The 54,533-nt window shown below is 49.0% G+C and carries 55 protein-coding genes and 3 tRNA genes; 44 read left to right on the top strand and 14 right to left on the bottom strand.

What is annotated here, in order from left to right; genetic code table 11:
* Positions 1-196: 196 nt before the first annotated feature.
* The 3 genes from ilvC to MMIC_RS09550 form a co-directional block, all read right to left on the bottom strand.
* Positions 197-1,207 carry a ketol-acid reductoisomerase gene (gene ilvC / locus MMIC_RS09560; RefSeq protein ID WP_072660249.1) on the bottom strand — a complete coding sequence of 337 codons (1,011 nt, stop codon included), beginning with the start codon at positions 1,205-1,207 and terminating at the stop codon, positions 197-199.
* A 113-nt stretch (positions 1,208-1,320) separates the two neighbouring features.
* On the bottom strand, positions 1,321-2,208 hold the full coding sequence (gene argB / locus MMIC_RS09555) for an acetylglutamate kinase (protein WP_072660239.1): 888 nt from the start codon (positions 2,206-2,208) through the stop codon (positions 1,321-1,323).
* Positions 2,205-2,720: a hypothetical protein gene (locus tag MMIC_RS09550; RefSeq protein WP_072660248.1), complete on the bottom strand. Its 516-nt coding sequence runs from the start codon at positions 2,718-2,720 to the stop codon at positions 2,205-2,207. Before MMIC_RS09550 ends, argB begins: the two co-directional genes overlap by 4 nt.
* A 281-nt stretch (positions 2,721-3,001) precedes the next feature.
* Here MMIC_RS09550 and MMIC_RS09545 point away from each other — a divergent pair, with 281 nt between their 5' ends.
* The 29 genes from MMIC_RS09545 to MMIC_RS09405 all read left to right on the top strand — a co-directional run bounded on the left by MMIC_RS09545 (position 3,002) and on the right by MMIC_RS09405 (position 27,165).
* A complete protein-coding gene (locus tag MMIC_RS09545) occupies positions 3,002-3,727 on the top strand; it encodes a TorF family putative porin (RefSeq protein WP_072660238.1) in 726 nt (241 codons plus the stop codon).
* Between the two features lie 100 nt (positions 3,728-3,827).
* Positions 3,828-4,169: a P-II family nitrogen regulator gene (locus MMIC_RS09540; RefSeq protein ID WP_072660237.1), complete on the top strand. Its 342-nt coding sequence runs from the start codon at positions 3,828-3,830 to the stop codon at positions 4,167-4,169.
* Positions 4,170-4,182: 13 nt separating this feature from the next.
* Complete coding sequence (gene amtB / locus MMIC_RS09535) at positions 4,183-5,448, top strand: ammonium transporter AmtB (RefSeq protein WP_072660236.1); 1,266 nt, start codon at positions 4,183-4,185, stop codon at positions 5,446-5,448.
* Between the two features lie 116 nt (positions 5,449-5,564).
* On the top strand, positions 5,565-6,662 hold the full coding sequence (locus MMIC_RS09530) for a hypothetical protein (protein ID WP_072660235.1): 1,098 nt from the start codon (positions 5,565-5,567) through the stop codon (positions 6,660-6,662).
* A gap of 19 nt (positions 6,663-6,681) precedes the next feature.
* Positions 6,682-7,023: a P-II family nitrogen regulator gene (locus MMIC_RS09525; RefSeq protein WP_072660234.1), complete on the top strand. Its 342-nt coding sequence runs from the start codon at positions 6,682-6,684 to the stop codon at positions 7,021-7,023.
* Between the two features lie 28 nt (positions 7,024-7,051).
* Positions 7,052-8,254, top strand: coding sequence for an ammonium transporter (locus MMIC_RS09520; RefSeq protein ID WP_072660233.1), 1,203 nt, complete (start codon positions 7,052-7,054; stop codon positions 8,252-8,254).
* Positions 8,255-8,342: 88 nt separating this feature from the next.
* Positions 8,343-9,608 (top strand): Tol-Pal system beta propeller repeat protein TolB, encoded by a 1,266-nt coding sequence (gene tolB, locus MMIC_RS09515; RefSeq protein WP_072660247.1) that lies wholly within the window; start codon positions 8,343-8,345, stop codon positions 9,606-9,608.
* A 133-nt stretch (positions 9,609-9,741) separates the two neighbouring features.
* Complete coding sequence (gene pal / locus MMIC_RS09510) at positions 9,742-10,236, top strand: peptidoglycan-associated lipoprotein Pal (protein WP_072660232.1); 495 nt, start codon at positions 9,742-9,744, stop codon at positions 10,234-10,236.
* 43 nt (positions 10,237-10,279) lie between these two features.
* Positions 10,280-11,110 carry a tetratricopeptide repeat protein gene (locus tag MMIC_RS09505; RefSeq protein WP_072660231.1) on the top strand — a complete coding sequence of 277 codons (831 nt, stop codon included), beginning with the start codon at positions 10,280-10,282 and terminating at the stop codon, positions 11,108-11,110.
* 23 nt (positions 11,111-11,133) lie between these two features.
* A complete protein-coding gene (locus MMIC_RS09500; protein ID WP_307157750.1) occupies positions 11,134-11,772 on the top strand; it encodes a radical SAM protein in 639 nt (212 codons plus the stop codon).
* Between the two features lie 3 nt (positions 11,773-11,775).
* Complete coding sequence (gene queC, locus MMIC_RS09495; RefSeq protein WP_072660229.1) at positions 11,776-12,465, top strand: 7-cyano-7-deazaguanine synthase QueC; 690 nt, start codon at positions 11,776-11,778, stop codon at positions 12,463-12,465.
* An 81-nt stretch (positions 12,466-12,546) separates the two neighbouring features.
* The gene (gene ndk, locus MMIC_RS09490) at positions 12,547-12,972 is read left to right on the top strand and encodes a nucleoside-diphosphate kinase (protein WP_072660228.1); all 426 of its coding nucleotides are present in this window, start codon (positions 12,547-12,549) and stop codon (positions 12,970-12,972) included.
* 11 nt (positions 12,973-12,983) lie between these two features.
* On the top strand, positions 12,984-14,522 hold the full coding sequence (gene lysS, locus MMIC_RS09485; protein ID WP_072660227.1) for a lysine--tRNA ligase: 1,539 nt from the start codon (positions 12,984-12,986) through the stop codon (positions 14,520-14,522).
* 23 nt (positions 14,523-14,545) lie between these two features.
* Complete coding sequence (locus MMIC_RS09480) at positions 14,546-15,016, top strand: CBS domain-containing protein (protein WP_072660226.1); 471 nt, start codon at positions 14,546-14,548, stop codon at positions 15,014-15,016.
* Positions 15,009-16,358: an ArsB/NhaD family transporter gene (locus MMIC_RS09475; RefSeq protein WP_072660225.1), complete on the top strand. Its 1,350-nt coding sequence runs from the start codon at positions 15,009-15,011 to the stop codon at positions 16,356-16,358. Before MMIC_RS09480 ends, MMIC_RS09475 begins: the two co-directional genes overlap by 8 nt.
* A 58-nt stretch (positions 16,359-16,416) precedes the next feature.
* Positions 16,417-17,667, top strand: coding sequence for a lipoprotein-releasing ABC transporter permease subunit (locus MMIC_RS09470; protein ID WP_227819462.1), 1,251 nt, complete (start codon positions 16,417-16,419; stop codon positions 17,665-17,667).
* Positions 17,660-18,340: an ABC transporter ATP-binding protein gene (locus MMIC_RS09465; protein ID WP_072660224.1), complete on the top strand. Its 681-nt coding sequence runs from the start codon at positions 17,660-17,662 to the stop codon at positions 18,338-18,340. The genes MMIC_RS09470 and MMIC_RS09465 overlap by 8 nt, the downstream gene beginning before the upstream one ends.
* A 181-nt stretch (positions 18,341-18,521) precedes the next feature.
* Positions 18,522-18,806: an integration host factor subunit alpha gene (locus MMIC_RS09460; protein WP_072660223.1), complete on the top strand. Its 285-nt coding sequence runs from the start codon at positions 18,522-18,524 to the stop codon at positions 18,804-18,806.
* A complete protein-coding gene (locus MMIC_RS09455) occupies positions 18,803-19,174 on the top strand; it encodes a MerR family transcriptional regulator (protein ID WP_072660222.1) in 372 nt (123 codons plus the stop codon). The genes MMIC_RS09460 and MMIC_RS09455 overlap by 4 nt, the downstream gene beginning before the upstream one ends.
* Before the next feature lie 78 nt (positions 19,175-19,252).
* Positions 19,253-19,329 (top strand) — tRNA-Pro (locus MMIC_RS09450).
* Positions 19,330-19,359: 30 nt separating this feature from the next.
* Entirely contained in the window at positions 19,360-20,007 is a 648-nt protein-coding gene (locus tag MMIC_RS09445) for a protein-L-isoaspartate(D-aspartate) O-methyltransferase (protein ID WP_072660221.1), read from the top strand.
* A gap of 31 nt (positions 20,008-20,038) precedes the next feature.
* Positions 20,039-20,611, top strand: coding sequence for a YqaA family protein (locus MMIC_RS09440; RefSeq protein WP_227819460.1), 573 nt, complete (start codon positions 20,039-20,041; stop codon positions 20,609-20,611).
* On the top strand, positions 20,602-21,381 hold the full coding sequence (locus MMIC_RS09435; protein ID WP_072660219.1) for a M23 family metallopeptidase: 780 nt from the start codon (positions 20,602-20,604) through the stop codon (positions 21,379-21,381). The genes MMIC_RS09440 and MMIC_RS09435 overlap by 10 nt, the downstream gene beginning before the upstream one ends.
* 70 nt (positions 21,382-21,451) lie before the next feature.
* The gene (locus MMIC_RS09430; RefSeq protein ID WP_072660218.1) at positions 21,452-22,297 is read left to right on the top strand and encodes a sigma-70 family RNA polymerase sigma factor; all 846 of its coding nucleotides are present in this window, start codon (positions 21,452-21,454) and stop codon (positions 22,295-22,297) included.
* Positions 22,298-22,825, top strand: a complete 528-nt coding sequence (locus MMIC_RS09425; RefSeq protein ID WP_072660217.1) for an adenine phosphoribosyltransferase — start codon at positions 22,298-22,300, stop codon at positions 22,823-22,825.
* 110 nt (positions 22,826-22,935) lie between these two features.
* A tRNA-Arg gene (locus MMIC_RS09420) sits at positions 22,936-23,012 on the top strand.
* 31 nt (positions 23,013-23,043) lie between these two features.
* A complete protein-coding gene (gene gyrA / locus MMIC_RS09415) occupies positions 23,044-25,566 on the top strand; it encodes a DNA gyrase subunit A (RefSeq protein ID WP_072660216.1) in 2,523 nt (840 codons plus the stop codon).
* Entirely contained in the window at positions 25,563-26,843 is a 1,281-nt protein-coding gene (serS, locus tag MMIC_RS09410; RefSeq protein WP_072660215.1) for a serine--tRNA ligase, read from the top strand. The genes gyrA and serS overlap by 4 nt, the downstream gene beginning before the upstream one ends.
* A gap of 136 nt (positions 26,844-26,979) precedes the next feature.
* Positions 26,980-27,165: a hypothetical protein gene (locus MMIC_RS09405; RefSeq protein ID WP_072660214.1), complete on the top strand. Its 186-nt coding sequence runs from the start codon at positions 26,980-26,982 to the stop codon at positions 27,163-27,165.
* A 65-nt stretch (positions 27,166-27,230) separates the two neighbouring features.
* Here MMIC_RS09405 and MMIC_RS09400 read toward each other — a convergent pair whose 3' ends face one another.
* Together MMIC_RS09400 and rsgA are read right to left on the bottom strand one after the other, a co-directional pair.
* Positions 27,231-27,533 carry a hypothetical protein gene (locus MMIC_RS09400; protein WP_072660213.1) on the bottom strand — a complete coding sequence of 101 codons (303 nt, stop codon included), beginning with the start codon at positions 27,531-27,533 and terminating at the stop codon, positions 27,231-27,233.
* A gap of 101 nt (positions 27,534-27,634) precedes the next feature.
* Entirely contained in the window at positions 27,635-28,753 is a 1,119-nt protein-coding gene (gene rsgA, locus MMIC_RS09395; RefSeq protein ID WP_072660212.1) for a ribosome small subunit-dependent GTPase A, read from the bottom strand.
* Between the two features lie 133 nt (positions 28,754-28,886).
* Between rsgA and MMIC_RS09390 the strand changes: the two genes are divergently transcribed.
* The 3 genes from MMIC_RS09390 (at position 28,887) to lpxK (ending at position 30,858) form a co-directional block, all read left to right on the top strand.
* Positions 28,887-29,465: a hypothetical protein gene (locus MMIC_RS09390; protein ID WP_072660211.1), complete on the top strand. Its 579-nt coding sequence runs from the start codon at positions 28,887-28,889 to the stop codon at positions 29,463-29,465.
* Positions 29,466-29,550: 85 nt separating this feature from the next.
* Complete coding sequence (locus MMIC_RS09385) at positions 29,551-29,832, top strand: hypothetical protein (RefSeq protein ID WP_143144930.1); 282 nt, start codon at positions 29,551-29,553, stop codon at positions 29,830-29,832.
* A gap of 51 nt (positions 29,833-29,883) precedes the next feature.
* The gene (lpxK, locus tag MMIC_RS09380; RefSeq protein WP_227819459.1) at positions 29,884-30,858 is read left to right on the top strand and encodes a tetraacyldisaccharide 4'-kinase; all 975 of its coding nucleotides are present in this window, start codon (positions 29,884-29,886) and stop codon (positions 30,856-30,858) included.
* Here the strand turns inward: lpxK and MMIC_RS09375 are convergent.
* Positions 30,855-31,052, bottom strand: coding sequence for a hypothetical protein (locus tag MMIC_RS09375; protein ID WP_227819458.1), 198 nt, complete (start codon positions 31,050-31,052; stop codon positions 30,855-30,857). The two genes, lpxK and MMIC_RS09375, sit on opposite strands and share 4 nt — an antisense overlap.
* 247 nt (positions 31,053-31,299) lie before the next feature.
* On the opposite strand from MMIC_RS09375, the gene MMIC_RS09370 reads away from it, so the two are divergent.
* From MMIC_RS09370 to MMIC_RS09330, 9 genes are all read left to right on the top strand, one after another.
* Positions 31,300-31,842, top strand: a complete 543-nt coding sequence (locus MMIC_RS09370) for a manganese efflux pump MntP (RefSeq protein ID WP_072660209.1) — start codon at positions 31,300-31,302, stop codon at positions 31,840-31,842.
* A 124-nt stretch (positions 31,843-31,966) separates the two neighbouring features.
* The gene (rimP, locus tag MMIC_RS09365; protein WP_072660208.1) at positions 31,967-32,473 is read left to right on the top strand and encodes a ribosome maturation factor RimP; all 507 of its coding nucleotides are present in this window, start codon (positions 31,967-31,969) and stop codon (positions 32,471-32,473) included.
* Positions 32,474-32,501: 28 nt separating this feature from the next.
* The gene (gene nusA, locus MMIC_RS09360; protein WP_072660207.1) at positions 32,502-33,974 is read left to right on the top strand and encodes a transcription termination factor NusA; all 1,473 of its coding nucleotides are present in this window, start codon (positions 32,502-32,504) and stop codon (positions 33,972-33,974) included.
* Positions 33,967-34,581 carry a YlxR family protein gene (locus MMIC_RS09355; protein ID WP_072660206.1) on the top strand — a complete coding sequence of 205 codons (615 nt, stop codon included), beginning with the start codon at positions 33,967-33,969 and terminating at the stop codon, positions 34,579-34,581. Before nusA ends, MMIC_RS09355 begins: the two co-directional genes overlap by 8 nt.
* Positions 34,582-34,595: 14 nt before the next feature.
* Positions 34,596-37,706, top strand: coding sequence for a translation initiation factor IF-2 (gene infB / locus MMIC_RS09350; RefSeq protein ID WP_072660205.1), 3,111 nt, complete (start codon positions 34,596-34,598; stop codon positions 37,704-37,706).
* A 15-nt stretch (positions 37,707-37,721) separates the two neighbouring features.
* Positions 37,722-38,066 (top strand): ribosome-binding factor A, encoded by a 345-nt coding sequence (locus tag MMIC_RS09345; RefSeq protein WP_072660204.1) that lies wholly within the window; start codon positions 37,722-37,724, stop codon positions 38,064-38,066.
* Positions 38,067-38,074: 8 nt separating this feature from the next.
* A complete protein-coding gene (locus MMIC_RS09340) occupies positions 38,075-39,064 on the top strand; it encodes a DHH family phosphoesterase (protein WP_227819457.1) in 990 nt (329 codons plus the stop codon).
* A 16-nt stretch (positions 39,065-39,080) separates the two neighbouring features.
* Positions 39,081-39,998, top strand: coding sequence for a tRNA pseudouridine(55) synthase TruB (gene truB / locus MMIC_RS09335; protein WP_072660242.1), 918 nt, complete (start codon positions 39,081-39,083; stop codon positions 39,996-39,998).
* Positions 39,995-40,591, top strand: a complete 597-nt coding sequence (locus MMIC_RS09330; RefSeq protein WP_072660203.1) for a peptidylprolyl isomerase — start codon at positions 39,995-39,997, stop codon at positions 40,589-40,591. Before truB ends, MMIC_RS09330 begins: the two co-directional genes overlap by 4 nt.
* Before the next feature lie 94 nt (positions 40,592-40,685).
* Here the strand turns inward: MMIC_RS09330 and cmoB are convergent, their stop codons facing one another.
* From cmoB to hisJ, 8 genes are all read right to left on the bottom strand, one after another.
* Positions 40,686-41,672 carry a tRNA 5-methoxyuridine(34)/uridine 5-oxyacetic acid(34) synthase CmoB gene (cmoB, locus tag MMIC_RS09325; protein WP_072660202.1) on the bottom strand — a complete coding sequence of 329 codons (987 nt, stop codon included), beginning with the start codon at positions 41,670-41,672 and terminating at the stop codon, positions 40,686-40,688.
* Entirely contained in the window at positions 41,669-42,379 is a 711-nt protein-coding gene (cmoA, locus tag MMIC_RS09320) for a carboxy-S-adenosyl-L-methionine synthase CmoA (RefSeq protein WP_072660241.1), read from the bottom strand. The genes cmoB and cmoA overlap by 4 nt, the downstream gene beginning before the upstream one ends.
* An 87-nt stretch (positions 42,380-42,466) precedes the next feature.
* Positions 42,467-43,084, bottom strand: a complete 618-nt coding sequence (locus MMIC_RS09315) for a hypothetical protein (protein ID WP_072660201.1) — start codon at positions 43,082-43,084, stop codon at positions 42,467-42,469.
* Between the two features lie 106 nt (positions 43,085-43,190).
* Positions 43,191-44,507: a mechanosensitive ion channel family protein gene (locus MMIC_RS09310; protein ID WP_072660200.1), complete on the bottom strand. Its 1,317-nt coding sequence runs from the start codon at positions 44,505-44,507 to the stop codon at positions 43,191-43,193.
* Between the two features lie 230 nt (positions 44,508-44,737).
* Positions 44,738-46,177, bottom strand: a complete 1,440-nt coding sequence (locus tag MMIC_RS09305) for a glutamate synthase subunit beta (RefSeq protein WP_072660199.1) — start codon at positions 46,175-46,177, stop codon at positions 44,738-44,740.
* Positions 46,170-50,828, bottom strand: a complete 4,659-nt coding sequence (gene gltB, locus MMIC_RS09300; RefSeq protein WP_072660198.1) for a glutamate synthase large subunit — start codon at positions 50,826-50,828, stop codon at positions 46,170-46,172. Before gltB ends, MMIC_RS09305 begins: the two co-directional genes overlap by 8 nt.
* 193 nt (positions 50,829-51,021) lie before the next feature.
* Positions 51,022-51,801: an SDR family NAD(P)-dependent oxidoreductase gene (locus tag MMIC_RS09295; RefSeq protein ID WP_072660197.1), complete on the bottom strand. Its 780-nt coding sequence runs from the start codon at positions 51,799-51,801 to the stop codon at positions 51,022-51,024.
* A complete protein-coding gene (hisJ, locus tag MMIC_RS09290; RefSeq protein WP_227819455.1) occupies positions 51,794-52,618 on the bottom strand; it encodes a histidinol-phosphatase HisJ in 825 nt (274 codons plus the stop codon). The genes MMIC_RS09295 and hisJ overlap by 8 nt, the downstream gene beginning before the upstream one ends.
* Positions 52,619-52,744: 126 nt before the next feature.
* Here hisJ and MMIC_RS09285 point away from each other — a divergent pair.
* From MMIC_RS09285 to MMIC_RS09275, 3 genes are all read left to right on the top strand, one after another.
* A tRNA-Lys gene (locus tag MMIC_RS09285) sits at positions 52,745-52,820 on the top strand.
* Positions 52,821-53,186: 366 nt separating this feature from the next.
* A complete protein-coding gene (locus tag MMIC_RS09280; RefSeq protein WP_072660196.1) occupies positions 53,187-54,272 on the top strand; it encodes a tyrosine-type recombinase/integrase in 1,086 nt (361 codons plus the stop codon).
* Positions 54,269-54,475: a hypothetical protein gene (locus MMIC_RS09275; RefSeq protein WP_072660195.1), complete on the top strand. Its 207-nt coding sequence runs from the start codon at positions 54,269-54,271 to the stop codon at positions 54,473-54,475. Before MMIC_RS09280 ends, MMIC_RS09275 begins: the two co-directional genes overlap by 4 nt.
* Positions 54,476-54,533 lie beyond the last annotated feature (58 nt).

The raw sequence follows: 54,533 nt of genomic DNA, 5'->3' as shown, positions 1-54,533 counted from the left end.
TTAATGTGCTTCATGGCCTGAGTTCTCCGTTCTGTGAATTTGCTGTCTGGATAACTACAAATTTACCATAATCGTTGGGAATTCAGGCCTGTTTTCTTGCTGCTAATTCCTTAACCGGACAGCAGTGTGAAAAAATAAAAAAAGGGAGCCAATTGGCTCCCTTTTTGGTTGATGTCGAGATAAATATCTCGATGAATCAGTTTTTGGACTGATCAACGATCTTCTTAATCCATGGCATCATCGCACGAAGTTTCTCACCGGTTACTTCGATTGGATGTGCTGCATTGTTACGACGTGCTGCAGTCATGGAAGCGTAGTTGGTTGATCCTTCAAGGATGAACTGCTTGGCATATTCGCCAGACTGGATGTTGTGCAGACACTCTTTCATCGCTTTGCGTGACTCATCGTTGATCACGCGTGGGCCGGTCACATACTCGCCATACTCTGCATTGTTGGAGATGGAGTAGTTCATGTTGGCAATGCCGCCTTCATACATCAGGTCCACAATCAGTTTCAGTTCGTGCAGGCACTCGAAATATGCCATTTCAGGGGCATAACCCGCTTCAGTCAGAGTTTCGAAGCCGGCTTTAACCAGTTCAACAGCACCACCGCAAAGTACAGCTTGTTCACCGAACAGATCTGTTTCAGTCTCATCTTTGAATGTAGTTTCGATAATGCCGGTACGGCCGCCACCGATTGCTGATGCATAAGAGAGGCATACTTCCTTAGCTGTGCCAGTAGCATCCTGATGAATAGCGATCAGATCCGGAATGCCGCCGCCACGAACAAACTCAGAGCGAACTGTGTGACCCGGTGCTTTAGGCGCAATCATCACAACATCAAGATCAGCACGTGGAACAACCTGATTGTAGTGAATCGCAAAACCGTGAGCGAAGGCCAGCGTTGCACCCTGTTTCAGGTTTGGCTCAAGTTCTTCACGATAAAGTACAGATTGGAACTCATCAGGTGTCAGTACCATGACAATATCTGCAGCAGCAACAGCTTCAGCAACACCGCTTACTTTCAAGCCATGCGCTTCAGCTTTGGCAATAGAAGAAGAACCTGCACGCAGGCCGACAGTGACGTCTACGCCGGAATCATTAAGGTTGGTCGCGTGTGCATGGCCCTGTGAGCCATAACCAATAATCGCTACTTTTTTACTTTTGATGATCGAAAGATCTGCGTCTTTATCGTAATAGACGTTCAAAGCCATGTGGCATTCTCCTGTACATTGTATGTTTTTAAAAATTAGAGGCGGCGCAGCATATACGTTTCGCCATTAAAATTCATCCACTTTTGATCAAAGCAGAATAGGGCTTATCAATCCTGACAGAATACTGTCCCGACACCGTCATCGGTGAAGATTTCAAGTAACAGTGCGTGTGGCACACGACCATCGATAATATGGGCCTGTTGAACGCCGCTGGTGACAGCATCCAGACAGCATGTTGTCTTGGGGATCATGCCGCCGGCAATGGTGCCGTCTGCAATCAGTGCTCTGGTTTCAGAGGTGCTGAGTTTGGAACAGAGTTGTTTGTCCTTATCCAGTACGCCGGCCACGTCTGTAAGTAAAATCAACTTGGCAGCTCCAAGCGATGCAGCAATGGCACCAGCTACCAGATCGGCATTGATGTTATAACTCTGGCCCTCAGCCTTGTGGTAACCAACAGGGGCAATCACCGGAACGAAGCGGTCATTTTCCAGTACACTCAGGATTTCAGTATTAATACTTTCAACATGACCAACATGACCGAGGTCGATGATTTCCGGCACATCCAACTCGGGTGCATTCTTCTCGATTTTCATTTTTCTGGCACAGATCAAACCACCATCTTTTCCGGACAAACCGACTGCCTTGCCGCCGGCTTTGTTGATGTTGCCGACGATTTCCTTGTTCACAAGGCCTGCCAACACCATTTCCACGACATCCATGGTTTCACTATCAGTGACTCGCATGCCGTCGATGAACTTCGCTTCCTTGCCGATTTTAGCCAGATGGTTGCCGATTTGAGGGCCGCCACCATGTACTACAACCGGGTTAATGCCGACCTGCTTGAGCAGGGTGATATCTGAGGCAAAACTGGCTTTCAGTTCTTCTTCAACCATGGCGTTGCCGCCATATTTGATGACGATGGTCTGGTCAGCAAATTTCTGCAGGTAGGGGAGAGCCTCGACAAGCGTGGCAGCCCTTGCTCCTGAATGTTTCATTGGTCCATCTCCTCAACAGGTACGGTCTTGCGTTTGTGTTCAGGGTCGCAATCAAGCATGACCGACCACAACCACATCAGTCCGCCGACAGCCAGAGTAATGCCGAGACTGAGCATCAGACGACTATCATTAGGATCCTGCAGTTGTGAACCGAGTGGAATAAATATAATCAGGGTGGTTGCCAGTACGGCAAGCTGAGTCCATGAAGCGGCCTGTCCAAACAGTACACTGGCAGCTCCGGGAATAGAGATCAGTGCATATAGGGTAATGATAATCCAGTGGTTTTCCATGCTTACGCCGCTCAGGATTGTCCAGATGTCCGATTTGCCGGCCAGATTCTGTTCCACAGCTGCACCAAGCACCAGCACAACTGCTGCAGAGATGATCCAGAGTAACCAGCCCATCCATGCATTTTTTCTGGCCAGATGATTCATCCAGGCGCCGTTACCCATAATGTACATAAACCCGGCAAATGCCATGCCCCAGGGTGCTAATGCGAAATCAATATTCATATGCCTACCTTTAATCCTGATCTTGGTCAGCAAACCTAACGGCTCATCTCAATTAAATCACCTGCAAGTGCTTAGGGATAATTTCGCCCCGCTTGCATGCCTAATACATGGGCTTTTGAGCCTAAAAAATAGGCAAACACAATCGGATTGTGTGAGGTGTGAATTAGCTAAACCCTTACTATATAACAAATTTGAAAAAATAGAGGTGTTGGCATCGAGGCTGCTAAGTAGTTGGCATACGCAGATTGATCTGCACTTTTATATACACCAAGGAGAGCAATATGGAATTGAAGAAAAAATACCTGCCCATGATGATGGCTGCAGGTTTGATGACAACAGGATTGGCTACAACCGCAGCCCAGGCCGAAGGTATGAGTGTCGGCGGTGACGTGGGTGTATTCAGTCAATATATGTGGCGTGGTATGCAGGCGTCTTCAACTGCATCTGTACAGGGTGATCTCGGTGTTGATGCGGGAAACGGCTTGTCTGCCAATGTCTGGTTTGCAGCCCCGCTGGGTAATAGTGCAACCGGTGGCAATACCACTGAATTCGATTTTACAATCGATTACTCCGGTGAAGTGGGTGATTTGAGTTATTCACTTGGTTTCATCTACTACGCATATCTTAACGGTGCATCCGCGAATACAGGTGAAGCTTACGCTGGTGTTGGCTACGGACCTCTGTCTGTTACTTATTATAATGCAGTTCTGGCAAATGCTGGCGGCTGGCAGAAAGATGCATATGTTGATGTTGCCCTGGGGCACTCGATGGGTGGCTTTGATTTCGGTGCCAACTTCGGTTTTTACCTGCCTTCAACAGATGTAGCTAATCCAACCGCATTTCCAACAACCAAGAAAGAACTGGGGCATGTTGATCTTTCGCTGAGTAAAGATGTAACAGTGGGTGATGTTACCATGACACCTTCACTGATGGTCTCAATTCCAACGTATACAGGTAAGCCAAAGAATGCCAACCAGTTCGTGGCTGGTGTGAACTTTGCCTACTAAAGGTTTCTGATCTCCCTGATTAGAAAAAGGAAGGGAGACGGCTGCAACCGTCTCCCGAACCCCCAAGTAACCTGTGTAAGAAACTTAAGGAGATGCGATTATGAAAATGATTCGAGCCATTATCAAGCCATTCAGGCTGGATGATGTGAAAGATAAACTTGTTGAGGTCGGTGTGACCGGTCTGACAGTCACTGAAGTGCGCGGTCATGGCCGTCAAAAAGGCCATACCGAATTGTATAGAGGTGCAGAATATAATGTTGATTTTGTACCCAAGACTGAAATTTCAGTCGTGGTCAATACAGAACAGGCCGATGCGGTCGTGGATGCCATTGTTGATGCAGCACGATCAGGAAAAGTGGGCGATGGTAAAATCTTTATTACTGACGTTTCGAAAGTAGTCCGTATCCGCACCGGTGAAACCGATGCAGATGCACTGAGCTAAGGAGGATATGACAATGGAACAGTTATCAGGAGATATCCTGCAAACCAAATATGCACTCGACACCTTTTATTTTCTGGTGATGGGCGCTTTTGTGATGTGGATGGCCGCCGGCTTCTCAATGTTGGAAGCTGGCCTTGTTCGCTCAAAGAATACAGCTGAAATTCTGACCAAGAATATCGTGCTCTATTCCATTGCCTGTGTGATGTACATGCTGGTCGGTTATAACATCATGTATGGTGATGCGATCTCTTCCATGATTCCGGGCATCAGCTTCGGTCTTGGTGGTGACAATGAAGCTGCAGCTGTATTGGCCGGTGGTGAAGATGCGCCGTATTACTCGAACCTGTCAGACTTCTTCTTCCAGGTTGTATTTGTGGCAACTGCCATGTCTATCGTATCGGGCGCTGTCGCTGAACGTATGAAGCTGTGGGCGTTCTTCGCTTTTGCGATTGTGCTGACCGGTTTCATCTACCCTGTACAGGGCATGTGGAAGTGGGGCGGAGGTTTCCTTGATGCTGCCGGTTTCCTTGATTTTGCAGGTTCCGGTGTTGTACATATGACGGGTGCTGCTGCGGCCCTGGCCGGTGTGCTGTTGCTGGGTGCGCGTAAAGGTAAATATGGCAAGGATGGTTCAGTCAATGCAATTCCCGGTGCGAATCTTCCTTTGGCAACTCTCGGTACATTCATCCTGTGGATGGGCTGGTTCGGCTTCAACGGCGGGTCCGAGCTGAAGGTTTCCGATATTGCTGAAGCAAATGCAACTGCCATGGTGTTCGTGAATACCAATATGGCTGCGGCCGGTGGTTGTATTGCAGCTCTGTTGATTGCCCGTCTCTGGTTCGGCAAAGCGGACCTGACCATGGCGCTGAACGGTGCACTGGCTGGTCTGGTTTCCATTACTGCTGAACCGCTCACACCTTCACCTGAAGTGGCTACGCTGATCGGTGCAGTTGGAGGCGTGTTGGTGGTTGCTTCAATTATTATTCTGGATACCAAATTTAAAATTGATGATCCGGTTGGTGCGATTTCCGTACATGGTGTGGTAGGTATCTGGGGCCTGCTCGCAGTTTGTCTGAGTAATCCTGATGCAACGCTTTCAGCGCAGTTGCTCGGTATCGGCGTGATCTTTAGCTGGGTATTTGTAACCAGCTTTATTGTCTGGTTCATCGTCAAGGCAATCGTCGGAATCCGCGTGTCGGAAGAAGAAGAGTATGAAGGTCTTGATGTGGGTGAGTGTGGTCTGGAGGCATATCCGGAATTCACTCAGACACGCAAATAAGAGTTTGTAGAGAGTGCAGGAAATAAACACCCGGTAAGTGATTAGCATTCTCTATAAGTAGGCAGGGAGCGGCAAACCCGCTCCCTGCTATTACCTTTTTAAAGGAGTATTTAAACATGAAACATTCATCTGTGATGCTGCATGCACTGTCGTTGAACGATCGTATGCTTGAGCCTAGTCAGTTGCCTGTATCCGGTCATGTCTGGGCCTATGATAAGGCTGAGGCCAGTCGCGAAGAGTTTGTTGGTAATTGTATGAGTATGTTGTCTTTTCTCGATATTCATGATGCTGAAATCAGTTGGGAAGATGACATTATGGCATTTGATGTGACACGTCGTGGCAGTCCCGTGACGATTATTATTTCGTTAACAGATGATTCTCTGGCCTCCGATTATTTCTATTTCTTCGGTATCTGGAGTCGTTCTTCAATAGCACAGATCTTTGAACGCGACCTGAACGAACCTTCAATCTGGCAGGATGAGGGGCTGTTGATGCCTGCAATGAATTATGCCGTAAATGTGGCGGCAGAGCCGATGCAGCTGCCTGTGATGAAAGAGACAATCGGAAGCGAGCTGTTTGCACAGCGCTTGTATGATGATGCATTTTATCTGTGCGGTTTTACAGAGGCATACCCCATACCTTCCGGTTCATTTGTTATCTGTCCAACCACGCATGCATCAAATCACTCATCTCAGGAGATTCGGCACGCGCTCTATTCTTTACGCAATCTGATGGCATTGATGTCCTGCGTAATGCGCATTTATGATCGTTTGTCAGAGGACAACAGTGTCGCCCGGTTATATAAACAGATGCTTCTCTTGATGGAAAGAATGGATGCCCCGCAAATTGAATCTGATGAATGGGATGCACTGGCACGCGAAAATGGACGTATTTCATTCGCTCTGGCTGCCGAAGTGATGCGTTGCCGCAATCTGGAAAATGAAGTCAGGGCGCTTCAACGTCTCTTTGATGCCATACATTCAGAGCTGCATGCCACTGAGATGCAGGGGCTTGCTGCTCTGGTGCCGCGCATGCTGGTGCCGTTTGATCTGATTGCGGACATATTTACAGATCGATTCAACATGATTGAACGCTCGGAAAAGCAGACACGAATTCTGCAGCCATTGATGCATTCGCGCATGCTTGCAGCACAACAGATTCTATTGGAAAAGCTGGTAGTTAATAACAAAAACAAGGAGGTAGAACGATGCTAATCACTCAGGAGGTAATACAATGAAAATGATAACGGCTATCATCAAGCCTTTTAAACTTGATGATGTTAAAGATGCACTGATCGAAAATAATATTTCTGGCATGACAATTACCGAGGTGAAGGGTCATGGCAGACAAAAGGGGCATACTGAACTATATCGCGGGGCGGAGTATAATGTGGATTTCGTTCCAAAAACAGAGGTGAAGGTTGTTGTGCCCAGTGACCGTGTGGATGAAGTTGTTTCATCGATATGTTCGGCAGCGGGTACGGGCAAGGTTGGCGATGGTAAGATATTTGTCACGACTGTTGAGCGTGTGGTTCGCATTCGCACCACTGAAGAAAATGAAGAAGCATTAAGTTAATTAGAATAATTCAGGGAGATATAATAAAATGAATACAGATGTTTTTTTTCTCACCATGGGTGCAGCTATGGTTCTGGCGATGCATGCAGGCTTCGCCTTTTTGGAGGTAGGAACAGTTCGTAAGAAGAATCAGGTGAATGCACTGGTACGTGTGATTACCGATTTTGGCTTTTCAACAGTTGCCTATTTCTTTGTCGGTTTTGCAGTGGCATACGGCATTAACTTTTTTGCTCCGGTTGCAGAGTTGAATGTATTGGGTGATGCGACCAACGGTTACAAAATGGTGCACTTTTTCTTTTTGCTGACCTTCGCAGCAGCGATACCGGCTATTATTTCAGGCGGCATCACCGAACGTGTGAAATTCTGGCCCAATGCAATGGCGACGGTACTTTTAGTGGCAATTATCTACCCCTTCTTCGAAGGAATGATCTGGAATGGTAACTTCGGATATCAGGCGTGGTTGGAAGCAAGCTTCGGTGCTTCTTTCCATGATTTTGCAGGTTCTGTAGTAGTGCATGGGATGGGTGGATTCCTGGCCTTGGGTGCAGTCGTATTGCTCGGGGCACGCAAAGGACGTTATACCCGCAGTGGGCGTGTGCAGGCGATACTTCCATCAAACATTCCATTTCTGGCATTGGGTTCATGGATACTCTGTGTAGGCTGGTTTGGTTTTAACGTGATGAGTGCAGGTACAGCTGAGGGCGCTTCAGGTTTGGTTGCGATGAATTCGTTGCTGGCTATGGTGGGTGGCTTGATCGCGGCCCTTATTGCGGGTAAAAACGATCCCGGTTTTGTGCACAATGGCGCATTGGCAGGCTTGGTAGCTATCTGTGCTGGCTCCGATATCGTACATCCGATTGGCGCTCTGGTGATAGGAATTGTCGGTGGGGCAGGTTTTGTAATTGGCTTTCAGTTTATTCAGAACAAGCTGAAAATTGATGATGTTCTGGGCGTGATCCCATTGCATGGTGGAGCAGGGCTGTGGGGGGGGATTGCAGCTGGAATATTTGGTTCTACGGCATTGGGTGGAGCTGGCGGCGTAACCTTTATGGCCCAGTTGGTCGGCACTTTGACCGGTGTTGCAATCGCGGTTGCCGGTGGTTTTATTGTCTATGGCCTTGTGAAGGCGACTATGGGTATTCGCCTCTCCGAAGAAGATGAATATATGGGGGCAGATCTGGCCATCCATAATATCAGTGCGAACCCTGAGCAGGATATGGCAAACCACTAATCAAGGTGTTTGATGTAAAAAGGGCTGGCCGCATGGTCAGCCTTTTTTGTACCTTGTTTTCACTGTCCTCAAACGCTATAACTCCGGCATGCGATTTACGGTCATTTTATTCATTTCACTGTTTGCTTCATTTCTATCTCACGCTGCCGAATTTGATATCTATCAATCAACCTATAAACCTTTGAAGGTTGCTATCGTACTGGAGGCCGGTCAGGCAGCCGGGCACAAGCAGAGTATGGTGTATGGCGTGATTAAAAATGACCTCACATCCAGCCAATCCTTTGCAGCTATTGATCCGATGGCTTTTTTAGCCTCCTTTCAGGAGAGTTGGGAGAAAGTGGAATATGGTGACTGGCGTATCATCGGCGCAGATATTGTTGCCTTGTGTAACTTCAGTGAAACAGACAAGGGCTGGCGGGCGGAAATCAAAGTGCATGATCCGTTTCGCGCCAAGCTGCTTACAAGCGTAGTTGTTGAAAGTTCCACTGCTGCTTTGCGTACGCTCTCGCATCGTGTGGCCGATCAGATTTACAGTGCGGCGCTGGGTATTCCGGGTTATTTTACCAGCCATATACTTTACGTTCAGAAGCGAGGTGAATATTCAGATCTGGTTTATATGGATCAGGATGGTGCTAACAACCAGCCGGTGGGTAAAAACTTCACCCTGTTGCTTTCCCCTGACTGGTCGCCTGACGGGCGGCAGGTGGCATTGAATACTTATGTGGGAAATCATCCTCGTTTGGAGTTTTTCGATTTAAGAACCGGTGCACGCAATGCCTTTGGTAATTTCAAGGGGTTGAACAGTACGCCTGAATTTTCCCATGATGGTCGCTATGTGGCTGCCACGCTCTCACACAGCGGCAATACTGATATTCATATATACGATATTAAAAATGCAACATGGTCCCGTTTTACCAATCATAAAGGCATTGATACAACGCCGACATGGTCTCCAGATGGCAAGTGGATTGCCTTTGTCAGCAATCGTTCAGGCCAGCCGCAGGTGTATCGCAAAAAAGTTTCAGGTGGCAGGGCGCAGTTAGTCAGCACTCAGGGGAGTTATAATACATCTCCGGTCTGGTCACCTATGGGTGACCGGATTGCCATGATTTCATTGAAGAACTGGTCTTATGCAGTCGCAACGGTACGTCCTGATGGTCAGGATATTCGCTATCTTGCAACCGGTGAGCGTGTCGAGTCACCGTCCTGGTCTCCCAATGGTCAGATGCTGTTGTATTCGGCTGAAAAACATCGGGTCAGACGTGTTTATCGTGTGCCAAGCTGGGGGGGGAGAGAGGAGCCAATAACTCCGCCGAATATAGATGCCTCTGATGCTGCCTGGTCACGACATTAGACTGATTTCCAGCGTGCATGAACAAAAGCTGGAAAATGTTTGATATATAGGCGATAATTCGATTACAAAGGTTGACTGCAGACATGCAAATGTCACTATACGTCTAAACCTAGATGTTATAAGGGAGAGAGAAATGGAAACTACACGTTCAAAAAAACAATTACTCTTGGTTGCAATGGCTGCAGCTACACTGATGTTTGCTGGTTGTGCCAAGAAAACTGAAGTTGCAACTGAATCAGCTCCTGCTGCAGCTCCAACTGAGACTGTCGCACCTGTAGCGACTCCTACAGTGATGAAGCCATCAAGCAACTCTGTTTATTTTGCGTTTGATATGTCTGACCTGGATGCGTCTGCACGTGCAACGCTGGATGGTTATGCTGCATGGTTGAATGCTAATGCGGATTCGAGTGTTACAGTTGAAGGTAACTGTGATGAACGTGGTAGCCGTGAATACAACCTGGCTCTCGGCCAGCGCCGTGCTGACAGCGTGCGTGACTACCTGACTTCTGCAGGCGTAAGTGCTGCACGTATCGACACTGTATCATTCGGTGAAGAGCGTCCTGTCTGCAAGGGCGCCGGCGAAGCATGCTGGGCTCAGAATCGTCGCGGTGACATTGTCGCCCGCTAATCCACTTGCTGTGAAAACTCAGAGGCGGCCATTGGTTTTTCCAATGGCCGTCCTTTTGTTATGCACTACAGCATTGGCTGGATGTGCCAACAATGACAAGAAAATCACATGGGCCCAGGATAAGGATACCGTCATCCGTTCAGTCCATGATATCAAAGTGAATCAGCAGAAGTCTGAGGCCGAATTACTCCAGAAGGTTGTGGATGCAGATGCTCAGATCAAGCTTCTGGAAGAAGAGAATAACAAACAACAGCGTCAGATCGATTCACTGATTGCCCAGTTGAAAGCCATGCAGACTGTTAAAAGAAAGGGGACAGTCAGGAAAAAGACAGTTGCAGCTGCACCTTCCAGAAAAACAACACATCGAACAACTGAAGTTGATGCACCTATCGCCGCACCTGTTGCTGCTGTGAAACCTCAGGTTGATCCGGCTATTGAGGCAGATGCTGAAAAAAATGCCTATACGGCGGCATATCTGGCTCTGAAGAGTGGTCGTTTCGATGAGGCATCGACCGCATTTAACGCACAGCTCGATAAATATCCCGATGGTGAACATGCTGACCAGGCCTGGTACTGGCTGGGTGAAACGCGTTACGCGCAGCATGATTATCAGAGTGCATTGCTTGCCTTTAAATATGTGGCTGACCACTATTCAAATAGCGTGAAGCATGCGGCTTCGTTGCTGAAGCTGGCCCAGATTTCAGAAGCTCAAAAGAATGCCAGTGCTGCTACGCTATATTATAATCGTTTGATTAGGGAACATGCAGATTCAACTCCGGCTGAACAGGCTCGGGAGAGGCTGGCGGAAATGAACGCCAAGCCGGTTGCAAAAGATCAAGCTGTAGGGGATCAACCCGCGGAGAATCCGCAATAACTGTCTCCAGGCTACGTCTTCGCATTCATGAGATTTATGACAGTATCCAGGGAGAAAGTACGCTGGCTGGTACGCCGTGCACTTTTATCAGACTGGCAGGTTGCCCTCTGCGATGCGGCTATTGTGATACAACACAGGCCATACCTACCGATAGCGGCGAATGGATGGCAATGGAAGCCATTATTGCCGAGGTAAAACGACAGGGCAGGCCGTTAGTGCTGGTCACTGGTGGTGAGCCTCTGGCCCAGAAGCAGTGCATTGAGCTGCTAAAAGAACTGGGCAAACTGGATTGCATTGTTCAGTTGGAGACATCCGGTGCCTATCTGATTGATCAGGTGCCCGAATCTGTCCATCGCATTGTAGATATTAAAACGCCGGGCAGTTTGGAAGTGGAACGTAATCGACTTGAAAATCTTGCCTTGTTAACGGCCAATGATGAACTGAAGTTTGTAATTACCAGTCGTGATGATTACGAATGGGTCAGGCAATTTATCGTCGAATATAACCTTGCGGCATGTGAAGCAACCTTGCTGATGTCTCCGGCTTATGGCTCTGTTGCTGGCAGTGACCTGTGTGCCTGGATGTTGGAAGACAGGTTGCCTGCACGTATGCAATTACAGTTGCATAAGGTGATTTGGGGCGCACAGGCAACGGGAGTATAAGCCATGGGAAAACAAAACAGGGCAGTTGTACTGTTATCAGGTGGTCTGGATTCCAGTACGGCCCTTGCCTGGGCCATTAAAACACAGGGTTGGGACTGCCATACTGTTGCCTTTGATTATGGTCAGCGTCACAAGGTGGAGTTGAAATCTTCTGCTCGTGTGGCTGCCTCACTTGGAGTGACTGATCACCGAATCATCAATGTTGATATGCGCACTATTGGGCATTCAGCCCTTACATCTGATCTGGCAGTACCTAAAGATGATGAGGATCATGTCGGCGTGCCTGTTACCTATGTGCCGGCCAGGAACCTTATCTTTCTTTCGCTGGCTGCAGGTTTGGCTGAAACCGTTGCCGCCTCCTATCTGGTGATTGGAGCCAATGTGGTGGATTACTCGGGTTATCCGGACTGCAGGCCAGAATTTCTCGAAGCGTTTGTTCAGGCTGCACGCATCGGTACAAAAGCGGGATCCGAAGGAAAAAAACTGGAAATATCGGCTCCTCTGATCGAGCTGGGTAAAGATGAAATAATCAAGCTGGGGACAGAGCTGGGTCTTGATTATGGATTGACCAGTTCCTGTTATGACCCACGTCCAGATGGGGCTCCCTGTGGTCATTGTGACTCCTGTTTTTACCGTCGAAAGGGTTTTGAGAGGCTGGGGCTGGAAGATCCGCTGGTATATCCTGACTTCTGACCTTGGAAGTTGAGGTGCACTCATCTAGAGTGCCGCCGCCGCAGCAGTGAAGCTGCACAGTTACCTTAGGGGGATTCTAAAATGCCAGTTCAACGCACACTTTCTATTATTAAACCTGATGCCGTCGGTAAAAATGTTATTGGTGACATTATTCGTCGCTTTGAAGAAAACGGTCTTTCAGTCATTGCTACAAAGATGACACATCTGAGTGGTTCAGAAGCAGGCCGTTTTTATGCAGTTCACGCAGCACGTCCTTTCTTTGCAGATCTTTGCTCTTTCATGAGTTCCGGCCCGATTCTGGCAATGTGTCTTGAAGGCAAGAATGCTGTCACACTGAATCGCCAGTTGATGGGTGCTACCAATCCGAAAGAAGCTGAAGCCGGTACGATTCGTGCAGACCACGCTGATTCTATTGATGCTAACGCCGTACATGGCTCTGACTCTGAAGAGAATGCTGCAATTGAAATTGCATTTTTCTTTTCTGATCTGGACCTGCATAGCCGTTAATTGAAAACAGCATGAGCGATAACGTTTCGGACACCACCGACCAGCAACAAGCAAAAGCGCAAGCATCTGAGCCGCAAACCTCCGAGCAGATTCTCGTTCGTCGGGAAAAACTGGAGACCATGCGTGGTCAGGGTGAGGCTTACCGTAATACCTGGCGTACAGATCACTCGACTGCGGAGATTCACAGTCGTTTTGGCGGCGTCGATCCTGAAGTACTGGCTGAACTTGGCCATGAAGTACGGGTAGCAGGGCGTATGATGGCCCATCGTGTGATGGGTAAATCAAGCTTTATCAAAATTCAGGATGGTTCCGGTCAGATTCAGCTGTTTGTGAATCGTGATGCTGTCGGTGGAGCAGAAGTCTATAACCCGACCAAGAAATGGGATCTGGGTGATATCCTTGGTGCTACAGGCACCCTGTTTATCACCAAAACAGGTGAACTATCGGTTAAGGTTTCGCATATCGAGATGGTTTCCAAATGTCTGCGCCCATTGCCGGAGAAATGGCATGGCCTGTCCGACATCGAAACGCGTTATCGCCAGCGTTATGTAGATCTTATGGTGACGCCTGAATCGCGCGAGACTTTCAGGACACGTTCGAAGGTGGTTTCACTGCTGCGTCAGGGCTTGGAAACGCGTGATTTTATTGAGGTGGAAACACCGATGTTGCAATCGCAGCCCGGTGGTGCCGCTGCACGTCCATTTACCACGCATCATAATGCGCTGGATATGGAACTGTTTCTGCGCATTGCGCCTGAATTGTATCTGAAACGATTGCTGGTGGGTGGTTTTGAACGCGTGTTCGAAATCAACCGCAATTTCCGCAACGAAGGCCTGGATGCAACGCATAATCCTGAATTTACCATGGTGGAATTTTACCAAGCCTATGCTGACTTTAATGATGCTATGGATACAACTGAAGGTTTGATTCGTGGCATTGCTGATGGTCTTGGTATTGCAGCTGTAGAATGGGAGGGGGTACAGATTGATCTTTCCCAACCATTCAGGCGTATCAGGCTCGATGAGTCGGTATTTGAAAAGCGCCCTGACCTCAGAGGTCATGCCAATGATAAGGCGTTGCTTGCAACAGTTTGCCTGCAGGAAATTCCGGATTTCAGACCATTGATCACCTGGAAAGCCGGCCATTATCTGGTGGCTCTGTTTGAAGAGCTGGTTGAAGGAAAGCTGGATCAGCCGACCTTTATTACCCATTACCCGGTAGATGTTTCTCCACTGGCACGTCGCAATAACGACGAGCCTACAGTAACGGATCGTTTTGAACTGTTTGTTGCCGGACGTGAAATGGCCAACGGATTTTCAGAGCTCAATGATCCGGACGACCAGCGTGGCCGTTTTGTCGCACAGGCTCAGGCCAAGGCTGCAGGTGATCTGGAAGCAGTTGGTGTGGACGAAGATTATCTGCGTGCGCTGGAATTTGGCATGCCTCCTGCTGCAGGCGTTGGAATCGGGGTGGATCGACTGGTGATGATGTTGACCGGTCAACACTCTATTCGTGATGTTTTACTGTTTCCTCATATGAGGCCGGAGTAAAAGCAAGGCTGGGAGAGCTCGATATGCTGGTAAAAAATATTATGGTCACCGATGCCGTTATTGCACATGTAGATGATGCGGTAGGTGACGTGCTCGAAAAAATGCGGTCAGCCAGTTTGCGTATGGTTCCTGTTATTGATCAAAACAGGCATGTGGTAGGTGTGATCTCTACGCATACCATTCTGGAAAAAACTGTGCCGAACTACATTGTCAGTGGCGACCTGAACCAGATCTCTTACGCCCCTGATCTTGGCATTCTCAGGAAACAATATGATGTCATTGCATGTGAAAAAGCATCGGAGATCATGGATCCTAAACCACTGACAGTGGGCGAGGAAGAATCTCTCCTTTCTGTAGCAGCAGCGATGATTACCTATACCAAACATGAATATGCGGTTGTAATTGACGCTCAGCATCATTTGCTGGGTGTCGTATCTGCAGGTGATATTCTTGACCGATTAAAATTAACAGAACAAGGCGGTGATGATGCATAACACCGGAGAACATATCGCAGCATCCGTAATTTTTGGACTCGACCCGACCTGGGTTGCAGTCTCTATTTTGCTGGTCGTATACGCATTTATAATGATGGAGCGCTTTAACCGGGCCGTTCTCTCATTGCTTGGTGCCGGCTTGATGATCCTGTGTGGTGTAGTGACCCAGCAGCAGGCTGTGGCTGGCGTTGATTTCAACACGATTGGTCTTCTAACCGGCATGATGGTGATTGTCGCAATCAGCCAGAAAACAGGCATGTTCCAGTATGTTGCCATTAAAGCTGCGAAGATGGTGAAGGGCGAGCCCTGGGGTATTCTGGTAATGCTATCGGTGGTGACTGCAGTGTTTTCTGCCTTCCTGGATAATGTGACCACGGTACTGCTGATCGCACCTGTTACACTGCTGATTACCGATGCCCTGGGTGTGAAGCCGTATCCATACCTGTTCGCACAGATTCTCGCCTCCAATATCGGTGGTACTGCAACACTGATTGGTGATCCGCCGAATATTATGATCGGTTCAGCTGCCAACCTCAGCTTTTATGATTTTCTGGTTAACCTGATGCCAATTACGCCGGTGATTTTCGTTGTTATCCTGCTGGCCATCTGGTTTATGTTCGGCCGAGACCTGCATGCTTCTGAAGAGAATAAGGCGCTGGTGATGCGTTTTGATGAAAATGAAGCGATCAAAGATGTGCCGCTATTGAAGAAAAGCCTGGCAGTTCTGTTTCTGGTGATTGGCGGCTTTACCGTGGCGCACAGCTTCCATCTGGAGCCAGCTTCGATTGCCATGTTCGGAGCGGCCGTGTTATTGCTCTTACAGACGCTTGGCCAGTCTCTGCATGACAAGGATCATGCTTATGAAGGTGTTATGGCAGAAGTGGAGTGGACAACGATTTTCTTCTTTGTCGGCCTGTTTATTGTCGTGACCGGTGTGGAGCACACCGGCGTCATTGAAATGTTGGCACACAAGACACTTGAATTGACCGGTGGTGATTTTGTTGCCACTGCAGGAGCCATCCTGTGGGTATCTGCCATTGCATCTGCCCTGATTGATAATATTCCTTTTGTAGCAACCATGATTCCATTGATTCAGAGCATGGCTCCTACATTCGGTGGTTCTGAAGCACTGGTGCCATTGTGGTGGGCACTGGCGCTCGGTGCATGTCTGGGTGGCAATGGTTCATTGATCGGTGCATCAGCAAACCTGATTGTAGCAGGATTTGCTCAGCGGGCAGGACACCCGATCGCATTTCTGGTATTCATGAAACATGCTTTCGGCCTGATGCTGATCTCCATCGCTATTGCGCATGCCTATCTTTATTTCCGTTACCTGAGCTGATTGATCATCACGAGAGAGGGCCGATGTACCCAGATTCAGCAGTTATAGTTGTGCATATATGAAGCAGGGATTCTTTCGTTCTTATGAATGGATGCTGGCCCGGCGTTATTTGCGCTCCCGCCGAAGTGAGAAATTTGTATCCCTGATTAGCTGGAGCTCCGGTATCGGTATTGCGATTGGTGTGATGACACTGATTGTAGTGCTCTCTGTGATGAATGGGGCAGCAGTAGAAATCCGCGATAAACTACTGGGTTTTTCTTCTCACATTGATGTGCAAGGACCCGGTGATACATTGTCTGAATGGCCGGCATGGCTGCAGCAGTCTGAATCTCTGCCTGGCGTCAAAAGAGCCGCTCCCTACATTCAATCCCAGGTTCTGGCATCGTATGGCTCGCGCGCATTTGGCGCACTGTTAAAAGGTGTCGATGCCACACGCAGTGACGATATTGCTGCTCATGTTGTTAAAGGTCGTTTTATCGGCAGTGGTGTTTCTCCATTTGAAGTGGTGATGGGTAAAACGCTGGCCAGAAAACTTGGCCTGGATGTGGGCGATAAAGTACGTTTGATGTCACCCAGTGGCGGCATCAGCCCTTCGGGCGCCTCGCCGCGTATGCGAGCCTTTGAACTGGTGGGTATCTTTGATTCCGGTTTTCACGAGTACGATGTAGGTGTGATTATCACGCCACTGCAGGCGGTACAGCGACTCAATCGTCTCGGCAATAGCGTCACTGGTATTGAGTTGTTTCTGGATGACAGGGATCAGGCGAATGCAGTGGCGAAACTGGCACGCCAGAGTCTGCCAACCGGTGCATGGGTGACAGATTGGCAGCAACGTCATCGCGCATTTTTCAATGCCCTGAAAACAGAACGCGTTGCTATGGGAGTGATCCTGTCGCTGATCATTATGGTTGCTGTATTTAATATGGTGGCTTCACTGGTGATGGTGGTCATGGAGCGACGCAAAGAGATTGCGATTCTTAAAACGGTAGGTGCAACGCACAGTTCTGTCATGCGTGTGTTTCTGCTCATGGGCATGATGCTCTCCGGTGTAGGGACGATGCTGGGCAGTGTGCTTGGCCTTCTGCTGGCCTGGAAGCTGGATCCGCTGCTGGCCTGGATTGAAAAAATGCTTGGTATGCAGTTCATGTCCGGAGAAGTCTATTTCATCGACCATGTACCCTCCGTCATAGATTTCTCATCTGTGGTGATGATCGTAGTGGCCAGTCTGATTATGGGCCTTCTGGCGACATTTTATCCGGCCTGGCGTGCTGCCAGCGTTCCGCCGGCTGAGGCTTTGAGATATGAGTAAGTCATTGTTTAAAGTCAGCGGCCTGTGCAAGGGTTTTGATGCCCCTGACGGGCGTCTGGAGATTCTTCGGGCTATAGAGTTTGATCTGCTTGAAGGGGAGTTTCTTGCCGTAGTCGGTGAGTCGGGTAGTGGTAAGTCCACCATGTTACAGGTACTTGGTACGCTTGAGCGACCTGATGCCGGTGAAATATATCTGGCAGGCGAAGCCATTCAAGATCTGGGTTCGAACAAGCAGGCCCATCTGCGCAATGAAAAAATCGGTTTTGTTTATCAGGCCCATCATCTGATTCCGGAACTGACTGCGCTGGAGAATGTGGTGTTGCCACTCATGGTGCAGGGCGTTGCCCTCGAGACTGCTAACAAGCGCGGCAGAGAGTTACTCATGCGATTGGGTATGGCAGAACGTGAGAAGCATATACCGGCCAAACTTTCTGGTGGTGAAGCACAACGCGTGGCTGTTGCCCGAGCGCTTGCGACCAGACCCAGAGTTTTGCTGGCCGATGAGCCAACGGGTAATCTGGATGAGCGTACGGCTCATGAAGTATTCGATCTGTTGCAACAGTTGTGCAGGGAAGAGAATGCAGCAGTGATCATGGTGACACACAGCAAAACATTAGCCCGTGAATGTGATCGTATGTTGTCACTGCATGAAGGTCAGTTGATCCCCGCGTAAACACCAAAGCAATTTTTTGCAGCTGCATTTATCTACTACCATGCTTGCAAAATGAGAAAAATGTACTTTACTATTACTTAAAAAATCTTTGACAGAACAAGAGCTTCTGATAATGTTCATAAGCTTTTTCTAGCAGGAAATGGCAACGACTTGTTTTATAACAGTTTAGAGGGTGAGGGTAGTGACCAAAGCTGAGATTGCTAAAATCGTTCATGAACGTGTCGGGTTGACTAAAAAAGAATCAGCCCAGATCGTTGAATCCGTGCTCGGAGTCATTCGTGATTCTCTTGAGCAGGGTGATAACGTGAAGCTCTCCGGCTTTGGTCATTTTATTGTACGTCAAAAACATGCGCGCCGTGGCAGAAACCCTAAAACAGGTTCTGATATTACGATTGCACCACGTTCAGTTGTAACCTTTCGTGCCAGTCCCTTACTCAAGAAAAAGCTGCTTAAAGGTGACAAATGAGTTCTAAAGAGGCTTTAGCCAAAGCGGGTCTGCATGTCCCGGATCTGCCCGACAAGCTTTTCTTTTCCATTCGCGAAGTCAGTGATGTTTGTGGTGTTGAACCACATGTGTTGCGATACTGGGAAACCGAGTTCAAACATATCAAACCGGTGAAAAAGACAGGTAATCGTCGTTTTTATCGTCATCGTGATGTGTATGCCGTGTTGCAGATTAAACATCTGTTGTATGATCTTAACTTCACCATTCGCGGTGCCAAGAAGCGACTGCTTAATGGTGATCTGGAAGACATCGTCGAACAGAAAGACAGCCAGACACAGCTGCGTCAAATTAAAGAGGAATTGAGCGCAATATATAAACTGCTCGATTGATTCATATTCTCGATTGATCGAAGCTATCAATCTTCTATCATTATTTATTGTTTTCAGTATGCTTCATCGCCCATGAAACGGGACGTAGCGCAGTCTGGTAGCGCACACGGCTGGGGGCCGTGTGGTCGGAGGTTCGAATCCTCTCGTCCCGACCATTTTTTTATTGGAGTCATGGAGTCTGACTGATGCAATCAAATCTCGCGTATGAACGCCCCAGACAGCGTATGGTGTCTGAGCAGCTACTTGCGAGAGGAGTGAACGATGAGCGCGTACTTGATGCCATGCTCACAGTCCCCAGGCATTTGTTTGTTGATTCTGCTCTGGCCTCCCGGGCCTACCATGATTGTGCGCTTCCTATTGGTTCAGGCCAGACTATTTCACAGCCTTATATGGTGGCCCGCATGAGCCAGCTGCTCGAGCTTCAGGGGCATGAGCGTGTGCTGGAGATCGGTACAGGTTGCGGATATCAGACTGCAGTACTTTCCAGACTCTGTCGCAGAGTATACAGCATAGAGCGTATTCAGCCGTTACATGATCGGGCACGCAAAAACCTGCGTGCAGCGCGTCATGCCAATGTCATGCTTAAATGTGCTGATGGTCGCCTCGGCTGGGAAGATTATGCACCCTATGATGCGATCATTGTCACAGCAGGGGGCTTTGCTTCTGATGTATGGTTGCAGCAATTGAAACCCGGCGGTGTGTTGTTGCTTCCTGAAGGAGAGGGCGGTGATCATCGTTTGGTAAAACGGCGCAAGCAGGCAAATGGTTATACGGAGGAGTATTTAGATGCATGTACCTTCGTTCCTTTGCTGGAAGGAGTGAATCATTACTGACGAGCAGGTTAACGAGCCACGCCCCTCATGGTTGCGGCGTCTGTATAATTGGACGCTGGCACAAGCCGACCATCCGCATGCACAGCGGGTACTGTTCCTGATTGCTGTTATTGAGGCCAGTGTATTCCCTATACCGCCTGATGTTTTGCTACTGCTGATGTCGATGAGCAGCCCCGGCAGTGCATTTCGTCTTGCTGCCATTACGACTGCAGGCTCCGCCATTGGAGCTGCCATCGGCTATGCCATTGGCATGTTTCTGTTTGTCACGGTTGCGCAGCCTATTATTGAATTTTACCATGCAACTGAAACATTTGATAATGTTCAACAACTGTTTATTGAGCATGGCATATGGGTTGTTGCCGTCGCTGGCTTTTCACCGATTCCGTTTAAAATTATTACCATTGCATCCGGTGCATTCGGTATGCCGTTTATACCATTTATACTTGCCGCGCTTGCATCACGTGCGGCACGCTTCTATCTGGAAGCAAGCCTGATGTATTGGGGCGGTGAGAAGCTAAGGCGCTGGGTTGAAAAACATTTTGAATTGCTGACCGTACTGGTGACGGTTGCAGTGATTGGAGGGTTTGCCCTGTTATGGGTTTGATCGGCAGGTTACTATGCCTGTTGCTGCTACTGGCTGTAGCGGGCTGTTACAGCACCCCGATGCCACGTAGTAAATCACACCATAAACCGAGTGCTTCTAAGTCAGTCGGTAAAAAAATTGGCAAACCGGTGATTCGCTATGTCAGACCTCAGGATACACTCTACAGCATCGGCAAAAAATTTGGTGTGCATTATAAGCTGATTGCCATGCGTAATCGCATTCCATATCCCTATAGAATCTATGTCGGACAACGCTTGTATATTGATCGCTGGGCACCGAAAGGAACGTATGACCCGACCGCTGCGAAAATCAGAAAAGCCAGTAAGCCGCGTCAGGTCGCTAAAAAGAGCAGCAAAAAAAGTGTTCAAAAACCGCGGCATAAAACCAAAGCAACCGGTGGTAAGCTGCGCTGGCCGGTTCGGGGCAAGGTGACCAGTCGATTCGGCCGCAGGGGTTCCCGCATGCATGACGGGGTTGATATAGGTGCCAAAGAGGGGGCTCCGATCCATGCTGCAGCATCGGGTACTGTGGTCTATTCAGACCATCGACTGAGCGGATATGGAAACCTGGTGATTATCCGTCATGGTAATAATCTGTTTACCGCATATGGTCACAATCAGCGTAACCTTGTTCGCAAGGGTCAGAATATTAAAGCCGGTGATGTGATTGCCAGGGTAGGGCATACAGGCAGAGCCAGTGGGCCTCATCTGCACTTTGAAGTCAGACAGGGTAGTGTGGCCGTTGATCCGCTTGCCTATTTACCACGCTGATGAGATAGTCGCGTTGACACTGGGAATGGCGTTTTCAGCAACACAAATAACGCCTCAGGTATAGGGGCCAATGAGCAAAAGTCACAGTTTTGAACCTATGGCAATGTATATGCGGGAGATTTCCCGTTATGATTTGCTGTCTGCTCAGGAAGAGGTGGATCTTTCAAAGAAAATTGCTGCCGGCGATGAATCTGCCCGTCAGCAGATGATCCAGACCAATTTGCGTCTGGTTGTAAAAATATCCCGCCGATATATGAATCGTGGCATGGCTTTGAGTGACCTGATTGAAGAGGGGAATCTCGGTCTGATGCGTGCGGTTGAAAAGTTTGATGCATCACATGGCTGCCGTTTTTCCACCTATGCAACCTGGTGGATCAGACAGGCCGTGGAGCGCGCCATCATGAACCAGTCGCGCACGATCCGTTTGCCCGTACATATTGCCAAGGAGTATAACGGAGTTCTCAACAACTTTAACAGGTTGCGTGCCTCGCTTGGACGTGAGCCTACAGAGATGGAAGTTGCCGAAGCTATGGGCATTCCGATAGATCGAGTGCAATCGCTGCTCAGGAATGCGCTTACCACTGAAAGTGCGGATGCAATGCTGCATGATGAGGGTGACTTCACCATTTATGATGTGACTGCAGATGAGTCGGCCAAAGCACCAAGTGAACGTATGGAGCATAAGCGGCGTGACGAGATGCTGAATAAGTGGATGGCCAAGCTGACGGCAAAAGAGCGTGAAGTTGTACGTTTGCGATATGGATTGGGTCTGGATGATGATCCCTGGACACTGGAGTCTATAGGCGAACATATGGGTGTGACCCGGGAACGAATCAGACAGATTCAGGTGGCGGCATTACAAAAGCTGCGCCGCATGGTTGAACATGAAGATGTAAGTTTTGAGGAGATTATCTGAATGGGGAACGAAAAATTGAGTTGGCAGGATCATATTCGCGACGTACCTGATTTCCCCAAGCCCGGCATCATTTTCAAAGACATCACCCCCATGCTGGCCGACGGGGCTGCATTCTCCGCAGCGGTTTCAGAACTGGCTGAGTTCATCGGACCGGATGTTGATGCCATTGTAGGCATTGAATCGCGTGGTTTTATTTTCGGGGCGGCGCTGGCCAACAAGTTGGGACTGGGGCTGGTGACAGTACGTAAACCGGGCAAGTTGCCGGCAGATATCCATAGTGTGGAATATGAGCTTGAATACGGTGTGGACCGGCTGGAGATACACAGGGATGCACTGAGTTCAGGTCATAAAGTGGTCATTGTTGATGATCTTCTGGCAACCGGAGGTACTGCATCTGCTACCGTCGAACTGGTGCAAAAGCTTGGCGCTGAAGTTGTATCATGCCTGTTTGTCATCGAGTTGGGTTTTTTGTCGGGTCGCAAGGCGCTGTCCGGCACAAAAGTTTGTAGTTTGCTTAGCTACAATTGAGGGCGGAGCTCATCATCTGTATCGTGAAGAAACTGTCTGTTTGACCGTGCAGTTCTGCATCAATGACGTTATCATTCAACGCGGTTAAATTGACCGCAAAGCAAGCATCAGCCCTCGTAGCTCAGCTGGATAGAGCGGCCGCCTCCTAAGCGGCAGGCCACACGTTCGAATCGTGTCGAGGGCACCAGTTTTTGATAGATGAAATATGAGGCATAAACATGGAAGAAACACTTAACACTTCTGTACCCGTACTGATTGAAGATGAGATGAAACGCTCCTACCTCGATTACGCCATGAGTGTAATTGTAGGTCGAGCGTTGCCGGATGCTCGCGATGGTCTCAAGCCTGTTCATCGTCGTATTCTCTATGCCATGCAGGATCTCGGTTCCACTCATGACAAGCCCTTCAAGAAATCAGCCCGTGTCGTGGGTGATGTGATTGGTAAATACCATCCGCATGGTGATACAGCAGTGTATGATGCCATGGTACGTATGGCTCAGCCATGGAGCATGCGCCATCTGCTTATTGATGGTCAGGGTAACTTCGGCTCAGTCGATGGTGATTCTCCCGCAGCAATGCGTTATACCGAAGCCCGTATGAGCCGTGTTGCCGCTGAACTGCTTGCTGATATCGATAAAAACACGGTTGATTTTGCACCCAACTATGATGAATCCCTTAAAGAGCCGAAGGTTTTGCCAGCCAAGTATCCTAATCTGCTCGTCAACGGCTCGCAGGGTATCGCAGTGGGCATGGCCACCAATATCCCTCCGCACAACCTTGGTGAGACGATTAATGCAGCGATTGCACTGGTTGCAAATCCGGATGTTGATGATGATGAACTGATGCAGGTGATGCAGGGACCCGATTTCCCGACCGGCGGTTTTATCTATGGTCGTAAAGGCATTCGTGATGCATTCATTTCCGGACGTGGTTCGGTGACTATGCGTGCCAAAGCGCTGATTGAAGTCAATTCGAAGAGCAAACGCGAATCGATTATTATCGAGGAACTCCCGTATCAGGTGAACAAGGCCAATCTGATTGAGAATATTGCGCATCTGGTACGAGACAAGAAAATCGAAGGTATCTCCGACCTGCGTGATGAGTCGGACCGTGAAGGAATGCGCATCGCGATTGAGTTGAAACGCGGTGAAATTCCGGAAGTGATTCTCAATAACCTGTATAAACAGACTCAACTGCAGTGTAATTTCAGCTGTAATATGCTCTCACTTGTTGATGGGCAGCCGAAACTGTGTGGGGTGCGTGAACTGCTCCTGCATTTCCTTGATCATCGTCGTCAGGTTGTGACGCGCCGTTGTCTGTTCGATTTGGCCAAGGCTGAAGCTCGTGCTCACATTCTGGAAGGTCTGCTGATAGCTCTGGATAATATTGACGAAGTCATCAAGTTGATTCGTGCCAGTGCAACACCTGCAGAAGCAAAAGTCGGCTTGATGGATCATTTCAAGCTCTCGGACAAACAGTCGCAGGCCATTCTGGATATGCGTCTGCATCGTTTGACCGGTCTGGAGCGTGACAAGATTCAGGCCGAGTTTGATGAGTTGATGAAGCTCATTGCACATCTCAAAGCGATTCTGGCTGATGAGAAGTTGCTGATGGGTGTCATTGTCGAAGAACTGGAGCATGTGCGTGATAAATACGCCGATCCGCGTCGCTCGATTATTATGGATGAAACCGCAGAACTTTCTGTTGAAGATCTGATTACCGAAGAAGATATGGTGGTGACAATCTCAAGCGAGGGTTATATCAAGCGTAATGCGGCCTCTCAGTATCGTGCTCAGCGCCGTGGTGGTAAGGGCAAAACCGCCATGACCACCAAGGATGAGGATTTTGTCACCCAGTTGATGGTGGCATCCACACATGATTACCTGCTCTTCTTCTCCGATCGGGGACGGGTATTCCGCAAGAAGGTCTATGAAGTACCGCAGGCAGGCAGATCGGCTCGCGGTAAAGCACTGGTTAATCTGTTGCCGGTTGAGAAAGATGAGAAGATCTCGGCCACTTTGGCAATCCGTGAGTTTGGCGATGATCAGTTTATTGTCATGGCTACCAAAAACGGCGTGATCAAGAAAACCAAGCTTTCCGAATACAAGAATATCCGTACCAACGGTATTATTGCTATCAATATCGATGACGATGATGATCTGATAGCGGTAGATGTTTCCAATGGTTCACAGGATATCATGCTCTGCGCGAGCAATGGTAAAGCGATTCGCTTTGCCGAAAGTGATGCGCGTCCTATGGGCCGCAGTACACGTGGTGTGACCGGTATGCGTATGGCTGAGGGTGAACATCTGATCTCCATGACGCTGGTGGTTGAAAATGCTTCGTTGCTGGCGGTGTCTGAAAACGGTTTCGGAAAACGCACATCTGTATCTGAATACAATGTACAGAAACGTGGTGGTCAGGGTGTATTCACGCTGAAAACCGGTGGCCGAAACGGCAATATGATCGGCGCATTGCTCGTACTTGAAGATGATCAGGTGATGATGATGACCGATACCGGTCGTCTGGTTCGTATCAAGCTCGATACGGTCTCTATTATCGGTCGCAATACGCAGGGTGTGAAACTCTTCGGTGTTGAAGGAAAAGAGCGTGTAATCGGTGCGGTGCGTGTGGTCGACAAGTCAGATGATGAAGATGAAAGCCTGGAAGAGCCTGGCGATGCAGAGGCTGGTGCAACTGAAGAAGGCGGGGCTGCAGAAGATGGAGCAATTGAAGAATGATAGACAGACAGGCCCTACGAAAAGAATTTGACCAGTTACAGGCGGCCATTGGTCGCCGTGGTGAAGAAGTAATCGATCCGGGCAGTGCCTGGGCGAAGATGACTGAACTGGATAAACGTCAGCGTGAGCTGAAGACAGCATCTGAAACGCTGGCGGCTGATCGTAAACGTGTGTCCAAACTGATCGGCCAGAAGAAGAGTAAAGGCGAAGATGCATCCGAAGAACTCGCTGCTATGGGTGAAGTTTCACGCCAGGCCAAGGAGCTGGATGCACAGGCGCGTGATGCTGAAGCTGAATTTGCTGCGGCATTATTGGAAATTCCCAATGCACTGCATGAATCAGTGCCGGCAGGAAGCAGTGAAGACGATAATGTTGAACTGCGTCGTTGGGGAACACCACGTTGTGATGAAGTGCCCGCCCATTGGGATATCGGCACTGATCTCGGCATTCTGGATTTTGAAGCTGGTGCCACGCTTGCCGGTAGTCGTTTTACCGTCATCAAAGGCGCCGCTGCCCGGATGGAGCGTGCGCTGATGCAGTTCATGCTTGATCTGCATGCCGATAAACATGGTTACGAAGAAGTATGGGTGCCTGCAATTGCTAATAGCAAGACTATGACAGGGACTGGGCAGCTGCCGAAGTTTGCTGATGATCTGTATAAGCTGGAGGGAGAGGACCAGTATCTGATCCCGACAGCAGAAGTGCCGGTCACCAATCTGTATCAGGATACAATTCTTGATGCGGCTGATCTGCCGAAGCGTCATTGTGCATATACGCCGTGTTTCCGTCGTGAAGCCGGTTCTGCCGGTCGCGATGAGCGCGGTATCATCCGCCAGCACCAGTTCGATAAAGTCGAGTTGGTTCATATCACTACACCGGAACGGGCGTTGTCCGATCTGGATGAACTAGTCGGACATGCCGAAGCAGTGCTTGAAGCATTGGAGTTACCATATCGTACGGTACAGTTATGCACTGCTGATATCGGCTTCAGCTCTCAGCTGACCTTCGATCTGGAAGTCTGGCTGCCAAGTCAGAACTGTTACCGCGAAATATCATCCTGTTCTTCCTTCGGCCAGTTTCAGGGTCGCCGTGCCGGAATCCGTTATCGGGAAGAGGGGGGTAAGCCGCAACCGGTAGCCACACTTAATGGTTCAGGTCTGGCGATTGGACGTACCCTTGTGGCAATTCTTGAGAACTACTGGCAGGAAGATGGTTCAGTAAAAGTCCCTGCAGTTCTGCAGCCTTATATGGGTGGCATGAATGTTATTTCCAAATAGATAACAGTGGTTTATAGGTTCTAGTTCATCAATTAGATTATCTGGCTGACTTTCGTTTCTGTTGTTCAGGTTGGTATTGATTGAACAGCAACCTGATTAGGCTGTGGTCTTGGAAATAAAAGTAGGGGAATAGGGGATGCCAGAAAATAAAACGACTTTTTACCTTTACTGCGAAGCTTGCGATTTCCAGCAGGATGTGGCGCAGATATTGCCGAGAACGCCATTTGAATCTGCTGATGATCTGCGCAAAGAAGTTCATCGATTTCACTGTTCCGTCTGCGGGGCAAAACATATCGTTTTGAGAGAACAGCCAGAGCTGTAGGTAGGGCGGGCCCGTCAGGATGCAGTTAGGAATGGTATCTTTGTGCTGTAGTTCATCAGAAGGTCTTATATTTTTTGCCTGGGCCGATTATAAGTCGGGACATCGAAGAATGAAGTCTCCTCGCCATTCATCATTTTTTCGTAGTGCTTTTGGGGAATGCTCATGCCAAATACTTTCTCATGGGCGGATGCGATGAGCTGGTCAAACGAATCTCTGTCGATCAGTCCTGTTGATAAACCAGCAGCCATAAATCCGCGCAAAAACTCTTTCTGTTTCTCATCTTCCAGACCAGTAGCCTTTAAGCGTACATAGAACTTCTCAAGTAGTGTTGTTGCATTGGTTGCATAGATTTCATTCTGATGGGTCATTGCGAAAGTATAGTTGAACCCATGGGTTTATGAATAGTTGAAAGGAATGTTACTTACCATTCAAAGTTTTGGCTGGTGCGGATCAGGACGCTTTGGGGTTATTATGATTCGTGCTCTTCTTCGTCAGTGAGTCCCTGTTTCCTTAGTTTGCGTTGTTGTTTTTTTGTCGGGTTTATACGACTGGCATTTTTGCCTTTTCTGCGTTTCTCCACGTACGGCGTCTGCTTTTTGTGGTGATGTGCTTCTTTCTGGATTTTCAGGTAATTCTTGTAATGTTCGCCATTGAGTGCGCCACTGGCCAGTGCCGCCTGAATGCGGCAACCCGGCTCACTGTTGTGAGTGCAATTGTTGAATTTGCAGGTAAGTGCCAATTCGATGATATCTTCAAAGCTGGATTCAATGCCTTCCTTGACCTCGGCAACAGCCAGCTCGCGCATGCCGGGCATATCAACAATCATGCTTCCCTGTTTGAGCAGCATCAGGTGACGGCGTACGGTCGTGTGTTTACCCTGGCCGGAATCACTCACTTCCTGTGTTTCAAATCTATCCTCACCGATGAGCTGGTTCATCAGGGTGCTTTTACCGACGCCGGAAGAGCCAAGCATGCAGTAGGTCTTTTTCGGCTGAATGAACTGGCGGAACGCATCGAGCCCGGTGCCCGTGACAGAGCTGATTGTCATGATCTGTATATCAATACCTGCATCGCGAATAGATGCGATCATGGTTTGCAGGTCGTCCGGTTCGATCAGATCTGCCTTGGTGAACAGCAGTACAGGTGTGATATGTGCCTCATGAATCATGACCAGGAAGCGTTCAAGCTTGGAGATATGAAAATCGTAATGGCATGACATGACAATCAATGCGATATCAATATTCGATGCCAGCATCTGAAACTCTTCGTTATAACCCACCGTTTTACGTTGCAGCAGGTTTTTTCTCGGCAGGATGGAGTGGATGCTGGCAAAACCATCAGTATGGGCAGAGTCAGAGTCGTGATGATCCAGGCATACCCAGTCGCCTACACAGGGGAACTTGGCAACAGATTCAGCCGCGTAGAAAAACTTGCCCAGCAGTTCGGCTGAAGATTCACCATAGCCGTCATGAACCAGAATGCGACCGCGATCAATTGCCACCACGCGTGCAAGACTCTGCTCAGGGCCACACGAGGCACTGGCATGCTTTTCAAACCAGTTATCTAGTCCAAGCTCACTTAATCCCATCTATACCCATTTCCTCTATTCCGGGAACACTAATGAGTCATAAGTATTAAGAAAGCACCATTGCTGCGCGGATGGCTGCTAGACGGAATGGGGGTAGGGGATACAATCTGGTCCAGTAATCTGGGGTAAGGTGATGATCAAACGTTATACATTGATGAAGATGCACATGATTCTGGCATCAGTGGTTTTTCCAATCACACTGATGTTCTTTCTTACAGGGGTGTTTTATATCAATGACATAAAGCCTGAATCCACAATTGAGAAATTTCGTGTCGAGCTTGATCAGGCGTTACCACGTGATGCTGGATTGCTGCGTGAAATTGCAGCCGGAGAATTGGCCAGACGTGATTTGTCCGAGCCGCTGGGCAGGGCAAAGCTGAAATGGAACTCTGATTTAGAAGTCTATTATCTGTTCTGGGATGGTGAGAACCACTGGCTCAAGATGCGTCCTTCAACTGAAAATATGAATGTGGCTGTATTCAGGTATTACACCCCCAGCTGGTACGGTCGTTTCATGAGTCTGCACAAGGGTAATGGCAAAAATATATTCAATTACTTCGTTATCGCTATGGTGATTGTGATGTTGCTGACCTTGATCAGTGGCACCATGATGGGCTTGAGCCTGCCCAAACAGCGCAAACTTGTACTCAGATCAATGGGAGCTGGCTTCGTGGTTTTCTTCGCTCTGGTGTTGTACAGTCAGTTTGTCTGAAGCCTGACTTTTTCAGCGAGTCAATGATGTTGCGAAATGGCAGCATGCGCACGGTTCATTATTCATCTTCAGGAAAGGATATATATTGGAAAGCATAGATGGTTGGCAGGTTATAGGTTCAATAGCGGCAGCAATATTCACTCTTGGTTTTGTGGATCAGTTGCGGGTCACCTTGAGTACACGCAATGTTGATGGTCTTTCCATCATTCAGTGGTGTGTTTTTTGTCTGGCATCAGCCATGTTCGCTGCATATTACGTGCATCTGGGCCAGTGGTTGATGGTTTCAGTATCAATATTCGGAACAGCCTGTTGTGCCATTATTGTCACTCTTATTTTTATGTTCAGAAATAAGAGTGAGACAGGCTGAAGCACGGCAGCAAAAAGGGAAAAGTGGATGCTGTATCAGCGGATTGAAAATATGTGGTGGAACAGAAGGCGTAAACCGAATCTGTTGCTGCGAGCCTTGTCCGCTATCTATGCTCTGGCAGCAAGATTCGATCAGAACGGGCGTTTAAAACATACAGTGAAACCACCCATCCCGATGATCTCTGTCGGTAATATCACTGTAGGCGGCAGTGGCAAAACACCGTTTGTGGTCTGGTTGGCAGCTGAGTTGCAACAGCGGGGATTCAATCCTGTGCTATTGTCGCGAGGGGATGGCGCCAACAATCAGGCACCGCATCTGGTTTCTGAATATTCCAGGCCATATGAAGTGGGGGATGAGGCTGTACTGTTGCACCGCTTAAGTGGTTGCCCGGTGATAGCAGGGCGCGACCGTGTTGCCGGTGCGCAGCTGGCTGCAGAGTACGGCGACATCCTTGTTCTCGATGATGGTTTTCAGTATCGGCAGTTAGAGCGTGTTTGCGATATTGTACTGGTACCAGCTGAAGGTTTGGGTAATGGATGCCTGCTGCCTGCAGGGCCATTGAGAGAGCCGGTGTCTGCACTGGCGCTTGCAGATGTGGTTGTCAGAACCGGGTCGGAAGCCTTTAAACCACTATGCGAACAGAAAGAGTGGTTCTGGTCCGCAAAGGCCGGAGTGGTTCGAGACTGGAATGGACAGGGTGATGTTCTACTGGAAGCTTCCCGCCCGATTCATGTTGTCACAGGTGTTGCGCGACCAAAACGTGTGCTCAATGACCTGAACGCTCTGGGATATGAAATCGGCGAGTATAGTTGTTTCGCCGATCATCATGCTTATTCAAAAGAAGATGTTCGGTCTCTGTTGCAATGTTTTAAGCCTGTTGTCACAACTGCCAAAGATGCGGTGAAACTCATGCCACTTTGGCCATGTGATCAACCCTTATGGGTTCTGGAGCTGCAAACAGATGTTGAGACAGGGTTGGTAGATGCTGTAATGGGCGTCGTGCAGAAGCATGCGAACGCGGGTTAAAGTCCCCATCTTTTCTTGCTCAGGGAGAAAAGGAACTGGCGCCGTTTAGCTTTCGGCATGCTGCGCATTGCTGCCAGATAAACAGCTTCATCTTCCGGCAACGATTCTGCCAGATGGCATGCCTGTCGCTGTCCATCAGAGGAGAGGGCGTTGAACAGGCTTAAGGCTTCGAAACTCAACTCTTCGGGATTCATCGGGCGTACTCTTTGGATTAATCTTCATCCGGTCTACTTTTTTATAGCCTGGTATTATAGTCGCAAGCATGATTTACAGCTTTTCCGGCTTGGTGGTGGGTTGGCACTCACTGTTCTGCTGCTGTTGAATCTGTTGAAGAGTCTGTATTGGTTTTTGTGAGGACGAAAGAGTAACAAGTATATATTATATCTATAAAACAGTAGTTTGGGGGTTTAACTTAATGTGTAGGAGTATGGTGGGGTCGGGATGATTGAGGTTATACTGCTGGCTGTGGCGCTGGCTATGGATGCGTTCGCTGTATCCATCGGACTGGGTTCAAAAGAAGAGGATAAAAACCTCACCGCTCTGGCCATCAAAGCCGGGCTTTGGTTCGGACTGTTTCAGGCGCTGATGCCGTTGATTGGTTATCTGGCAGGTCGTGGTGTGCTGGGCTGGGTGGAAGCTTATGCACACTGGATTGCCTTTGTTCTGCTGTTGCTTATTGGTGGCAAGATGATCGTTGAATCCTTCGCTGAAGGTGTGGAGGAAGAGATCACTGCTGTAAGCACGAAAGTAATGCTGATGCTGGCTGTCGCTACCAGTATTGATGCCATGGCAGCAGGTTTTTCATTAACGCTTCTGGCTGTGAACCCTTTTGTTGCTTGTTTAATCATCGGTATCACTACATTCGTTTTCAGCTGGATTGGTGTATTTGTCGGCTTTCGCAGCGGCATATGGCTGGAAAGCAGGGCGGAGTTGTTCGGTGGAGTGGTACTGATTCTGATCGGTTTTAAAATCCTGTTGTTTTAATTGGCTGATTCGACTTCGTCCGTTGATATATACCATTGCAATATTCAATCATGGGGCTATGCTTCGCCTCGTTAAAAGTGGGCTGCGGCTCGCTTTTTTTGTTTTTTGAAGGTGGGTATAGCTGTTGGAAGATCAGATTCAATCATTGCTGCAGCCGATTGCTGATGAGTTGGGAGTGGAAATTCTCAAAATCAGCCTGGGTAGTGGTGGACATAGCCAGCTCTTGAAGGTGATTGTGGATCGGGCTGGCGGTGTCAGCTCTGATGAACTGGTAAGAATCAGTCGCGGCCTGGCATTGCAGCTGGATGCGGAAGATCTGATTGCCAATGCATATATGCTGGAAGTGACATCACCGGGATTGAACTGGCCGCTGGAGACAGTCGCTGATTTCAAGCGTTATGAAGGTGAATGGATCAAAGTCAGTTTTCTTGAGGGCACTTCTCAGGAAGGCAGAAATCTGGGGCCTGTCGAGGCTGAGGGGGATGTACAGTTTACCTTGCTGATTGAGGCGAAGAAGGCAAAGGATAACCGGCAACAAGTGGTTTCCATGTCAGAAGTGAGCAAAGTAGTGCGGGCAATTAACTGGAAAGATGTTTCCCGTAAAAACAGAGATTCTGAAGAGAATCTGTAATGAATTCTGAACTAGTGAGAATGCAGTCATGAATGTAGAGATATTGGCAGTTGCAGATGCAGTTGCACGTGAAAAATCAGTTGAACGTGAGTTGGTTCTGGAAGCGATGGAACAGGCCTTGAAAACTGCCGCGCGCAGAACCTATCCGGGCAAGAATGTTGAAGCTGAAATTGACAGGGAAACCGGCGAAATGCGCCTTTTCCACGTGCAGACTGTGATTGAAGAAGAAATCGAAGATGAAGAGAATGAACTGACGCTTGAGCAGGGCAAAGAGATGGATGCTGCTGCCGAGATCGGTAGCGAGTTCCGTCATCCCTTGCCTCCTATTGAGTTGGGCCGTATCGCTGCCCAGACTGCAAAACAGGTTATTAACCAGAAGATTCGCGAAGCTGAACGTGATCGCGTTATTGCTGAATATGAACCACGTGTTGGCGAACTGATTACCGGTATTGTTAAACGTGTAGAGCGTGGCAATGTCTATGTTGATCTTGGTCGCGGCGAAGCAGTGATGTATCGCGAAGATCTGCTGCCACGCGAAACCTTCCGTCAGGGTGATCGTGTTCGTGCATACCTGCGCGAAGTGCGCAACCAGACCAAAGGCCCATTGGTGTTTATTTCCCGATCTGATGCAGGCATGGTGTTGCGTCTGTTTGAACAGGAAGTACCTGAAATTGAAGACGGTGTGGTTGCTATTCAGGCCATCTCCCGTGATCCGGGTTCACGCAGTAAAATCGCTGTAATCTCTACCGATGCAGCTGTTGATCCGGTTGGTGCATGCGTTGGCATGCGCGGTGCCCGCGTACAGGCAGTGGTCAATGAACTGCACGGTGAAAAGATCGACATCATCGAATGGACTGAAGATCCTGCAGTATTTGTTGTAAATGCATTGGCGCCAGCTGAAATCGAACGTGTACTGGTTGATCCTGATACCAATACGATCGAAGTCGCTGTCAGTGAAGATAATCTGGCGATTGCCATTGGCCGTCGTGGACAGAATGTACGTCTGGCCTCTGAAATGACCGGTTGGAACATCGAACTGATGAGTACCGGCGAAGAGAAAGAGCGTCGTTCCGAAGAGATTTCCCAGGCCAAGGTGGTTTTCCAGGAAGGTCTGGATGTCGACGAAGATTTCGCCGCTGTACTTGTCGGCGAAGGTTTCCTGAGTCTGGAAGACCTGGCTTACTGTTCGGTTGAAGATATTGCTGCAATTGAAGGTTTTGATGAAGAACTGGCTCAGGAACTGCAGAAACGTGCACGTAACGTGCTGCTTGATCAGGCTCTGAACAAGGGAAGTGAAGAGAGCGAAGTGAAAATTTCTCTTCTCGATCTGGCCGGCATGACACGTGAAATTGCTGAGCAGTTGGCTTCTCGTGATATGGTGACTGTTGAAGCATTGGCTGATGCAGCGATGGATGAGATCGAAGATATAGAGGGCCTGGACAAAGAAACAGCTGAAGCTCTGATTATTGCAGCACGTGAGGCTTCCGGCTGGTTTGACTGAGTCGATTGAGTTGCATGGTAAGCTAAGGACATGTCTGGCCTGTAGGGCCAGCTTGCCGAAGCCTTCCATGCTCAGGCTGGTGGTTGATGATGAAGGTCAGCTTTGGCCTGATCTGGCACAGAAACTGCCAGGCAGAGGAACATACTTTTGCATGCAGGAAACTTGTTTGCAGGGTATGAATGATAAACGATTGCAGCCGCTGAAGGCGAAATTCGTTGTCTCATTACCGCAATGGGCGGTATTGAAAGAACGCATTGAGTCGGTGCTGGAGAAGCAGCTGCAGCAGATGTTCACACGTATGCGTAGCACTGCCCATGTTGGCAGGGATGCAGTGATGCACAGACTGTGGAATAATACGCCATTGCTGCTTGTAATGGCAGCTGATGCCGGAGATGCGCTAATTCGTCAAATAGACGATGCGGTGGCAAAACGGCAACAGGCAGGACAGAAAACAAAAACGGTCCGGGTTTCATCAAAGTTATGGCTTGGTGAAAAGTTCGGGCGTGAAAACGTAGCAATCGCAGGCATTGATGCTTCAGGGCCTGCGGCTGCAACTGCAAATAAGTTAGACCAATATTGTGTCTGGCATAGACACATAAAGGCTTAGGGTAAACAGAACAGATGGCAAAACGTATTCTTGACTTGGCAAAAGAACTTGGCGTGGACGCGGCTGAAATACAGCGCGCCGCAGTGCAGTGTAATGTGGTTGTGAGTGGACCGACCAGTACGCTGGATGCAGACGATCAAGGGAAGATTCGATCGGTAATTAAATCTTCAGCCAAGCCTGATGCCAAGAAAGGCGCTGGTAAAACCCTGACACTGAATCGACCAATGGTTGCCGGGCAAACCCGGACAGGCGGTCAGGTGGAAGGCAGAGGTCGCACAGTAGAAGTTGCCGTGCGTCGCCGCCATACACCGGCAGCAAAACCGGTGGCAGCCAAACCGGTTGAAAAGCCTGCTCCGGCGGTTGCGCCAGCAACACCTGCTGCAAAAGAGAAACCTATTGCACCTGCACAGCGAGCTGCTGCTGCGGTTGAGCAAAAGAAAATTGCCGATGCGAAAAAGCTTGCAGATGCCAAGGCTGCTAAAGCAGCTAGCGCTGCTGCGGCGAAAACAGTGGCTGCTCCGGCAAAACCCGCAGCTACTGCACCAACCAAAACAGTTATAACAGCTAAAAAATCCGGCCCGACACCTGCGCAGCGAGCTGCTGCGGCAACTGCGGCAGCCAAACAGGCTCCGGCTGGTGTTACACGTTCAACAGCTGCAGTACGTCCAACTGGCCCGAATCGTCCTGCTAATGCAGGTCCAAACCGTCCGGGTGGCCCGAATCGCCCTGCTAATGCCGGTCCAAACCGTCCGGGTGGCCCGAATCGTCCTGCTAATGCCGGTCCGAATCGCCCGGGTGGCCCGAATCGCCCTGCTAATGCCGGTCCGAATCGCCCGGGTGGCCCGAACCGTCCGGCTAATGCCGGTCCGAATCGCCCGGGTGGCCCGAACCGTCCGGCTGGTCAGGGACAGAACCCGGCACATAAAGGCCCGAGAACAACCATTCGCAGAGGACTTACGCCAGCACAGATTGCTGCATCAAAGGCACCAAGTTCATCTGTTAAACAGATTGAGAAGAAAATTTCTGAAGACCGTGCAAGTCAGCGCAGGCAGGCTCAGGCAGCAAGACCTCAGCGCCCCGGGCAGGACAGACCTCAAAATGCGAGCAATACTCGTCGCAGCCCGTCACTTGCTATTTCCCCACAACCTTCAGCTCCACCACCGGCTGGCCCCCAGCGTCGCCGCGGCGGACCTGGTGGTGGTAGACCACAGCGTCGTCTTTCTCCTGCAGAGAAAGCTGCTCGCCGCTCATATGCTGAAAAGCGTCATGAGGTTCTTACTCCTGAACAGCAGGAACGTCAGGCTCGCCTGGCTCGTGGTTCACGCAAACGTGACTCCAGCGTGTCCAAGGATGATGAAAACTTTGTAGTTCGTACTGTTGAAGTTACCGATCCGATTCTGGTGGCGGAACTGGCCAGCCGCATGGCATTCAAGAGTGCGCAGGTTGTACAGAAGCTGTTTGAAATGGGTATGCCGACAACAGTGAATGAAAGTGTTGATGCTGATACCGCTGTGCTGATCGTAGAAGAGTTCGGCCATAAGGCGAAAATAATCAATGCCGCAGCTGTAGAAGATGTGCTTGTTGAAGATGTATCTGAAGATAGCCCGGAAGATCTGGAACCACGCCCACCTGTTGTCGTGGTTATGGGCCATGTGGATCACGGTAAAACCTCTATTCTTGATGCCCTGCGTAAAGCGAACGTGGCAGATGGAGAAGCTGGTGGTATTACACAGCATATTGGTGCCTATATGGTGAAACTGGAAGGCGGCGAACGTGTTGTCTTCGTTGATACACCTGGTCATGAAGCATTTACAGGCCTGCGTGCACGTGGTGCAAGCATGACCGACGTGGCTGTGCTGGTAGTTGCAGCTGATGATGGTGTGATGCCACAGACAGTGGAAGCACTGAACCATGCGCGTGCTGCCGGGGTTCCGATCATTGTGGCCATGAATAAAATGGATAAAGAAGGGGCTGACCCTGAGAAGGTGATGCGTCAGTTGGCTGAACATGAAGTGATTCCTGAAGAGTGGGGCGGCAACACCATGTTTGTTCCTGTTTCAGCGCATACTGGGCTGGGTCTGGATGATCTGCTTGAAATGCTGGCTCTGCAGACTGAAATTCTTGAACTGAAAGCCAATCCACAGCGTCGCGGTAAAGGTATCGTGGTTGAATCCCGACTGGACAGGGGGCGTGGTCCAGTGGCAACGGTTCTGGTGCAGAATGGTACATTTAACCAGGGTGATACCGTGGTTGTTGGATCTGCAACAGGTCGCTTGCGTGCGATTGTTGATGAAAACTCGGTTCAGCATCGTACTGCCGGACCATCAATTCCATTCGAATTGCTCGGTCTTGATTCCGTACCAGAAGCCGGTCAGGAGATCTTTGCAGTAGAAAATGAAAAACAGGCTCGTGATATTGTTCGTTATCGTAAGGATATGGAGCGTGAGCAGGGTGCTGAAGCGAAGAAACGCGCCAGCCTTGATGAACTGTTTGCCAATATGCAGAGCGGCGTGAAGGAAGTACCTGTACTGATCAAGGGTGATGTGACCGGTTCTGTTGAAGCGATGGCTGAATCTCTGGCTAAAGCAGGCACTGACGAAGTGAAAGTGAAAATCGTACATAAAGCGATTGGCGGTATCACCGAGTCTGATGTCATGCTCGCATCCGCAGCAAATGCCATCATCATCGGCTTTAACGTTCGTCCTGAAGCCAAGGCCAAGAAAGTTGCTGAAGTTGAAGGCGTAGATATCCGTTTTTACAAGGTTATTTACGATGCAATTGATGAAGTTAAAGCGGCTATGGCTGGTGTTCTGTCTCCGAACAAGGTTGAGAAAGTTACCGGCAGTGCTGATGTGCGCGACGTGTTCAATGCACCGAAAGTCGGAGCCATTGCAGGTTGTTATGTGACCGATGGTTACGTTACCCGTGGTTCACATGTTCGCGTACTGCGTGAGTCTGTGTTGATTTACGATGGTGTTCTGGAATCACTGCGTCGATTCAAAGATGATGTGAAAGAAGTCAAAGCCGGCTTCGAATGCGGCATGAGCGTCGAAAAATTCAATGATATTAAAGAAGGCGATACCTTCGAGTTTTATATCATTGAAGAAGTGGCGGCCACACTCTGAACATAGAGTCTTCTGATGCGTAAGGTTTCCGCCAATCAGCAGCGGTTTCTGACTGATGTGCAGCGCTTGTTATCAACACTGTTGTACCGTGACGTGGCAGATCCGCGTTTTAATGGTGTCAGCATCACACGAGTGGAAGCATCCGGAAAACAGTTTTTGACCATATGGGTGTATCATAATGGTGAAACTGAACAGAAAGCCTGTATTGATGCTCTGAACCGTATGGCTCCGCATTTTTCGCATGAATTGCGCCGTGCACTGCCCAAACGCCGTCTTCCGGCCATTGTTTTCAAATGGGACAGTAATTTTGAGAAATCCGGTGACGTACTGCAGCTGTTGAGAGATCTGCAAAGACCATGAGCAGCCAGATGCATTCTGTCATCTCCGATGTTAACTGGCAGCCCGTTATGGATGCCATCAACGGCGCAGAACAAATTGTACTAATCACTCACTGTAATCCGGATGGTGATGGCATTGGGTCCCAGTTGGCACTGTATGATGCACTGACCGAACTTGGAAAATCAGTAACCATGTTCAATGTTGATGGTGTACCACGTATTTACACCTTTCTGGATCATGCAGATAAAGTAGGGCGAGGTCACTGGCATAGCGACACAAGCGGTGGCGATCTTATTATTGCCCTTGATTGTGGCTCCAAAGCCAGACTCGGTATGCCCGATGCATTTTATGATGGTGCGACATTGCTGAATATTGATCATCATGCCAGCAACAAACTCTTTGGTGATATTAATCTGGTTGATGCCAGATATTGCGCTACAGGTGCGATGATTTTCGATCTGTTGATTGCCATGAAAAGCCCTGTCAGCAAAGCCACAGCCAGTGCAATCTATACAGCTGTATTGACAGATACTGCAAGTTTCAGACTTTCCAATTCAACAGCTGCAGTTTACCGCATGGCTGCTGAGTTGATTGATGCCGGTGCCAGACCATGGCCCATCAGTGTCCATGTATATGAGAGTCGTCCACTTGCAGGCCTGAAGATGATGTCAGCCTGTCTCGATACATTAGAGGTTCACAATGAGGGGCGCTCTGCCTGGGTACATATTACCAGTGATATGTATGAGGCAACGGGTGCTGATGTTGAGGATACCGAAGGATTGATTGATTACGCCCGCAGTATTGATGGTGTTGAAGTGGCTGTATTCATTCGTTGTGATGAGCGTCGTGAGAACTGCTGGAAAGTAAGCTTCCGTGGTAAAACATACGTTGATGTAGGTGCTCTGGCGGCAAGTCTGGGCGGTGGTGGTCATACGTATGCATCCGGTTGCCTGATGCGCGGCACATTCGATGAAGTACGCTCAAGTGTTGAACAGGCAGTCACCCGAATCTTTGCCTGATTCAGTTTCAAACAATATGACAGATATTTGCGGCATAGTGTTTCTTGATAAACCACTTGGCTGGTCATCACGTCGGGCGGTAAATGAGATTTCCCGCTTATTCAGTGAGCCGGGTCAGAAACGCATCAAAGCCGGGCATACCGGTACACTTGATCCACTGGCTACAGGCATGTTGCCCATTCTTCTCGGTGATGCGACGCGTTTTGCCGAGATGGGACTGGAAGCTGAAAAGAGCTACCGTGTAACATTCGATATTTCCTACCAAACCGATACGCTGGATCTCGAAGGTGAAACCACACAGTCATTTGAGAATCAGGTGGAGCTGCAGCAGCTGGAGCATGTACTGGAGCAGTTCCGTGGTGATATCGAACAGGTTCCTCCGGTTTATTCTGCCATTCGAATTGATGGCAAACGTGCCCATGACATGGCCAGAAAGGGTCAGGCTGTTGAAATGAAGTCACGCGCGGTGACGATTCATGAACTCAAGCTTGTTTCCTTTGACTACCCATTGGTCACACTGGAAGTCGTTTGTTCCAAAGGTACCTATATTCGCTCTCTGGCTAGGGATATTGGCCAAAGCCTGGCCATGGGCGGCTGTGTTACCCAACTCAGACGGCTTTCTACTGCTGGCTGGCCGGAAGCCATGATGGTCACACCGGAAATATTACATGAGCAGAAACAGGCTTGCCTGTTACCGCTCGGGCAGTGGTTGCGAGATTATGAACGCGTGGAACTGCAGAATGCTGACATTAAACGATTCCTGCATGGGCAGCGCATCCAACTGAGGAATACTGAAGCTGATAATAAGGAAATGAATGTGGCAGTATTCGCAGGTGATATGGTACTGGGAACAGGCCTGCTGAAAGCGGGAATGCGGCATATGGTGCTGCATCCGGCACGAATTTTGCCTACAGCACAGAAGAGGTACTTATGACTGACGTACGGAAATTGAAAAAACGAAACGCAATTATGATGGTCCTGGCCTTTATCGGGGTGGTGTTTGTCAGCCAGATCAATGATGGTCAGGAAACTCAAGCAAAGGAGAACAGAGTGGGTTTATTTACAAAAGCGCCTCAGGCGGGTGATAAAGGTATTCCGGAAGGAAATCACATCAAAATTGAAACCGAGAAAGGTGAGATCCTGATCGAACTGTATCCGGATACTGCACCGAATACGGTCGCAAACTTTAAGGCACTGGCCGGTAAAGGTTTTTATGATGGGCTGGTTTTTCATCGCGTGATTCCCGGTTTCATGGCACAGGGCGGTGATCCTGATGGACGTGGTACAGGTGGCCCGGGTTATTCTGTAAAAGCTGAGTTCAATGAGCGTAAACATGTACGTGGCACACTGGCCATGGCGCGTTCAGCGAACCCTGATTCAGCAGGTAGTCAGTTCTACATCTGCTTCGAAGCCCAACCGCATCTGGATGGTCAGTACACTGTGTTTGGTCAGGTCACTGAAGGCATGGAAGTTGTCGATGATATTCGCCAGGGCGATCCGATGGTGAAGATTAGCGTATTACCATAAGCAACTGTTTCTTATGATGAAAAAGGCGGGCATTGCCCGCCTTTTTTGTTTGTTGATTTTTTAAGCCTATCGCACGACGGGAAGCGCCGTTTGTTTATTTCTTTGCCGTCAGGACCGCACGAATGGGGGCAGGGTAACCTTCGATGGTTTTGTCATGATCATTAGGATCAAGGAAGTTGGGCAGGGATTCGAATGTCATCCATTCCGTTGAGCGCTGTTCTTCAATGCTTGTTGGGCTAACATCAATGACGTTGACGGATTTATATCCGGCACGTTTCATCCATAACCTGAGCATATCCACAGAAGGAATAAACCAGACATTGCGCATCTTGGCATAACGCCCGTGCGGCATCAGACACTGCGTTTCATCACCTTCGATGACCAGTGTATCAAGCACCAGTTCACCGCCATCGTTAAGCAGCTCTTTCAACTCGATCAGATGATCAATCGGCGATTTACGATGGTAGAGGATACCCATGGAAAAGACCGTATCAAAGCTCTGCATCTTGTGCGGCATATCTTCAATGCCGACCGGCAAAATAAATGCGGCGGCATCAGGTACGTAGCGTTTGATTGTGGCAAAATGCATGGAGAACAAAGGTGTCGGATCAATGCCGACCACCATCTTTGCATCACAAGCCAACATGCGCCACAGGTGATAACCTGATCCACAACCAACATCGAGGATGGTGCGGCCGGCAAGAGGGCTGATTGCCTGCTGCAGGCGATCCCATTTCCAGTCCGAGTGCCACTCGGTATCAATATGAACGCCGAACACTTCAAACGGGCCTTTGCGCCATGGATGCATCTGCTTCAGGGCAGCTTCGATTTCAGCTGTGCTCATGTCGGTATCAGCAGCAGATCCGATTTTGACCGCTGAGGCATTGAAGTCTGTTTCAGAGGGGTAGACATCAGGCAGGGACTCAAAACCGCCTTGCCAGCGGCCCAGGTCGCCGTGTTTGAGGATTTTCTTCCAACCTTTTTCATGCAGGGCTATCAATGCATCAGAAAACCCTGCCAATGAAGACTGGCTCAACATCTCCTGTAGTTTCAGTCCTTCTGCATCCTTGTAAGCTTTCATTTGATAGCAATCAGGGACGAGAAGTTAAAACACTGGAACCAGGTGTTCGATGTAGAGAAACCGGCTTGTTTAAGTCGAGCATGATGTGTTGCGAGCGTTTCAGGAACCAATACATTTTCCAATGCCGTACGCTTGCGGCTGATTTCCATGTCTGAATAGCCTTGTGCGCGTTTGAATGCCTCATGCAAGCCAATCTGTTGCCGGTTCTCATCTGCATCATCAAAAGCGATTTTCTCAGACAAGATAAGAACACCTCCGGGTTTCAGTCCATGACATATCTTACTAAGCAGATTCAACCTTGCGCTTTTATCGACAAACTGCAGTACAAAGTTCAATACCACGACAGAAGCATTCTCAATCTCTGTATCAAGGATATCCTGGCAACGAATCACTACCGGCTCATCTTTCAGGGTTTGCTGACAGCGTTCCACCATAGCAGGGGAGTTATCCACTCCGATGACGGAACATGTTTTACCAGCAGCCCCGCGGCTAAGTGCCATGGTTGCAGCACCAAGGGAGCAGCCCAGATCATACAGGTTTGAATCTTCCTGAGCATACTGGTGCGCCAATAGCTCTACCATCTGCAAAGTTTGACCGTATCCGGGTACAGAACGGCCAATCATATCGGCAAATACCGATGCTACTTTGTCGTCAAAGGAGAAACCGTTGCTGTGAATGTCAGATGTATATATTGCATCGCGAGCCATGCCGTGAAATCTGAATGAAAACAGCAGCAGTTGAAACTGATTTGATGCCATGCATGCATGATTTCTGATTCTTTGCAGGTCACTGACTCATTCTTTTTTTGTTTTACCTGATTTCTGTTTCCCTTTGTTGTGAAAATCGCAGCGTACATCTTCAATTTTATCATGCCATGCATCACCATCACCATAGTCCAGAAAGTGACTGTAGCGGCTATGCGCACCTGCAATGCGCCGTGCATGTTTGATTGGACACCAGTATTGCTCAGTGCGAGCGGCAATTTCGCGCACATACGAGATCAGGCCATTGCCATAAGAGCAGTAAAAACAGTTGAATTTTTCCACTGTGTTGAGATATCCAAGCTGGTGACGGTCAAAGACCATATGCTCCCGACGACGCACTTTTGGGATACCGTAAATTGGAAAGCATATGAATTGATACAGTGAAACCAGTAGATCCAACAAAACAAAAGGAATGATAAGGATATATATGAAGGGTGCAGTCAGGATGACCAGCGGACGCGCCTCGACTACATAGCGTGTCAGGCTGGTCTTCAGTTGCCTGTGTCGTTCAAGGATTTCCTGTTCAAAACGTACTTTACGTCCGATCAGCTCGAAACGCAGTTCATCACGTCGCTGCGTTAGTTGATATTCCAGTTCATCTTCCAGATCGCGTATTTTATCAATCAGCTCATTTATCTGTCTGTTCATAAGCTTTACCTCTGTCTGTGGCGGGCAAGCAAGAGGGAAGGCAAGCCCATTCAGAATGATACCCCGATCAGGCAGTGATACTCATACGTTCCAAGCCAGGAATATTTTACTCATCTGGAACACCCGTATTGATCGACTGAGACAGACGATCATCCTTGATGTGAATATCCCGTTGCGGATAAGGGATGGTGATGCCGGCCTTTTTGAAGGCTCGCCAGATGGCAAGATTGACTTCGGAGCGTACTCCGCCCAGCCCGTTTTCCGGATCAAGAATCCAGATGCGCAGTTCCAGCACTATGCCATTATCACCGAATTCCATCAGGCGAGTCAGCGGCACGGGATCCTTTTGCACGCGCGCTGAAGCTTTAGCGCACTCAAGCATCAGCGCCATGGCTTGTTCGGGATCATCATCATAGCTGATTTGAACGCGTATTTTCATGCGTACATCAGGATCTGTATAACTCCAGTTGATCACTTCAGACGTTACCAGGTTCTCATTCGGAATCAGGGTTTCAACTCCATCACGATCACGTACCACTATATATCGAGCGCGTAACTCCTGCACCCAGCCGAATTTGTCTCGAACCGTAATGACATCACCGGGTTTGATGGAACGGTCAAAGAGCAGGATAAAACCGCTGATAAAGTTGGAAGTGATTTTCTGCAGTCCGAAACCGATACCAACACCAACAGCACCACCGAAAACCGTGAGCGCAGTCAGATCGACTCCGGCAGCATCGAGCCCGACGAACAGTGCCATGGCAATGAGTAAAAACTTGCTGGTTTTAGCCAGAGCAACTCTGGCACTTTTACTGAAGTGTTCGAAATTATTCAGTCTCTGCTCAATAAAATTGGCCAGCCAGAGCGCCATCACCCAGAACAGGACAACTGTCAGGGTGACTTTTATCGTTAGCAGCAGAGATATTCGATTCTCTCCGATAGAAAATGCCAGGGCATCAAGCGCTGCAAGCACGTCGGGGAGCCAGCCGAGCAGATGCAGGGCGACCATCAACCATATTCCTGTACTGATGATGTTCTCCCAGGCTTTAACCAGCGGGCCAGGGGAGAACCCTTTGCGCAACATATAGATCAGAATGCGGATTCCGGCGAGCGAGAGCAGCAGCGGAGTTGCCAGAGCCAGCAGCGGTGTCACAAAGCCAAGGTGAATCAGAATAGACTGACCAATCAGCGTGACCATGAGCATGGTGAGGGGAAACTGGATTCTCTGTACGCTTTTCAGGGAGGTCTTGCGCAGTCGACTGGATGTGTCGGTTTTTAGCTGATCTACGAGGCGTTGCATAACGCGCTGTACCAATAGCGCACATGCAACTGCTATACACAATACCGAGAACTGCCACCAGAAGTCAGCCTGTGTTAGCGAGTTCAACCATGACTCATAGTTATTTTGAAGACCTTCCAGCATAACGCTCCTTGTTGCGAGTAATTCTGTTCCTTTTGTATGGAAATCAAAAGAGTTTGAATAATCCATCCTGCTGCAAAGTGTTCCGGTTTCTTTTTTTTGGTGTAGGTATTTGTTACATATTCAGCAATCTGCCTGATTGTTATGAACAGATTGCAACGTTACTGAGGAAAAGTAGAAACAAAAAAAGGGCCGCATCAGCGACCCTTTTCGGTTTGTTGTTCTCTAGCGATCTAGCGAGGCAGGGTAGTTGAACCCATGAGGAATTCGTCTACTGCGCGTGCGCACTGGCGACCCTCTCTGATGGCCCAAACGACCAACGACTGACCACGACGCATATCACCGGCAGTGAAGACTTTATCGACGCTGGTTGCGTAGTCGGAATCATTGGCAGCCACGTTACCGCGACCATCTTTATCCACGCCCAACTGTTCGAGCATACCTTCATGCACTGGATGCACAAAACCCATAGCCAGCGTTACCAGTTGTGCAGGCAGTTCAAACTCGGAGCCTTCGATTTCGTTCAGTTTCCACTGGCCGTTGTCATCTTTCGTCCATTCAACACGGACACATTCAACAGCCTGAACATTACCTTCGTCATCACCAATGAAACGTTTGGTTGAAACTTCCCAGTCACGATCACATCCTTCTTCCTGAGACGTGGAAGTGCGCAGCTTCATGGGCCAGTTTGGCCATGTGATCAACTTGTTCGGTACAGCTTCCGGTTTTGGCAGGATTTCAATCTGGGTGACTGATTCCGCACCATGACGGTTGGATGTGCCGATGCAGTCGGAACCGGTATCACCACCACCGATTACAACGACATGTTTACCGGCAGCTGATACAAATTCCTCTTCAGGGATGTTATCACCGAGTACACGCTGCGTATTCTTGGTCAGAAACTCCATGGCAAAATGAACGCCGTTCAGATCACGACCGGGAACCGGCAGATCACGCGGTTTTTCAGAACCTCCGGAGAGAATGACAGCGTCAAATCGATTCAGAAGGTCTTTTGCATCAACATTATCACCGACTGTTGAGTTGACTCGGAACTCCACACCTTCCGCACGCATCTGGGACATACGACGATCAATGACGGACTTTTCGAACTTGAAGTTCGGAATGCCATAGCGCATCAGGCCACCAATACGGTTATTCTTTTCAAATACCACAACATCGTGACCCACACGTGCCAGTTGCTGGGCAGCTGCCATGCCGGCAGGGCCGGAACCTACAATGGCAACGCGTTTGCCGGTTTTGTGTGCAGGGATTTGCGGATTAATCCAACCTTCCTGCCAGCCTTTTTCAACGATGGACAGTTCGATGTTTTTGATCGAAACAGCATCACCAATCAGGTTCATCGTGCACGCTTCCTCGCATGGAGCAGGGCAGATACGACCTGTAAATTCAGGGAAATTATTGGTGGAGTGCAATACATCCAGCGCTTCACGCCAGTTGCCATGATATACCGCATCATTCCAGTCAGGGATGATGTTGTTGATCGGGCAGCCGTTATGGCAGAAGGGGATGCCGCAATCCATGCAGCGAGCGCCCTGAGTCGGCATGTCCTCAGGCAGTTTGGAGAATTCGTTAAAGTGAGTAATACGATCCGCGACCGGTGCATAACTCAGGTTCTCACGAGCATGTTCTTTAAATCCGGTTGCCTTACCCATTTGCAGTCTCCTTTGCCGCAGCTGTTTTCTCAGCTTCCATTTCAACCAGTGCCCTGCGGTAATCCACCGGCATCACTTTCACAAACTGGCCAATATAATCATTCCAGTTATCCAGAATCCGCTTACCAACGGCAGAGTTGGTATAATGCACATGGCGTTGAATCAGTGTGCGCAGAATCTTCTGATCATCCATACTCATGGTGTGTTTGATGTTCACACGGCCATGGGTTTCCAGATCAGGGCCCTGATGATCCAGCTCTTCCAGAGCATCAGCTTCAGATGCAACAGGTTCCAGAGCGACCTGAGCCATATTACAACGGCTCTCAAACGTGTTGTCGGCATCCAGGACATAAGCAATACCACCGGACATGCCTGCAGCGAAGTTGCGTCCGGTATCACCGAGTACAACGATAGTACCACCAGTCATGTATTCACAGCCGTGGTCGCCAACACCTTCAACAACAGCGACGGCACCGGAGTTACGTACAGCAAAACGTTCGCCGCCAACACCATTAAAGTAACACTCACCTTCAACAGCACCGAACAGTACGGTGTTGCCGACAATGATATTATCTTCGGCTACAAGTTTGGATTCTGCAGGCGGGTAAATAGCGATGCGACCACCGGAGAGGCCTTTACCGACGTAATCGTTGCCTTCACCAGCCAGATCGATTGATACACCACGAGCCAGCCATGCGCCCAGAGACTGTCCTGCAGTGCCCTTGGCTTTGATTGCAATCGTGTCTTCTACCAGACCTGCATGACCGTAACGTTTGGCTACTTCACCCGAGAGCATGGTGCCGAAACTGCGGTCCACATTGCAGATTGGCGTTTCAATCACTACCGGTGTTCTGTTTTCCAGTGCAGGCATGGCCTGTTCGATCAATTTATTATCGATCAATTTGTCCAGTCCATGGTCCTGACTGTCGGTATGCGACACCGATGTGCCGTTAGCATCAACCAGATGCAGGATAGGGGAGAGATCCAGACCTTCAGACTTCCAGTGTTTGAGTGCGTCATCGGTGTCCAGCATATCAGCGCGACCAATCAATTCAGCAAAGGTACGGAAACCGAGCTCTGCCATGATTTCGCGGGCTTCTTCAGCCAGATACATAAAGAAATTAACCACGTCTTCAGGTTTACCGACAAATTTCTTGCGCAGTTCAGGATCCTGTGTGGCAACACCGACAGGGCAGGTGTTCAAATGACACTTACGCATCATAATACAACCTTCGGCAATCAGTGCGATGGTACCGAATGCGACTTCATCAGCGCCCAGCAGACCGGCAATCACAACATCACGACCTGTACGCATCTGTCCATCAGCCTGCAGGATAGTACGGCCGCGCAGGCGGTTAAGTACCAGTGTCTGCTGTGTTTCAGCCAATCCCAATTCCCATGCAGAACCGGCATGTTTAATTGAGGTCAGTGGCGATGCACCCGTGCCACCGTCATGTCCGGCAATTACAACATGATCGGCATGCGCTTTAACCACGCCGGCAGCAACCGTACCAACACCGATTTCCGATACCAGTTTGACAGAGATATCTGCAACAGGATTGGTGTTTTTCAGATCGAAAATCAGCTGCGCCAGATCTTCAATAGAGTAAATATCATGGTGCGGAGGCGGTGAAATCAGACCAACGCCGGGTGTGGAGTGACGAACACGACCGATTCGCTGGTCAACTTTATGGCCGGGCAGCTGACCGCCTTCACCGGGTTTGGCACCCTGAGCCATCTTGATCTGAATCTGATCAGCATTGGCCAGATATTCCGTGGTTACACCAAAGCGGCCGGATGCTACCTGCTTGATGGCAGAGCGCATGGAGTCGCCATTTTCCATCGGCGTGAAACGAGATGGTTCTTCACCACCTTCACCTGTATTGGATTTTCCGCCGATTCGGTTCATGGCAATAGCCAGCGTGCTATGTGCTTCATGTGAGATGGAACCGAATGACATTGCACCGGTAACGAAACGTTTCACAATTTCACTGGCCGGTTCAACTTCTTCCAGCGGGATCGCTTTACCAGTCTTGAACTTGAACAGGCCACGCAGTGTTTTCAGCTTACCGGACTGATCATTAATTTCATCAGCATACTCTTTATATAATGAGTAGTTAGATGTCCTTACTGCATGTTGTACCTTAGAAATGGTTTCCGGGCTTAATGTGTGAACATCACCACGAACGCGCCATGCATATTCACCGCCGACATCCAGCGCGTTTTTATAGATCATGACGCCACGGAAAGCATCGATATGACGCTGTGTTGCTTCTCTGGCAACTTCGGCAAGACCGGCACCCTCAATTTGAGAGGCTGTGCCTGTGAAGTATTTCGCCACGAAGTCGGACGACAGACCGACAGCTTCGAAAATCTGCGCACCGCAGTAGGATTGATAGGTAGAGATTCCCATCTTGGACATGATCTTGAACAGGCCTTTACCAATGGCCTTGATGTAGCGGGATTGAATCTCGTCATCAGACAGATCAGCAGGCAGCTGGCCTTGACGTTTCATATCCACCAGCGTTTCAAGAGCCAGATATGGATTGATCGCTTCAGCGCCGAAACCTGCCAGACAGGCAAAATGATGATTTTCGCGAGCAGAACCGGTTTCTACAACCAGACCTGTTTCTGTGCGCAGTCCTGCTCGAATCAGATGATGGTGGACTGAAGAGGTTGCCAACAGTGCTGGAATAGCAATGTTTTCAGCGTTCATGGCACGATCAGAGATAATGATGATATTGTAATGGTCACGCACTGCAGCTTCAGCCTGCTTGCACAGCTTATCGATTGCAGCTTCCATGCCTGCAGCGTCCTGATCAACAGGGTAGCAGGAGGAGAGGGTAATGGCGCGGAAACGATTGTCAGTGTACTGATCAATATGACGAATCTTCTCAACATCGACATTCGAGAGGATAGGCTGATGCACTTCCAGACGCAGCTGCGGTTCAACTTCATCCAGACCAAGCAGATTCGGGTTGGGGCCGATGATAGAGGTCAGGCTCATCACCATCTCTTCACGAATAGGGTCAATCGGCGGATTGGTTACCTGTGCAAACAGCTGACGGAAATAGTTGTACAGAGGTTTGGCACGGTTTGAGAGTACAGTCAGAGGGCTGTCATTACCCATGGAACCGGTACCTTCCTGACCGGAAACAGCCATTGGTGTCATCAGGAATTTAATGTCTTCCTGCGTATAACCGAAGGACTGCTGGCGATGCAGCATGGTTTCATGATCAGGAGCCTGTGGAGCAACTTCCTGCGGCAGGCTTTCCAGTTGAATCTGGGTTTTAGCCAGCCACTCTTTATACGGTTTGGCTGAAGCGAGCTGCTGTTTGATTTCAGCATCGTCAATTATACGACCTTCTTCCAGATCGATCAGTAGCATCTTACCTGGCTGTAGACGCCATTTCTTGATGATCTTCTCTTCAGGAATATCCAGTACGCCCATTTCTGATGCACCAAGCACCAGATCGTCTTCAGTGACCAGGTAACGGGTAGGACGCAGACCATTACGGTCCAGTGTTGCGCCAATCTGACGACCATCGGTAAATGCTACGGCTGCAGGGCCATCCCATGGCTCCATCAGGGCAGCATTATGTTCATAGAATGCTTTGCGCTGTTCATCCATCTGCTTGTTGCCAGCCCAGGCTTCAGGAATCATCAGCATGGCAGCATGTGCAAGCGAATAACCACCGGCAACGAGCAGCTCCAGCGCATTATCAAAACATGCGGTATCAGACTGGCCTTCATTACTGATTGGCCAGAGTTTAGCCAGATCATCACCGATCAGTTCGGATTTCATGGACTGGCGACGTGCATTCATCCAGTTGATATTACCGCGTACGGTATTGATCTCACCGTTATGGGCCATCATACGGAATGGATGAGCCAGTTCCCATGAGGGGAAAGTGTTGGTAGAGAAACGTTGATGTACCAGCGCCAGCGCAGAGGTCATACGAGCATCACGCAGGTCTTCATAATATGGCGCGACCTGATGCGAGTGGAACATACCTTTATAAACAATGGTACGGCTGGAGAGTGATGCGGTATAGAAGTTTGCAGCATCATCCATGCCGAGAGCAGCAACAGCATTGCTGACCACTTTGCGAATCACAAACAGTTTACGTTCAAATGCATCCTGATCAGCGCAAGCTTCACCTCGGCCAACAAACAGCTGGCGAATAACCGGTTCACATGCACATACACTTTCCGGCAGGTCAGCACGAACGGCATCAGTGGATACATCACGCCAACCGAGCAGGGTTTGACCCTCATCGCGCACGGCTTTTTCAATAATATCCTGACAGGAAGCACGGTAGGCTTCATCCTGAGGGAAGAAGATCATACCCACACCGTATGTTCCTTCGGCGGGCAGTTCGAAATTCAGTTCTGCCGTTGCAGCTTCAAAAAACTGATGCGGAATCTGAATAAGGATACCGGCACCATCACCTTCACGCGGATCGGCACCTGCCGCGCCACGATGGGTCAGGCGTTCCAGAATCTCCAGACCTTTTTCGACAATATCATGGCTTTTCCTGTTTTTGATGTGGGCGACAAAACCAACACCACAGGCATCATGTTCATTTTTAGGATCATACAGACCCTGCTTAACAGGTTTACCGTTCACAGATGTACGTGACAAACTCATTCTACTAACCTCACAAATATAATTCACATACTCGGCAGACCCGGCGCTACGATGTATGTAAATCGGAATGCTGGAAACATCAATTCAACAGCTTCTTTCCTGACTCCCCCCGGAAGACAAAAAGGAGGCGCAGCCTAGCGAAAGTGGAGAGAATTCTCCAGTCTCCAGGTAATGCCACTGTTTTTAACGGTTTTCAGGGCTTCAGATGGTTTTTCATTAAGCGCAGAGCAATCGCTCGCGGTGTGATTTTCTGTAATGTGAACAGCAGTTTATGCCGCCAGCCTGGCACACAGAAACCACCACCATTGTTCAGTGTTTCAAGCGATGCTGTCACTATCAGCGGAATCTGGGTTCGGTAAAAGCTACCCGGACCCGGTGGCATCCCGGACACATCACGGAAGCCTGTTGGCGATGGGCCCGGAGCCAATGTGACAACGCGCAGCTTACCTTCCAGTTCAGTCCTGAGGGACTCGCTCCAGAAGGTTAGTCCAGCCTTGGCTGCGGCATAAGTGCTCATATATGGCAGTGGTGCTTCACCGGCTAATGAAGATACATTGATCACAAAGCCGTTGTTCTTCAGCAGTGCTGGCAGCAGGGCATGCGTGAGTTCAATCGGTGCTTTTAAATCGGTCTTGATGACATCAATCTGAGGTACAATACCGGTTTTTTCAAATGTACCCCAGATCCCGAAACCGGCATTGTTCACCAGCCCGACCAGTGTTTCGTGACTGACTGCTTTCAGCAGGCTCGCAACACCATCTTTACTGTTCAGGTCGGCCAACACTAGGCTGTGACGTTCAGGGTATTTAAGGCTGTCCAATGTCATTTGCAGGCGTGGTTTATCACGACCATGCAAAATCAGTCGATAACCTTGCGGTTCGATCTGCTTGGCATACTCAAGACCAAAGCCGCCGGAGGCTCCGGTAATCAATACTGCGATCTGTTTTTCAGATGGATTCTGGTTATCAGACATGTTGAATGGGCACCATACTGCGCTGGCGTTGTTTAAAGCTGGCTACTTCACGAATGCCAAAGGTTTCCAGCGCAGTCATGCACTCATTCAAACCGTGGCCGACTTCGGCTGGAGAATGTGCATCAGAACCGTAGGAGAAGGGGATCGCAAGCTGCGCAGCTCGTTGAACAATGCGCGAGTGAGGGTAAATCTCACCAACCGGTTTTCTTAAGCCTGCCGAACTGATCTCCAGTACAACATCGGCTTTTTTCACCGCCTGTAACATATCTTCAATGGCTTTGTTTACAGATTCTGAATCTGCAGGTGCCCGGTGGCCGAACTTCTTGATCAGGTCCGGATGTCCGATGATATCAAACAGGCCGGATTGGGCGGACTGCTCTACCAGTTTGAAATAAGCACAATAGGCATCTTCGATTTTCCACGTGTCCCAGACCTGAATGGTATCGGGATTATCAAAGCCCCAGTCGCCAATATAATGCACTGAGCCAATGATATAATCCCAATCGTAGGATTGAATCATTTCAGCAACATAGTTTTCCGTGCCCGGATGAAAATCCGCTTCCAGGCCAACACGCAGATGCAGTTGATCTTTCACAGCATCGCGGACTGTTTCCACTTCCTGCAGATAATCAGACAACTCGGAGCGATCCATGCGCCAGGGTTTATCAAAGTCACCCGGCATGGGGGAGTGATCAGACATGCCTATCTCGCTAAGACCTGCAGCAATCGCTGCATTGGCATACTCTGCAACGTCTCCGGTGGCATGATTACAGCGCGGAGTATGCATATGATAGTCGGGGACAGGACGATAGTTCATGGGCCGATTGTAAAGTTCAACTACGATGCTGCAACGACTGAAAATATAGGGATAAGAAAATGGTTTGACACAGAGATATAAATTCGCAAACTTCGCGCCGCACCGGAGGCATAGCCGATGGTCAGTGCGCCTATAGCTCAGTTGGTAGAGTAGCGGACTTTTAATCCGTGGGCCCTAGGTTCGAGTCCTAGTGGGCGCACCATATAAAACAGGCACTTACGGAAACGTAGGTGCCTTTTTTTATGTGCGCTGTCCATCAGTTGTCCATTCAGCCACAGTAATCCATAACACATTCATTCATTTGATAGCGGATCGGGATCGCACACCTTCATGTAACAAATAGTCATAATGGCTTTAGAACACAACGAACTCCAGTAGAGAGATCACTCATAAATAATGCAAAAACTGGGAGTGACTGGACAGCAAGTGGACAATATTACTTTGTCCATTCAAAAAGTATTAATATATAAGGGTTTAGAGGTATGGAATCACGGATAGTCTATCCTTGTTGTGCTTTATTGTAGCTTATTATATAGTCTGCCTATGTATTAAATAGGAGGCATAGTCGATGGCTGCTATCAACAAGTACACCGATTCAAAAGGACTAACAAGTTACCGTGTTCGCGTTAGATTAAAGGGGCAGCCTGTTCAATCCGCCACTTTTAAGCGCCTTACTGATGCCAAGAAATGGGCCCAACAGACAGAGGCAGCGATTAGAGAAGGTCGTTACTTTAATAAGAGTGTTTCTCAAAAAAGAACATTGAGTGAGCTGATCGATCGATATATTGAACGTGTAATGCCTCAGAAGAAGGTTAGTACTCAGGTCCCACAGAAATCACAACTGGAGTGGTGGAAAGGTGAGATAGGTGCTTTATCTCTGGCATCCGTTGATTCATCTCGAATTGCGGATTGTAGAGACAAGCTAACAGATGAAGGACGTTCACCAGCTACCGCTAATAGGTATATGGCTGTTCTTTCTCATTGCATGTCATACGCACAAAGAGACCTCCAATGGATTGAGAGAAATCCATGCCATGATGTACGAAAGGGCAAAGAGAGCAGAGGTGTTGTACGCTTCCTGTCCAACGATGAAATTGGCGAAGATGGGAAGGTCTTAGTAAAAGGTGAACGAACGAGACTTCTTGAAGTATGCAAGGCATCTACCTGTAAACTCTTATACCCAGCAGTTTTACTGGCCATGTCTACCGGGATGAGACGTGGAGAACAGTTTTCACTAACTTGGCGTCAGGTAGATACACACACAGGCCGGATTCTCTTAGAGGACACAAAGAATGGTGAAAGGCGTGTGGTAGTAGCTACCGGACCCGCTTTGGCTGAACTGAAGGGGATGGCGAAAGTACGGCGCATTGATTGTGATCTAGTGTTTCCTGGCCAGCGGAATACTGCCATTCATTTAAATAAACCTTGGTATGCGGCTCTAAAGGCGGCAGAGATAGAAGATTTTCGTTGGCATGACCTACGGCATTCGTTTGCATCTGAACTGGCCATGAGTGGAGCTACACTGGCTGAGATTGCTGAAGCTATGGGCCATAAGACACTTAATATGGTTAAGCGTTATGCACATCTGACTGAAGGGCATATCTCCAGCGTGGTCGAGCGCATGACTTCCCGTGTGTTTGGGGGTGACTCATGAAGCCAAGAATTACTATTGATCGACTCTGGTTTGAATTTGCTAAAGATAAATTTTACGGCGAAAAGTTTTCAGGTGTTGCGAGAAGAAGTCAGATGGCTACGGAAGGTGTTTTAGAATCGATAGGATTCAACAAGACTGTCAATCAGCACCCAAAATTGACCCCCCATCAGCGTCCAATTTTGACCCCCCTAAAGTCTGTTTAAATCATGCTCTATTTTTGAATCTCCAGCTCTCATTTCCGGTCTCTATAATGTCACAATG

It is taken from the genome of Mariprofundus micogutta (assembly GCF_001895085.1).
GTDB classification, from domain to species: Bacteria; Pseudomonadota; Zetaproteobacteria; order Mariprofundales; family Mariprofundaceae; genus Mariprofundus; species Mariprofundus micogutta.
This window is presented reverse-complemented; position numbering and strand designations above follow the sequence as displayed.

Coding starts and splice junctions, on each gene's coding strand:
- argB (WP_072660239.1), bottom strand. CDS start 2,208: ATGAAACATTCAGGAGCAAGGGCTGCCACGCTTGTCGAGGCTCTCCCC.
- MMIC_RS09550 (WP_072660248.1), bottom strand. CDS start 2,720: ATGAATATTGATTTCGCATTAGCACCCTGGGGCATGGCATTTGCCGGG.
- MMIC_RS09545 (WP_072660238.1), top strand. CDS start 3,002: ATGGAATTGAAGAAAAAATACCTGCCCATGATGATGGCTGCAGGTTTG.
- MMIC_RS09540 (WP_072660237.1), top strand. CDS start 3,828: ATGAAAATGATTCGAGCCATTATCAAGCCATTCAGGCTGGATGATGTG.
- amtB (WP_072660236.1), top strand. CDS start 4,183: ATGGAACAGTTATCAGGAGATATCCTGCAAACCAAATATGCACTCGAC.
- MMIC_RS09530 (WP_072660235.1), top strand. CDS start 5,565: ATGAAACATTCATCTGTGATGCTGCATGCACTGTCGTTGAACGATCGT.
- MMIC_RS09525 (WP_072660234.1), top strand. CDS start 6,682: ATGAAAATGATAACGGCTATCATCAAGCCTTTTAAACTTGATGATGTT.
- MMIC_RS09520 (WP_072660233.1), top strand. CDS start 7,052: ATGAATACAGATGTTTTTTTTCTCACCATGGGTGCAGCTATGGTTCTG.
- tolB (WP_072660247.1), top strand. CDS start 8,343: ATGCGATTTACGGTCATTTTATTCATTTCACTGTTTGCTTCATTTCTA.
- pal (WP_072660232.1), top strand. CDS start 9,742: ATGGAAACTACACGTTCAAAAAAACAATTACTCTTGGTTGCAATGGCT.
- MMIC_RS09505 (WP_072660231.1), top strand. CDS start 10,280: ATGGCCGTCCTTTTGTTATGCACTACAGCATTGGCTGGATGTGCCAAC.
- queC (WP_072660229.1), top strand. CDS start 11,776: ATGGGAAAACAAAACAGGGCAGTTGTACTGTTATCAGGTGGTCTGGAT.
- ndk (WP_072660228.1), top strand. CDS start 12,547: ATGCCAGTTCAACGCACACTTTCTATTATTAAACCTGATGCCGTCGGT.
- lysS (WP_072660227.1), top strand. CDS start 12,984: ATGAGCGATAACGTTTCGGACACCACCGACCAGCAACAAGCAAAAGCG.
- MMIC_RS09480 (WP_072660226.1), top strand. CDS start 14,546: ATGCTGGTAAAAAATATTATGGTCACCGATGCCGTTATTGCACATGTA.
- MMIC_RS09475 (WP_072660225.1), top strand. CDS start 15,009: ATGCATAACACCGGAGAACATATCGCAGCATCCGTAATTTTTGGACTC.
- MMIC_RS09470 (WP_227819462.1), top strand. CDS start 16,417: ATGAAGCAGGGATTCTTTCGTTCTTATGAATGGATGCTGGCCCGGCGT.
- MMIC_RS09465 (WP_072660224.1), top strand. CDS start 17,660: ATGAGTAAGTCATTGTTTAAAGTCAGCGGCCTGTGCAAGGGTTTTGAT.
- MMIC_RS09455 (WP_072660222.1), top strand. CDS start 18,803: ATGAGTTCTAAAGAGGCTTTAGCCAAAGCGGGTCTGCATGTCCCGGAT.
- MMIC_RS09445 (WP_072660221.1), top strand. CDS start 19,360: ATGCAATCAAATCTCGCGTATGAACGCCCCAGACAGCGTATGGTGTCT.
- MMIC_RS09435 (WP_072660219.1), top strand. CDS start 20,602: ATGGGTTTGATCGGCAGGTTACTATGCCTGTTGCTGCTACTGGCTGTA.
- MMIC_RS09430 (WP_072660218.1), top strand. CDS start 21,452: ATGAGCAAAAGTCACAGTTTTGAACCTATGGCAATGTATATGCGGGAG.
- MMIC_RS09425 (WP_072660217.1), top strand. CDS start 22,298: ATGGGGAACGAAAAATTGAGTTGGCAGGATCATATTCGCGACGTACCT.
- gyrA (WP_072660216.1), top strand. CDS start 23,044: ATGGAAGAAACACTTAACACTTCTGTACCCGTACTGATTGAAGATGAG.
- serS (WP_072660215.1), top strand. CDS start 25,563: ATGATAGACAGACAGGCCCTACGAAAAGAATTTGACCAGTTACAGGCG.
- MMIC_RS09405 (WP_072660214.1), top strand. CDS start 26,980: ATGCCAGAAAATAAAACGACTTTTTACCTTTACTGCGAAGCTTGCGAT.
- MMIC_RS09400 (WP_072660213.1), bottom strand. CDS start 27,533: ATGACCCATCAGAATGAAATCTATGCAACCAATGCAACAACACTACTT.
- rsgA (WP_072660212.1), bottom strand. CDS start 28,753: ATGGGATTAAGTGAGCTTGGACTAGATAACTGGTTTGAAAAGCATGCC.
- MMIC_RS09390 (WP_072660211.1), top strand. CDS start 28,887: ATGATCAAACGTTATACATTGATGAAGATGCACATGATTCTGGCATCA.
- lpxK (WP_227819459.1), top strand. CDS start 29,884: ATGTGGTGGAACAGAAGGCGTAAACCGAATCTGTTGCTGCGAGCCTTG.
- MMIC_RS09375 (WP_227819458.1), bottom strand. CDS start 31,052: ATGAATCCCGAAGAGTTGAGTTTCGAAGCCTTAAGCCTGTTCAACGCC.
- MMIC_RS09370 (WP_072660209.1), top strand. CDS start 31,300: ATGATTGAGGTTATACTGCTGGCTGTGGCGCTGGCTATGGATGCGTTC.
- nusA (WP_072660207.1), top strand. CDS start 32,502: ATGAATGTAGAGATATTGGCAGTTGCAGATGCAGTTGCACGTGAAAAA.
- infB (WP_072660205.1), top strand. CDS start 34,596: ATGGCAAAACGTATTCTTGACTTGGCAAAAGAACTTGGCGTGGACGCG.
- MMIC_RS09345 (WP_072660204.1), top strand. CDS start 37,722: ATGCGTAAGGTTTCCGCCAATCAGCAGCGGTTTCTGACTGATGTGCAG.
- MMIC_RS09340 (WP_227819457.1), top strand. CDS start 38,075: ATGCATTCTGTCATCTCCGATGTTAACTGGCAGCCCGTTATGGATGCC.
- truB (WP_072660242.1), top strand. CDS start 39,081: ATGACAGATATTTGCGGCATAGTGTTTCTTGATAAACCACTTGGCTGG.
- MMIC_RS09330 (WP_072660203.1), top strand. CDS start 39,995: ATGACTGACGTACGGAAATTGAAAAAACGAAACGCAATTATGATGGTC.
- cmoB (WP_072660202.1), bottom strand. CDS start 41,672: ATGAAAGCTTACAAGGATGCAGAAGGACTGAAACTACAGGAGATGTTG.
- cmoA (WP_072660241.1), bottom strand. CDS start 42,379: ATGGCTCGCGATGCAATATATACATCTGACATTCACAGCAACGGTTTC.
- MMIC_RS09315 (WP_072660201.1), bottom strand. CDS start 43,084: ATGAACAGACAGATAAATGAGCTGATTGATAAAATACGCGATCTGGAA.
- MMIC_RS09310 (WP_072660200.1), bottom strand. CDS start 44,507: ATGCTGGAAGGTCTTCAAAATAACTATGAGTCATGGTTGAACTCGCTA.
- MMIC_RS09305 (WP_072660199.1), bottom strand. CDS start 46,177: ATGGGTAAGGCAACCGGATTTAAAGAACATGCTCGTGAGAACCTGAGT.
- gltB (WP_072660198.1), bottom strand. CDS start 50,828: ATGAGTTTGTCACGTACATCTGTGAACGGTAAACCTGTTAAGCAGGGT.
- MMIC_RS09295 (WP_072660197.1), bottom strand. CDS start 51,801: ATGTCTGATAACCAGAATCCATCTGAAAAACAGATCGCAGTATTGATT.
- hisJ (WP_227819455.1), bottom strand. CDS start 52,618: ATGAACTATCGTCCTGTCCCCGACTATCATATGCATACTCCGCGCTGT.
- MMIC_RS09280 (WP_072660196.1), top strand. CDS start 53,187: ATGGCTGCTATCAACAAGTACACCGATTCAAAAGGACTAACAAGTTAC.
- MMIC_RS09275 (WP_072660195.1), top strand. CDS start 54,269: ATGAAGCCAAGAATTACTATTGATCGACTCTGGTTTGAATTTGCTAAA.